Source organism: Microbacterium sp. KRD172 (assembly GCF_017168295.1).
Lineage (GTDB): Bacteria > Actinomycetota > Actinomycetes > Actinomycetales > Microbacteriaceae > Microbacterium > Microbacterium profundi.
Window position 1 is genome coordinate 2464420 of sequence record NZ_JABFAS010000002.1, and the last position, 57671, is coordinate 2522090.

The window sequence follows — 57671 nt, forward strand, 5'->3', positions numbered from 1 at the left end:
GCGAGCGCAGGTGACGGGAGGGTCCGAAGGCATGCGCATTGGCGCCGGCGAGGTAGACCGGCGCCGCGTGGCTCGACTCATCCGATTCGGACATATTTGTTAGTAGACCTTACGAACGTGGAATCTGCAACCTTCGACCCGCCACGGGAGCGGGAGGGTTACCGAACCGTTACTCAACTCGCGCCCCGTCGCATGTGTCCGGCGAATGCGGCCGCAGCCCTTCGACGAGACCGGCGACGACCTGCTCGCGCGCGGCGACGGTCATGGGCCTTCCGGGGACGCCCGGCCGCCGCTGATCGATTGCCGACCCGTCGAGAGGACGATATCGCACCCCGGCCGCCGTCAGTCGCCGCAGGTGCACGGCGAGACGTCGCAGGAACGATTCGCCGTCCCCCGGATCGCCGCCCACCCAGAGCCGCTCGGCGATCGCGCTGAGCCTCGGGAACATGGCGAAGTCCACGCGATCCCGAGTCGGCAGGTGTTCGGTCCAGACATTGGACTGTCCCCCGACGACCCCTTCGGGAAGACGCAGGGTGTACGCGTGCTCGATCGTCAGCGGCGGGCCCACCGGCACCGGCTCGTCGGCCGACTCGGACTGCCGATAGTCGAGATACGTCTCAAGATCAGGGCAGCCCACGACGGGGATGCCGCGTCGAATGGCCTCCTCCAGCGCGACAGGTCCGCGCCATGCGAGTATCCGTACGCCATCGGGAACGTCGCCCTCGAGCACCTCGTCCCACGCCAGCGCCGTGCGTCCGTGCGACCGTACGTGCTCGACGAAGTGCCTGGTGAACCATGGCTGCACGTCGCGAGGCGATGCGAGTCCGAGCTCCTGCATGCGCGCAGCAGCCGCAGGGCTCTCCGCCCACTCCGTGACCGGCACCTCATCGCCGCCGATCCCGATCCACGGCGAGTCGAAGATGTCGCACAGCGCATCGATCGCGGCGCGCCCGAACTCCAATGAGTCCTCGGTGGGCGCCAGAGTGCGCGGGTTCACCCCGAAGCGCTCCCATGGAGCGGTGACGGGTCCGGACGCATCGACATTGCCGAGGGTCGGATACGCGGCGAGCGCGGCCTGCACATGCCCCGGGAGTTCCACCTCCGGCACGATCGTGACGAAGCGCTCCGCGGCGTACGCGACCAGTTCGCGCAGCTCGGCGGTCGAGTAGTACCCCTCGTGCATGCCGGGCTCGACCGTGGCCAACGGTCCGTGGCCGCGCTGCGTCGCCTCTCGACGGGCACCGATCTCGGTGAGCCTGGGGAAGCCGGGCACCTCGAACCGCCAACCCTGATCATCCGTGAGGTGCAGGTGCAGGATGTTCAGCTGGTGCAGTGCCAGCAGGTCGATCAGGCGGCGGATGTCTTCGGCGGGCCGGAAGTGCCGTGCGACATCGAGCATCGCGCCGCGCCAGCCGTAGGCGGGCGAGCCCTTCCATTCGCCGGCGGGGATGCGTGCCGTGTCGATCTCCGGTGCACGAAGTTGGCGCAGTGCCGTGACGCCGCGGAAGACGCCTTCCACGGTCGCGCCGCTCACCTCGACACCGGTGGAGGCGACGGTGATGCGGAACGCCTCGTCGCCGATCCGACCGGCGGCGGTCGCGCTCTCCCCCACCGCGGGATCGAGCGTCAGCGAGATGGCCGGGTGACCGGGTACGTCGACGGTGTCCCCGACGCGGTCGCCGCCCGAGAGCAGATCGGCGACGGCAGCGAGCTCTGCCGGTGCCTGCACCGGAGTGTCCGGCGTCCAGACGAACGGCGCTGCCGGGGCGTCGATCCTGGCATCGATCAACGGCACGGTCGCACGATGCGGTGGCGGCGGCATCCTGAGAGCGCGCCCAGGGGTGTCGCCGGTGACGACACCGCCCGCGACGACCGGAATGCCGTCGACCAGCACCTCGACGACCCCGATCGGAGGGGTTCGTGGTTCATCGAACGTGGCGCCGGCGGCGACGGTGTCGGGATCGAAAAGCACGACGTCGGCCGTCGCGCCCTCACGGATCACGCCGCGCGGCGCGTCACCGAGGTCCAGGCCGAGGCGGGCCGCGGGAGTGCCGGAGAGGTGGCGTACGGCCTCCTCCAGCGTCAGCACTCCGAGCTCGCGCACGTAATGCCCGAGATAGCGGGTGAAGGCGCCGAACCCGCGCGGATGCGGTTTCGCCCCGATCAGGATGCCGTCACTGCCGCCGGTGTGACGCTCGTGCTGCATGATCGCCTGCACGTTGTCCTCATCGCCGATGTGCATCAGGATGCCGGTGGCCCCGGCATCCGCCACGATCGTGTCGAGCACGACGTCGACTGCGCGCTTGTCGTCCTCCGCGGCGATCTGCGCGATGGTCCTGCCGACGAGTCGGGCGAGGGCGGGGTTCCCGGTGCCGGTGATCTCGATGCTCGACCAGTCCGCGCGTTCGCCGTGGAACCCGTCGCAGCCGATCTCCTCGAGCTCGACGCGCACCTGCTCACGGCCGACGGCATCCAGCGCCCTGATCGCGGCGATGAGGTCGCCGCCCTCGGCGAGACGGCTCGGCAACAGCGCCGTCAGCGTGGTCGCGCCGGGAAGGTACGGGTAGGTGTCGAGCGTGACGTCGACGCCGTCCGCGATCGCCTCATCGATCAGCGCGAGCAGCTCGTCGGCGCGGCCGCGATTGGGCGCGAAGTTCATCGTGGCGTGCGTGAGGTGGATGGGGCATCCGGTGCGGCGTCCGATGTCGAGCGCCTCACGGTAGGCATCCAGCGCCGCAGCGCCGTAACTGCGGGTGTGCGGTGCCCAATAGCCGCCCCGCTCCGCGACGACGCGGCAGAGCGCCTCGAGCTCCGCGGTGGAGGCATACATGCCCGGTGTGTAAGTGAGCCCGCTCGACATGCCGAACGCCCCGGCGTCCAGCGCCTCCCCGAGCATCTCCCCCATCTGCCGCAGTTCGGCAGGGGTGGCCGCACGGTTCTCGTGCCCGACGGCGATCATTCGCGGGTTGCCCTGCGGCACGAGCACGGCGACGTTGGCCACCGTGGCCGCGTCGATCGCGCTGAGCAGATCGTCCATCGTGCGCCACGGAACACCCGCGGGCAGACCGTTCCAGCCGGCGATCTGTGCAGGGATCACGGATGCCGTGGCATCGTCGAGCGGCGCATAACCGAGGCCGTCCTGACCGATCACCTCTGTCGTGACGCCCTGCAGGATCTTGGCCCGATGATCCGCGCCCTCCAGCACGGCCAGGTCGCTGTGCGCGTGCATGTCGATGAAGCCCGGCGCGAGGACCAGGCCGCGCGCGTCGATCTCGACGGTGCCCGTCGGAGCGTCCAGAGCCCGCGCAGCCCCCGCGCGTACGACGGCGACGATCCGCGCGCCCTCTACCGCGACATCCGCGGTGAAGCGCGGAGCACCTGTACCGTCGACCACCGTCGCGTCGCGATAAATGCGAACGCGCCCGTCTGCGGCCCGCTCAGCACTCAGCAGCACATTCCCCGGCAACCGATCCGACATTTGTTGAGGCATCTAACAAGGCTACTAGGCTGGTCGGATGAGCACGAAGACGCGAATCACGACCACGTCCGCCCCCGCCCCCGCACACACCTTCTCGCAGGGCGTCCGCAAGGGACCGTTCGTCCAGGTGTCCGGTCAGGGCCCGGTCGACCCGGCGACCAACGAGTACCTCTTCCCCGGCGATGTCGCGGCGCAGACCACCCGCACCCTCGAAAACGTCAAGGCCATCGTCGAGGCATCCGGTGCGACGTTCGACGACGTCGTCATGCTGCGCGTGTACCTCACCAAGCGTGAGGATTTCGCCACCATGAACGATGCCTACGGCGAGTTCGTCAGCGCGCACACGTCCAGCGGCGTCCTGCCCTCGCGCACCACCGTGTTCACGGGGCTGCCCCGCGAGGAGATGCTCGTGGAGATCGACGGCATCGCCATCGTCGCGGAGTGATCGGCACGCGCTGAGTGCGCGTTGATGGGGTGCTCTCCCCATCGTCACACGCGTGCAAGTTGTGTTTGACTGGATGCACGACCGGAGAATCGCACCGCAGTTCGTGGTGCCGTTATTGAGGGGAAACCTATGAACCGCCGTATCGCCGCATGGACCATCGCCGCTGTCGCCGTGCTCGGCCTCACCGCCTGCTCTGGCTCGCCCGCCGCTGAGGACGACACCTCGAACGAGGCCGGCGACTCCGCCCCGGTCGAAGAGACCAACACCGACCAGTCCGTCGAGGACGCCTGTGGGATCGTCCTTCCGAAGCTTCAGGACGCCAACGCCGCGGCGAGCGAGATCGACACGACCGGCGCCACCGACCCGCAGACCACCGTCGACCAGTTCAGCACGGTCGTCGATGCCTTCGGTGAAGCCGCAGACAGCGTCGACAACGTCGAGGTGAAGGAAGCGACCTCTGCCGTGCACGAGGACTTCGCCGCACTCGGCGACGTGCTCTCCAAGGTGCTGATCGACCAGGACCTCACCGCCGCCGAGGGCATGACCACCATCACCGCCGATCTCACCGAGTCGGCGACGGCGCTGCAGGAACTCTGCAGCTGACCTCTGAACATCGAAAGCCCCGTGGCCCTTTTTGTCCTATCTCACGAAAGGTGGCAGAGGGTGAGACGCGAGATCCCCGGGATCACTAGTGTCTGAAGTGACGTCGAGCCGTCAGTATTCTCACGAAACATGTCAGTAATCGCGTTTCACTCTGACGCCTCCATCGACCTGCCGGAAACGTCGAGCGGACGGTATTGGTGCAACAGGTTCCGGCAGGGGTTTTCGGCAGCTGCTTGATCGGCGTGTCTGCCCACACCCGGACCAACATCCTCAGCCTGCCAAAAATCGATTGATTTCGGCAGGCCCGAGCAAGAGAGGATGGTGTCGTAGCCGATGCCCAATTCCTACCGCACAACCCGCCGTTTCGGGAAGAACACGATTCATGGTGTCTAGACGTGAACCTGGGCGATGACCTCGCCGAATTCCGTCTCTCCGATCGGTTCAAAGCCCACACTGCGGAAGAAGGCCTCGGGGCCGGTCTCGCCGGCTTCGTACATGACGTTGACGTGGTCGAATCCGCGTTGGCATGCTTCCTCCGTCAGTTTCTCCACGGCGAAGCGGCCGATGCCACGGCGCTGTTCGTCGGCGTCGACGTTGATACGCCACAGGACGGAGCGGAAGTGCTCGTAGGGTGCTTCGGGTTCGAAGTTCGCGCTGAGGAAGCCGACGACCTGGTCGTCGTCGAGCACGACCCGTTGCCATGACGTGAGCGGGTTCACCACTGTGGCCGCGATGCCGTAGCTCACGGGGGAGAGGAACTCCTCTTGTCCGGGCTTGAGTGACATGTTGTTGACGTCGACGATCGTTGAGGGAGAAAGCTCGACAAGTTGGAGCACTTCTCATCACTCCTCTCGAATTTGAGTTTCGCTTCCTTGGCTTCTTTGGCGACCCTCGAGGCCGCTGCCCGGAGCCCTCCGGCGGGGCTCCGGGCACCTCGTGAAGGTCACGACCGGTCCGGGGGTGATCGGACTCTCGATCTGACTCTCGCCGCCGGGCGTCGATCGACAAGGCGCCATCCTGCGTTCCCGCCCCAGACCCGGGAAACGTGATTGTGTGGTGGGCACGGGAGGGTTTCGAGGATGACGCGATCACCGAAGCCGCAGGCGGTCATGATCGCCGCGAATTGGGCCGTCACCCACTCTCGGTCCTGCAGCAGCAATTCGAGGGTGTCCTGCTGGGTAGCCGGTGGGGAATCGACGCCGGTCGCGGTGGTGGTGTTCAGGACCATATCGACACCTCCTGTCGGCGGTGGAGAGTGCGCTCCGGTCAGGCGCTGATGCTCTTGGCCTCCTTCCTGCCCGATATGGCGTCGCGGCTGCCGATGCTGATCTTGCGGGGCTTGGCCTGCTCGGCGATAGGGATCCGCAGCCGCAGCACGCCGGCGGTGTAATCGGCGTCGACCTTCTCCGTGTCCAGCGCGTCGCCTAGCACCAGCTGGCGGCTGAAAACACCCCAGGAGCGCTCGGCAGCGACGGCGTTCGCGGCATCCGGCATGTGACTGAGCCGTTCGGCGCGGATGGTCAGCACATTGCGCTCCACGTCGATGTCGAGCTTGTCCGAGTCAATGCCGGGCAGGTCGAGCTCGACTACGAACTCGTCCCCTTCCCGCCACGCGTCCAGCGGCATGCTCGATGGCCGGGCGGCGGTTCCGAAGATCTGCTGTGTGAGCCGGTCGAGGTCACGGAATGGGTCATTGTGTTGCAACAGCATTTCTGCATCTCCTCCATCTCACTGTAGTTGTGGGCCACTCGATAATCTGTGTCGAGTGGTATAGGTTTTATACATCTGATCCCATAGGTATTGCAAGCCCGGAAGGGAAGAGAATTTTGGAGAATGCAGAGTCCTCTCGCGCACGCGGGGTGTACGGCATCGCCGTCGCAGCCGAACTCGTCGGTGTCGGCGAACAAGCACTGCGTCTGTATGAGCGCAAAGGACTGGTGGAACCCGGCCGCACCGCTGGCGGCACGCGTCGCTACAGCGAAAACGACCTGTCCATCCTTCGACGAGTCGTCGAGTTGCTCGACGCCGGTGTGAACCTCACCGGTGCCCGCCACGTGCTCGCGCTGGAGACCACCAACCGTCTCCTGCGCGCCCAGCTGGACGAATCTGCACAGCAGGCCGTCGACGAGACCCCGAGAGTACCGGACGCGCTATGAGGATCCGCGCCCTCGGTATATAATCCGGGTGACGTCTGACGGGCGATGAGGCTCGTCAAGCTCCCAACCTTCACGGTTACGGCAACAGGCGTTTACGCACTGGTCCGGCTCGATCCTTCCTCCCGTCAGACGAACACTGGTTCTGACTGATTGGAGTGTTGAGATGTCCCCGATGCCCGATCCCCGGTTCGAATTGCACAGGATCACCGCAACAGAATGGTTGATCCTGGACCATCGGTACGGCCCGAACGATGCGCGGCGAACCATCGCCTGCGTGTACGCCCTGGACGAGAACGAAGTCAGCGTCACGTGGTTGCGCGAGCTCCCGCTGGCACTCTATTACCAGACGGCATTCGACGTCCTGGAAGACGTACAGAGGTTCTACGCAAGAGACCGTTCACAGCGCCCGAGCCCGATCCCGCATATGCCGCCCCCCATGATGGCTACCGCTTAGCCCCCCCCGGGCGCGGACGGTGCACCTGAGACACTGGAACTGGTGTGGTGCTGCTGAAGACCAGTGCGAGGGCGTCGCGTACGATGTCGGATTCGTCGCGCTGTTCACCCGTCGCGAGGTCGTGCACGCGATCCTTGGGCAATTGGGGCACACGCACGCACGACCTCAGAGGAGGGCGCTGACTCTCTCCGCGGTTTCTTTCGCGGAGCCAGGGTTCTGGCCGGTGACGAGGTTGCCGTCGACGATGGCGTAGGAGACGAACGGGATGTTGGCCTTCTCGTACAGCGCTCCCCCGGTTCTTCACCTCGTCTTCGGCGTTGTACGGCACGAGCTTGTCGGCAACACGACGGATGCCTTCCGCCAAACCTGGCATCTACCCGTCGGCGAGAACCGGCTCACCTACCGGGAGTTCGTTACCCTCGCCAGCGACGTCTTCAACCGGGACGGCAAGTACACCCTCATCCCCAAGCTCGCCCTGACCGCGGCCGGCCTCTCCTCATCGCAAGCACGCGAGCTGCGAGAACTCCTGCCCCGGTGCGAGCACGACAACCGCTTCGACTCGGCTAAGTTCACCACACGGTTCCCCACGTTCAAGATCACCACTTACCGCGAAGGTCTCAACATCATCGGCTAGGAACATCACATCGGACCGGACCGTCGCGGACAGGCAGCCTCTGAGGCACCGACGTCCTCAGTGAGAATCCGACAGGCTCGTGAGAGGTTCCGCCAACTTCGTGAGGATCCGACACGCTTCGTGAGATCGGACACTTTTCGGTCGCGGGGCGTTCGGCGTTCGCAGGGACTTGCAACCGTTGCCTTGCCGTTATCTGGCGCCCGGTATGATACGTGAGAAGGTCACACTGAAATCACGGGGGGTGAGTAGGTGGCTGGTCTCATCGAGGCACCTGACGCGAACACTGCGCAGACCGCTGTCATCCCGCCATCCGCTGGCGAAACGGCACCGCAGTGGGCTCCGCGCGAGCCCACTCCCAAGAAGCGCCACGTCGGGCTCTGGGTCGGCGTCGCCGTCGGCGTGCTCGCTCTGGGCGCTGCCGCGGCATCCACGATCCTCATCGCACCCGGCACCTCGATCGCCGGGGTTCCCGTCGGGGGTCTGACTCCCGGAGCAGCGGCAGACGTCGTCACCGCGCACCTTGCGAACACCGAGATCACGCTCGCCGGCGCCGGCGCCGATCAGGTCGTGACCGGTGCCGACCTGGGTGCGACGATCGATGCGCGTGCTCTTGCAGACGAGGCGTTCGCGTCGCACCCGATGTGGAATGTCACCTCCTGGATGCCGGAGCCGATCGCCGGAACCATCACCCTCGACCCTGATCTCGCGCATGACTCATTGCGAGAGCTCCTCCCCGCCAGCTACGAGGACGCCATCGACGCCGGCGTCGCGTTCGATGCGACGAGCGCTTCGTACCTGACGACGCCCGCCGTCGCGGGCACCGGAGTCGATCTTGACGGACTGACCAGCGCGATCACCGCAGCCCTCGCCGACGGCGAAGACTCGCTGACCTACTCGGGCGACCCGGCCGAGGCCCCCGCCCCGGTCGGCGACGACGAAGCCGCCGCCGTGGCGGAAAAGCTCAACACGATGCTCGCGACGATCGGCTTCTACGTCGGCGCGGAGCGCACCGTACCGATCGATCCTGCCGTCGCCGCGACCTGGCTCGAGGTCGTCAATCAGGATGGCGAGCTGAGCATCGTCGCCGATGAGACCGCGATCCAGGCGACCGTGGACGCACTGCCCGCCGCCGTCAACCGCGCAGCTGTGGATGCCGAGTCGATCACCAACGCCGGCGGCGACGTCCTCCGAGAGCTGACTGCCGGCGTCACCGGACGCACGCTCGGCGACACCAGCACGTTGGCATCCGACTTCGCCGAGAAGCTCGAGGCGGGCGATGCCGTCCAGCCGCTCGAGGTCAGCGAGGTGCCCTTCGCGAGCACTACGCTCGCGCGAGAGATCGACATCAACCTCGCCACCCAGACCGTCTCCGCGATCGAGAACAGCGTCGTGGTCGACTCCTGGCTTGTCTCCTCCGGCGCCGGAGAGAACGCCACGAACACCGGCTCGTTCCAGATCGGCTGGAAGACGTCCAGTCAGGACATGGGCAACCCCGACCTCACGGAGGCGCCCAACTACTTCCAGCCGGACGTGCCGTGGGTCATGTACTTCAACGGTGACGAGGCGCTGCACGGTGTCTACTGGCACAGCAACTGGGGCACGCCGATGAGTCACGGCTGCGTGGGCATGCCCATCGACGCTGCGCAGTGGCTGTACAACTGGACGCCCGAGGGCGTCAACGTCTACGTGCACTACTGAGACTTCGGGCTCAGCATCGCTGAGACGAAGAGCGGGCGGATGCCGTAGCATCCGCCCGCTCTTTCGTTCTGTGTCAGATCGCGTCGATGATCGCGTTCAGGGTCTGCGACGGGCGCATCACCTTCGTGACCTTCTCGACGTCGGGGCGGTAGTAGCCGCCGATGTCGACCGCCGTGCCCTGAGCGCCGTTGAGCTCGGAGACGATCTCCTGCTCCTTGGCTGCGAGGTCTGCGGCGATCGGGACGAACGCCGTGGCGAGGTCCGCATCCTTGGTCTGCGCGGCGAGCTCCTGCGCCCAGTACAGGCCCAGATAGAAGTGGCTGCCGCGGTTGTCGATCGTGCCGAGCTTGCGTCCGGGAGAGCGATCCTCTTCGAGGAAGGTTCCCGTCGCAGCATCCAGCGTCTCGGCGAGCACGCGCGCCTTCTCATTGCTGTTTCGATCGGCGAAGTGCTCGAGCGAAGCCGCCAGCGCGAAGAACTCGCCCAGCGAGTCCCACCGCAGGTAGTTCTCCTCGACGAGCTGCTGCACGTGCTTCGGGGCTGACCCGCCTGCACCGGTCTCGAACAGTCCGCCGCCGGCGAGCAGCGGGACGATCGAGAGCATCTTCGCCGAAGTACCCACCTCGAGGATCGGGAACAGATCGGTCAGGTAGTCGCGCAGCACGTTGCCGGACACCGAGATGGTGTCGAGACCGTGGCGCATGCGGGCGAGCGTGTAGCGAGTCGCCTCTTCGGGGGCGAGGATCGAGATCTGCGCTCCCTTGGTGTCGAGCGTCGCAAGGGCCTGGTGCACCTTCGCGATCAGCTGCGCGTCGTGCGCACGGTTCACGTCGAGCCAGAACACGGCCGGGTCGCCGGTCGCTTGGGCGCGCGACACGGCCAGACGCACCCAGTCGATCACGGGGATGTGCTTGGTCTGGGTCGCACGCCAGATGTCGCCGGCGCCGACGGTGTGCTCGATGAGCACGATGCCCTCGCTGTCGACGACCTCGACGAGGCCAGGGGCCGAGATCTCGAACGTCTTGTCGTGGCTGCCGTACTCCTCGGCGGCCTGGGCCATCAGGCCCACGTTCGGCACGGTGCCGATGGTGGCGGGGTTGAGCGGACCGTTCGCGATCACGTCGTCGATCACGGCCTGGTACACACCCGCGTAGGAGGAGTCCGGGATGACGGCGAGAGTGTCGTCCTCGCCCGCGTCCACACCCCAGAGCCTGCCGCCGTTGCGCACGAGGGCGGGCATCGACGCATCGACGATGACGTCGGATGGAACGTGCAGGTTGGTGATGCCCTTGTCGGAGTTCGTGTAGGACAGCCGCGGGCCCTTCTCGAGGGCGCCGGCGAACTCGTCGGCGATCTCCTTGCCGCCCTCGATGCTCGCCAGGCCGGTCAGGATCGAGCCCAGACCGTCGTTGGGGCTGAGGCCAGCCGCGGCGAGCTTGTCGCCGAAACGGGAGAATACGTCGGCGAAGAAGGTCTTGACGACGTGACCGAAGATGATCGGGTCGGAGACCTTCATCATCGTGGCCTTGAGGTGCACCGAGTACAGCACGTCGTCGCTCTTGGCCGCCTCGAACGTCTCCGCGAGGAAGGCGTCGAGGGCGGATGCCGAGAGGAACGTGGCGTCGATGATCTCGCGCGGCAGCACCTTGAGGTTGTCCTTGAGCACCGTGACCGTGCCGTCTTCGGCGGTGTGACGGATGGTGAGGACGTCGTCGTGCGCGGCGACCCAGGACTTCTCGTTGTGCTTGAAGTCATCGGCGGTCATCGTGGCGACGCGGGTCTTCGAGCCCTCGGCGAACGGCTTGTTCGTGTGCGGGTGCTTCTTGGCGTAGTTCTTCACGGCGAGCGGAGCACGACGGTCGCTGTTGCCCTCGCGCAGCACGGGGTTCACTGCCGAGCCCTTGATGCGGTCGTAGCGCGCGCGGACGTCCTTCTCCTCGAGCGAGGATGGCTCGTCCGGGAAGCTCGGGATGTCGTAGCCCTGGTCCTGCAGTTCGGCGATGGCGCCCTTGAGCTGTGGGATGGATGCCGAGATGTTCGGCAGCTTGATGATGTTGGCCTCTGGCAAGGTCGCGAGACCGCCGAGCTCGGCAAGTGCGTCGGAGACCTCTTGATCAGCGCTGAGCCGCTGCGGGAATGCCGCGAGGATGCGTCCTGCCAGCGAGATGTCGCGGGTCTCGATCTCGACCCCCGCCTTGCCCGCATAGGCCTGGACGATAGGGAGGAACGATGCGGTGGCCAGAGCCGGTGCCTCGTCCGTGTGGGTGTAGATGATGGCGTCGTCGGTCACCGGGAGTTTCTCCGTTCACGAGTCAAAACTGTCTCGATACCAAGATACCTGAGTGGTCAGTCGGCATTGGCAGACATCTTTCGGCGCAGGCACCGCCCGGAGAGGTTACCCTGGGCGTATGACGGAACTGCGCGTGGTCGAACTCTCCGCTGCGACGATCGTCGCCGTGAACAATCTGTCGCTCAAGCCGGGGCAGGAGCAGTACCTTGCCCCGGTCTCTTACGGGATCGCGGCGACCGTGATCAATCCTCAGACGTCGTGGCAGCGTGTGATCCTCGATCGCAACGAGGTCGTCGGGTTCGTGAGCGCCAGCTTCGATCCGGAGTCCGAGGAGGAGCACTTCCGCTCGGTGCTGTGGCGCATCAACGTCGACGCCGATGACCAGGGTCGCGGCGTCGGCCGCTTCGCCGTCGAGAGTCTTCTCGATGAGGCCCGACGGCGCGGGATGGATCATGTCAACGTGATCTACGAGGCCGGCGACAACGGTCCAGAGGCATTCTTCCAGCGCGTCGGCTTCACTCCGGTCGGCGAGACGGAGTACTCCGAAGTGATCGCGGAGATCCGTCTCGCACCTTGAGAGAGCGGCGGCGGGGCCTCGGATCCCCTCCCCCACCGAGGCCTCGTCGCCTTGGAACCGCCGCGGCGAGTTCGCACCGTCGCGACGACGTCGTCACGGCGTCATGTCGCAGCTACCACCCAGACCTCGAGGAGATCACCGGATGACCCCCACGGCAGGCTCAGCCGACTACCGCGACTCCGGCCTGGTCTTCCCGCCGTCGTTCACGTTCGGCTCGGCCACCGCCTCCTATCAGATCGAGGGCGCCGCGGCCGAGGACGGCCGCACGCCGTCGATCTGGGACACGTTCGCCAAGACGCCTGGCAAGGTCTGGAACGGTGACACCGGCGACGTCGCGTGCGATCACTACCACCGCGCCTCGGAGGACCTCGATCTCATGAAGCAGCTCGGGCTGGAGGCGTACCGCTTCTCGATCGCCTGGCCGCGGATCCAGCCGACCGCCGACGGCGCCGTGAACCAGGCGGGCATCGACTTCTACTCGCGTCTGGTCGACGGGCTGCTCGAGCGCGGCATCCGCCCTGTCGCGACGCTGTACCACTGGGATCTTCCACAGTATCTCGAAGACGCCGGCGGCTGGACCTCCCGCGCCACCACCGATGCCTTCGAGCGCTATGCCGAGGTCATGGGCACAGCGCTCGGCGACCGCGTGCACACCTGGACGACGCTGAACGAGCCGTGGTGCTCGGCGTACCTCGGCTACGGTCAGGGCGGGCACGCGCCAGGCCGCACGGAGCCCGCTTCGGCGCTGTCGGCCGTGCATCATCTGAACCTCGCGCACGGTCGCGCGGTTCAGGCGCTGCGTGCGACGTCGACCGGCGACCCCGACTACTCCGTCACGCTGAACTTCCACGTGCTCCGCGGGCGGGGCGACGGCGCGGCAGAGGCGATGCGCCGCATCGACGCTCTCGCGAACCGCGCGTTCACGCATCCGATGCTCCGCGGTGAGTACCCCGCCGATCTACTGGCCGACACGGCGGAGGTGACCGACTGGGCATTCGTGCAGGACGGCGACCTCGAGACGATCAACCAGCCGATCGACGTGCTCGGCGTGAACTACTACTCGACCGCGACCGTCCGCCTGTGGGACGGCGTGTCCGAGAAGCAGCACAACGACGGGCACAAGGGCACGTCGGCCGGCACCGCATGGCCGGGCAGCGACCAGGCCGTGGAGTTCGTGCAGCAGCCGGGGCCGTACACGGCGATGGGCTGGAACATCGCGCCGGAAGGCCTCGAGGAACTGCTCGTCTCGCTGTCGGAGCAGTTCCCCGAGCAGCCGCTGATGGTGACGGAGAACGGCGCAGCGTTCGAGGACGAGGTCGCCGAAGACGGCTCGGTGCCAGACCCCGAGCGCACCGACTACCTGCGTCGCCACTTCACTGCGGCGCATCGGGCGATCGAGCGCGGCGTGGACCTGCGCGGCTACTTCGTATGGTCGCTGCTGGACAACTTCGAATGGGGCTACGGCTACGCCAAGCGATTCGGCATCGTCCGCGTCGACTTCAACTCGCTGGAGCGCACCGTCAAGGACTCGGGGCACTGGTACCAGGAGCTGGTGCGCGCCCGCGCGATTCCGGCGTAGTGATCAGGAGTTGCGCCGCGGCACCGGCCAGATCTTCGTGGGCTTGGGTTTCGGATCGTTCGCCTCTGGTTCGTCCGGTTTCGCTGCCGCGTGCGGCCGGCTGCGCGCGTTCCAGGCTGCGAGTGCGGATGCCGCAGCCTCGGTGGCCTTGTCGAGTACATCGGCCGATCGGGTGAAGACCTGCTGCGCGGTGTCCTGCCACACGGGTGCCGCGTTCGGGTCCCGACCGGCGGCGCGCGCCTTCGCCGAATGCTCGGCGACATCGAATGTGCGCTCGAGCTGGGCCACGGCATCTCGATACGTGGCGAATTCCTCGGTCGTGATGCGCTCTCCCGCTGCCGGACGCGACTCCTGGGCGTGGCGTGAGGCTCTGAGGAACGCCGCCGTCGCCTGGTCCTTCGCATCGCTCATGGTGGGGTAGGCGATGAGTTTCGCCGGATCCGTCTCGTAGTCCATCCAGCGTGCGGTGATCGCATCGTGCGCGCGGTGCAGTCGCGCGACCGGATAGCGCTCGCGCTTGGATGCCAGGGGAATCTCCGCCCGCGCCACGTTCATTTGCACGCGGCGCGCGCGCACGTCGGCAGCCGCCGCCCTCGCATCCTGTTCGGCGTGCTTGAGCACGCGTCGGGCGCTCGCGACGTCGGCGGCAGAGGCGCGCGAGGCCGTGCGCTCGGCGACGAGGCGGGCATGCTCCGCACGAGCGAGCTTGACTGCACGTCGCCGTTCGGCGGCCCGGTACTGCGCCTCTTTCAGATCCTCCCTGGCGGCATCGAACGCCAGCCGCCGTCCGCTGGAGCTTCCGCGCCGATGCATCCCCGCAGCCGTCACGGCACCCGCTCCGACAGCGGCGGGCGCGATCCACCACCACTCGGCTGCCAGCATGAGGGGGTCCACTCCTTCATGGTAACCAGCTTGGCACCGCTACGACCCCGTCGCGACAACTTCTGCGGCCGGACTCAACTAGACCAGGGTCTCCTGCCACGCCGCGTGCAGCTGGGCGAACTTGCCCGTGCCGCTGATCAGCGTCTCAGGAGTGTCGTCCTCGATGATCTGCCCGTGCTCCATCACCAGCACGCGGTCGGCGATCGCGACCGTCGACAGGCGGTGCGCGATGATGATGGCCGTACGGTCGGCGAGCAGCGTCTGCAGCGCGTCCTGGATGAGTCGCTCCGACGGGATGTCGAGCGACGCCGTGGCCTCGTCCAGGATCAGCACCGCGGGGTCGGCGAGGAAGGCCCGAGCGAACGAGATCAGCTGGCGCTGTCCTGCCGACACCCGCCCGCCGCGCTTGTTCACATCGCTCGCGTAGCCGTCCGGCAGCGCGGAGATGAACTCGTCAGCCCCGACGGCGCGCGCAGCCGAGCGGATCTCGTCCATCGTGGCATCCGGCTTTCCGAGCGCGATGTTGTCCGCAACCGTCCCGCTGAACAGGTATGCCTCCTGCGTGACCATGACGATCGCGCGACGAAGATCCTTCGGATGCAGCGACCGCAGATCCACGCCGTCGAGCGTGACGCGTCCGAGCGAGGGGTCGTAGAAGCGCGAGATGAGCTTCGCGAGCGTCGACTTGCCCGCGCCGGTGGTGCCTACCAGAGCGATCGTCTGCCCCGCGGGGATGTCGAGTGAGAAGTTCGGAAGGATCGTCTTCTCCCCCGTGTACCCGAATGTGACCTCATCGAAGTTCACGTGTCCGCGCGATTCCCAGAGGTCCACCGGCTTCTCGGGGTCCGGAACCGTCGGCACCTCGTCCAGCACGCCGGAGACCTTCTCCAGTGCCGCCGTCGCGGACTGGTACGAGTTCAGGAACATCGCGATCTCCTGCATCGGAGCGAAGAAGTTCCGCACGTACAGCACGGCAGACAGCAGCACGCCGACGGTCAGCGCCCCGGTCGAGACGCGGATGCCGCCCCAGAGCACGACGATGCCGAGTGTGAAGGCCGCCACGGTCATCAGGCCAGGCTCGAACGTGCCGAACAGCAGCATCGAACGACGGTTCACGTCGCGGTAGTCACCGGCGACCTTCTGGAAGGTTCCGTCATTGCGCGGCTCCTTGCGGAACGCCTTGACGGCGCGGATGCCGGTCATGGTCTCCACGAACTGCACGATGACCCTGGCACTGATGACACGCGATTCGCGGAAGATGACCTGCGAACGCGAGTAGAACCAGCGCATGAGCAGGTACAGCGGGATGAGGGCGATCAGCAGGATCACGCCGGACTGCCAGTCCCACACCACGAGCGCGATGAAGGTGAAGGCGCCGAAAAGCACGCCGGAGACCAGGTTGTTGAGACCGCCGTCGAGCAGCTCGCGGATCGAGTCGAGGTCGCTCGTCTGACGCGAGATGATGCGCCCTGACGTGTACGTCTCATGGAACTCGAGGCTCAGCCGCTGCGTGTGCAGGAAGATCCGCTTGCGCAGATCGATCAGCACCGCCTGCGTGATGCGCGCGGCGATCACGACGTACCAGCCGATCAGCGCTGCTGCAGCACCACCGGCGACCAGGTAGATGAGACCGATGCCGAAGGTCGGCATCCAGTCGGCGTTGTCGATCACTGCGGGCAGTGCCCAGTCGAGGCCGACACCGATGAGGATCGGGCCTGCGACCTGCAGCGCGGTCGAGATCACGAGCACGATCGCCGCGAGCACGATCTGGGCGCGCAGCGGCGTGACGAGAGAGCCGAGCAGTCGCAGCGAGCGCTGGCGGATCGCCTTGCTCTCTTCGCGGGTGTAGTTGGAGCGGTCTTCGCCCTGGGTTCCGGTCAATGCCGCGCTCACGCCTGCACCTCCTCTTCCTCGATGCTCGACGCTTCGACAGGCTCAGCGATCGATCCGTCCACAGCTTGGTCCGCTCCGCTCCTTGAGCCTGTCGAAGGGTTGGCGATCACAGGGATCGCGCCGGTGCGCGCGGCCTCCTCGGCCTCGAGGCTGGAGATCACGTGCCGGTAGTGCGTGCTCGTGCGCAGCAGCTCGGAGTGCGTGCCGACCGCGGTGATGCGGCCTCGTTCGAGCAGCGCGACCCGGTCGGCGAGCGCGACCGTCGACGGACGGTGCGCGACGATCATGGCCGTGGTGTCGGCGAGCACGCGGCGCAGTGCCTCCTCCACGAGGGCCTCGGTGTCGACGTCCAGTGCGGAGAGCGGGTCGTCCAGCACGAGCACCCGGGGGTTGGCGGCGACGGCGCGTGCGAGTGCGAGCCGCTGCCGCTGTCCGCCGGAGAGGCTGAGCCCCTCCTCGCCGATCACCGTCTCCACGCCGTCGGGCAGCGCGTCGACGAAGTTCGCCTGGGCGACGTCGAGGGCCTCGCGCAGCACGCGCTCCCCCTCTTCGCTGTGGATGTCGAGTTCGGCGCGGCCGAGCAGGACGTTCTCGCGGACGGATGCCGAGAACAGCGTGGCGTCCTCGAACGCCATCGCGATGTGACGACGAAGTTCCACGAGGGTCAGGTCGCGCACATCGACACCGTCGAGCGTGACGCGGCCGCCCGTCACGTCGTACAGACGCGTGGGCAGCGTGGTGAGAGTGGTCTTGCCGCTGCCGGTGAGGCCGACGAGCGCCATCGTCTCGCCGGGGCGCAGCACCAGGTCGATGCCGTCGAGCAGATCCCGCTCGGAGGCGCCGGCATCCTGATACCGGAAGTGCGCACCCTCGAAGGCGAGCTCGCCACGGGGCTCGGCGATGTGCACCGGGTGCTCCGGGTCGGTGATGCTGTTCGTCTCGGAGAAGATGTCGAACACGCGATCGGATGCGGTGCGCGCATCCAGCATGAACGAGAACAGGAACCCGATCGACTCGATGGGCCAGCGCAGCACGGTCGCCATCGCGAAGAACGCGAACAGCTCCGGCAGCTCGATCGCGCCCTGCGAGATCAGCCAGATGCCCGACATCAGGCTGAGGCCGAACGCGATCTGCGGCATGAGGTCGAGCCAGAACCAGATGGATCCCACGGCGCGCGCCTTGCTGAGCTCGGTGGTGCGCAGCGACTCGGCCTGCGTGCTGAAACGCGTGAGCGCGTGCTTTCCACGGCCGAAGGCCTTGAGCACGCGGATGCCGTGCACGCTCTCCTCGACGCTGGTGGCGAGGTCGCCGGCCTGATCCTGGCTCTGACGTGCCAGACGGCCGTAGCGCTTCTCGAAGCGGTACCCGGTGATCCACAGCGGGATGGCGGTGACGATGAAGATGGTGCCCAGCAGCCAGTGCCATCGGAACAGCAGCACCGCTCCGATGATGATGGTGAGCAGGTTGACGACGAGCAGAATGAGCCCGAACGCCAGCCACCGGCGGATGAGGCCGATGTCCTGCATCATGCGGCTGAGCAGCTGGCCGGACTGCCAACGGTCGTGGAACGCCACCGGCAGGGTCTGCAGACGCGCGTAGAGCTGGGTGCGCATGCGGTACTCGACCTCGGTGGAAGGTTTCAGGATGAACCAGCGACGAAGCCACACCATGAGCGCTTCACCGAAGCCCAGCACGAGCACGACGACGGCTCCGAGGACGATCAGGCCGATCGAACCGGTGCGGATCGGGCCCTGCACGATCTGCTCGAGCACGAGCGGGATCATCAGGGCGATGACGGCCGCGCCGAGCGCGCTCGCGGCGCCGCCGACGAATCGCCAGACGACGGGTTTCACGAACGGTGCGAGGCGCCAGAGTGCGGCCGGAGCGGACAGCGAAGAGGACTGTTTCTGCGATGACGAGGAAGACATGACTCTCAGACGAGTTTCGATGCGGAAGAGGTGTGAGACGGGCTCGGCCGTGCGGCCTGGAGCCCGGAGGTCGTGATGCGGGGCGGAACGCTATCCGCGGTACACCGGGTTCGAGCCAAGAACGGTGATCTGCGCGACGGCGATCGAAATCATGGTGTCCTCCTCAGGCTCGGCATCGTCGCCCGGTCGGTGCGACAGCCCTCCAGCCTATTGCTGTGAACGAGCTGGGCGCAAGAGTCATTCCCTCTTCGGCGACTTCCGCGCGCCGCAGCGTCAGGCCGCTGCCTCAGGCCGCTGCCTCAGGCCGCTGCCTCAGGCCGCTGCCTCTCTCTCGAGCAGAGACTCCTTCACCGGCAGGCCCCAGGCGAAGCCGCCGAGCGATCCGTCGGTGCGCAGCACGCGGTGGCACGGCACGAACAGCGCCGGCGCGTTGCGTGCGCAGATGGATGCCGCGGCACGCACCGCCTGCGGATTGCCGAGCCCGGCGGCGAAGGACGTGTAGGTCAGCGGTTCGCCGGGCGCGATGCGGCGCAGCGCGTCCCATCCGGCCTGCTGCATCTCGGTGCCGAACTGGCGCACCGGCACGGTGTCTATGGCTGCGAGGTCGCCGTCGTAATACGCGTGGACGGCGGCCGCGGCATCCGTCTCGCCGTCTCTGATGTCAGCCGGGCGCACACGTTCGGAGAGCCTGGCGATGATGGCGTCGGGGTCGGCGGTCCACCCGGAGGCGAGTACGCGCTGGTCGCTGTCGACGAGGAGAGTGAAGGGGCCGTCGGCGGTGTCGATGGTCTGGATGAGAGCGGTCATGAGAGCTCCTTGATGGTTGTCTTCGACTTCTTCGGAATGCGCACGGGAGCCGCGCGCCACAGGTGTGCGGTGAGATAGCTGCGCCAGGGCGCGGTGCGCTCGGCCCAGGCGGTCAGGGGCTTCGGATCGGCGGGGATGCCGGCAGAGGCTGCCCCGGCCCGCACGGCGACGTCTCCGGGGAGGAAGACGTCGGGGTCGCCGATCACACGCATCCGCACATAGTCGGCGGTCCACGGCCCGATTCCCGGCATGGCGAGCAGTGCGGCTCGCTGCGCGGCGCGGTCGTCACCGACCGTGAGCGTGAGGGAGCCGTCGGCGAGCGCCGCGGCGGCGCCGGTGATCGCGCGGATGCGCGCGGCGGGGCCGCGGAGCACGTCGGGGCCGTGCTCGGCGATCGCCGACATGGTCGGGAAGAGGTGTCCCCCGTCGATCTCCTCCCCCAGCTGCTCGGCCAGTGAGGTCAGAGCGGTGCGTGCGGCGACGACCGTGATCTGCTGCCCGACCATCGCGCGGATGAGCATCTCGTGCGGGTCGGCGGATCCGGGGACGCGGATGCCGGGGATGCGTGCGACGAGTGGGGCGAGCTCGGGATGCGCGCTGAGCGCCTCGTCGACACCGAGTGGGTCGGCGTCGAGGTCGAATATCCTGCGCACGGTGGCGACGAGCGGAGCGAGGTCGCCGAGCCGCGTGACCCTGGCGCGCAGATGCAGTCGTTCGTCCTGCTCCTGCCGCACCTCGAACCACACCGCTCCACCGGGCATCCTCAGATGACGGGCGAACGACGTGGCGGTCGCGAGCTCGACCCCGGGCAGAGCGCGCGCGGCCATCCACGAGAAGATGCCTTCGGCGTCGAGCGGAGCACGGTACGCAAGGACGAGATCGATGGCACCGGGAACCTCTTCGCCGACCTCACCGGTCCCGGCTCCTGTCCGGGGAACACGGCGCCGCGCCCTGAGCTCGCCGGGCGTGAGCCCGAACACCTCGCGGATCGTGTCGTTGCACTGGCGGATGCTGGCGAAGCCTGCGGAGAACGTGACATCCGAGATCGGCATGTCGGTGCCGACCAACAGCATCCGCGCGTTGTGCGCACGATGCGCCCTGGCGAGGGCGAGCGGGCCGGCGCCGAGTTCGACGCTGAGCAGCCGCGTCAGGTGCCTGCTCGAGTATCCGAGCCTGGATGCGAGACCGGGCACGCCCTCGCGCTCGACGACCCCGGAGGCGATGAGCCGCATCGCCCTCGCCGCGATGTCGCCACGCAGATTCCAGGCGGACGAGCCGGGGGCGGCTTCGGGAAGGCAGCGCTTGCACGCCCGGTATCCGGCCTCGTGCGCGGCTGCGCTCGTGGGGTAGAAGGTGACGTTCTGCGGCTTCGGGGTGCGAGCGGGGCAGCTCGGTCGGCAGTAGATGCCGGTCGAGCGGACCGCTGTCACGAATTGCCCGTCGAAACGGATGTCACGCGCGCTGATCGCGCGGTACCGTTCGTCGAAGTCGGTGATCGGGGAGCTCATGCCTCTACTCTGACACGCGCCAACGACATCGACTGGCGGAAATCGGACACGACAGTGCGCCGCCCGCGGGAACGGACCTCAGTGGAAGAAGTGCCGCTCGCCCGTGAAGAACATCGTCACGCCCGCGGCCTCTGCCGCGGCGATGACCTCCTCGTCGCGCACGGATCCACCCGGCTGGATGATCGTCTTGACGCCCGCGTCGATCAGGATCTGCGGTCCGTCGGCGAACGGGAAGAAGGCATCGGATGCCGCGACCGATCCCTTGACGCGATCACCGGCGCGCTCCACCGCGAGGCGGCACGAGTCGACACGGTTGACCTGACCCATGCCGATGCCGACCGTGGCCTTGCCCTGCGCGAGCACGATCGCGTTCGACTTCACGGCGCGGCAGGCCTTCCACGCGAAGATGAGGTCCGACATCTCCTCGTCCGCGGGGCGCTCGCCGGTGATGAGCTGCCAGTTGTCCGCCACGGCATCGATCTCGTCGGGGAAGCGGTCGGCGTCCTGCAGGAGGAGGCCACCTGAGACGAGGCGCACGTCCATCTGCTCCTGCTGCCAGTCGTCAGGCAGCTGCAGCACGCGCAGGTTCTTCTTCGCCTTGAAGACCGCCAGCGCCTCCGGCTCGAACGACGGCGCGACGATGACCTCGGTGAAGATGTCCTTGAGGTTCTCGGCCATCTTCAGCGTGACGGTGCCGTTGGTCGCGATCACGCCGCCGTATGCCGACACCGGGTCGCACTCGTGCGCCCGCAGATGCGCGCTGGCGATGGGGTCGAGGGCGTTCGGTGCCGTGGTCGCGATGCCGCACGGGTTCGCGTGCTTCACGATGGCGACCGCAGGCAGCACCATGTCGAAGGCTGCGCGCAGCGCGGCATCCGCGTCGACGTAGTTGTTGTACGACATCTCCTTGCCCTGCAGCTGCACGGCCTGCGCGATGCCGTGGCCGCCGACGCGGGTGTAGATGGCGCCGCGTTGGTGGGCGTTCTCGCCGTAGCGCAGCGTCGACAGGCGCTCCGCCTTGATCGTCAGGTGCTCCGGCAGCTCGCCGCCGTCATTGAGCGTGCCCTCCGCGAACCAGGCGGCGACGGCGGTGTCGTAGGTGGAGGTGTGCGCGAACGCGCGAGCGGCGAGCTCGCGGCGCTGCGAGAGCGTGGTGCCTCCGGCCACGACGGCCTCGATGATCGCGGGGTAGGACTCCGGAGAGACGACGATCGCGACGTTGGCGTGGTTCTTCGCGGCCGCGCGCACCATGGCCGGACCGCCGATGTCGATCTGCTCGACGGCGTCGTCACCGGATGCCCCGGCTGCGACGGCCTCGACGAAGGGGTAGAGGTTCACCACGACGAGTTCGAACGGGTCGATGTCGAGGTCGGCGAGCTGGCGGGCGTGGTCGTCGAGGCGCAGATCGGCGAGCAGACCGCCGTGGATACGGGGGTGCAGCGTCTTCACCCGGCCGTCGAGCATTTCGGCGACGCCGGTGACGGCAGCCACGTCGGTGACCTCGTGACCTGCCTGACGGATCGTCGCTGCGGTTGATCCCGTCGAGACGATCTCGACGCCGGCTTCGGCGAGCGCCGCCGCCAGCTCGAGGAGGTCGGTCTTGTCGCTCACAGAGACGAGCGCGCGCCGGATCGGCACGGTGTCGCGTTCGCGATAGAGGGACGAGTCGTGGCGCGGACCGGCCATGGGAGCTCCTTCGTGCGAGTGTCGTTCGGATGCGGGTCTTCGGATGCGGGTCAGAGGAATTGTCAGGGGGTCAGGGCGAGCTCGCCCGTGGCGATGCGCCGCACGACGTCGATGAGCAGACGCCGCTCCACGGGCTTGATGCGCTCGTGCAGGGTCTGCTCGGTGTCGCCTTCGAGCACCGGGATGCGCTCCTGGGCGAGGATCGGGCCGCTGTCGATGCCGTCGTCGACGACGATGACACTGGCACCGGTCTGCACCGCGCCGGCGGCGAGCGCGTCTCGTACGCCGTGCGCGCCGGGGAACTCCGGCAGGTACGCGGGATGCGTGTTGACGATCCGTGGGCTGTAGCGCGCGACCAGCGAAGCCGGCAGCAACCGCATGAGGCCGCTGAGCACGACGAGGTCGGGGTTCCAGGCCTCGAGCTGACGGCCGAGCTCCTCGCCCCATGCGTCGCGATCGGCGAATGCGCGGAACGGGGCCGTGAAGGTCGGGATGCCGAACTCCTCGGCGTGCGCGAGCCCCTCGGCGTCGCGATCGGCGCCGACCACGACGATCCGCGCGGGGAAATCGGGGCGGCGTGCGGCGTCGAGCAGAGCGCGGAGATTCGAGCCGGTGCCCGAGATGAGAACGGCGACCGTGAGCACCCGGCCAGTCTAGCGGTGCGTGGGAGTGCTGCCGTCCCCGAAGAATCCGTGGTCGTCCAGCGGCGCCGTGTCGTTCGCATCCGGGTCACCGTCCGCGCCGGAGTCGGCGACGGAGCGAGCGGGAAGCCCACCGGCATCCGTCGTCGGCGAGGCGCCCATCTCTTCGACCCAGCGATCGGTGCGCTCTTCTGCGAGCTCGTCGCGATGCCGTGGAGCGAGCAGCAGGATCGATGCTCCGACCAGCACCTCGATGCCGATCGCGAGAGACATCCATCCGGGATGCGGGCCAGTCTCGGCCAGTCTTCCTGGTCCGATGGATCCGGATGCCAGTACCGCGGCGACCGCGGCGACGCCTGCGCTGCACAGCGCGATGCCGACGGTGATCGCCAGACGCGGTGCGAAGGGGCGGGCGACGTCCTCCCACACGAGCCTGGAGCGCACGATCCACCCTGCGAACGCACCGGCGCCGACCGGCAGGAGCACGACGATGAGCATCCAGATCGAGGTGGCCTCGGGCAGCAGGCCGAGCATCGGGATGCCGGGGACGACGCCGAGCTCTGTGCCTGCTGGCGAGACGGCGGTGCCGACGCCCATCGCGATCCCGGGTCCCGCCAGCCAGGCCACGGCCCACACGAGCAACGTCGGCAGGTAGGCGAGGTGGCCGAGCGTGAGCACGGTGACCCCGGTCGCATCGACGCGCGCCGCTTCGAAGAGGGCGACCACCTCTCCCCCGCGCAGCATCACGGCCACAGCGACGGCGAGGCCTGCGACCCCGGTGAGGGCGACGACCACGGCTGCTGTGCCGCGCGCGATCTCTGCGGGGAGCACACCCCAATCACCCCAGCGATCCACGACGTCGTGCAGCCGGTCGATGAGTCCGCCGTCGCCCTCGCGCCAGGCGTACCGCACGGCGCCGCACAGCGCGCCGACGACGTACACGGCTGAAGGCAGAACGATGCCGAGCGCGAACGACGACTGAGCGCCGGCGGTGTGAGCGGTCAGCGCCACGCCGGTCGCGATCAGCGCGAAGATCAGCGATCCGGCGACGACGCCGAGCAGCCACGCTCCCGAGCGTGCGGCCCTGGTGCCGGAACGTGCGGCGAAGAGCAGTGTGAAGATCAGGAATGCCAGCGGTGTGAGCGAGAGCGTGAAGCGCGCAGCATCCGGTGAGATGCCGACGACGACCACCATCTCGTCCGCAATCGTGATGTCGAGCGGCACGCCGTGGCCGAACTGCCAGAGTGTTCCTGCAACGGGCCAGAGCGCGCCCCAATCGGCTGACGCGCCGAACGCGAGCGTCCACAGCAGAGTGAGCGGCGCGAGCAGCACGGCGAGGCCGACGGCGGCCGCGATGGCGGCATCGACCGCGGCGAGGAGCGCGACGAGGAGGCGTTGCATGACTCAACGAGACTACGACGAGAACCTGACTGCCTCACGGTGGCGCGCGCGGCGCCGCGGACACGATATCGTCTCCACGGAGGTCCCCGATGACAACTGCCCCCTCGTCCACCCCGGAGCACACCGCTGAGCCGAAGAGCGCTGAGCCGAAGAACGCGCTCGACCGCTTCTTCGAGATCAGCAGACGCGGCTCCACCATCGGCACCGAGGTGCGCGGCGGCGTCGTGACGTTCGTCACGATGGCGTACATCGTGATCCTCAACCCGATCATCCTCTCGACCCCTGATGTCGACGGCACTGTCCTCGACGGCAGTGCGGTCGCGGCGGCCACGGCGCTGACCGCCGGTGTCATGACGCTGCTGTTCGGCATCATCACCCGGTTGCCGTTCGCCTTCGCAGCGGGACTGGGGATCAACGCGTTCCTGGCGTTCTCGGTGGTCGGATCGGTGACGTGGCCCGAGGCGATGGCACTCGTCATGATCAACGGCGCGATCATCGTGCTGCTCGCCGCCACCGGTCTTCGGAAGATGATCTTCGATGCGGTGCCTGTGCAGCTCAAGCTCGCCATCACCGTGGGCATCGGCTTGTTCATCGCCTTCATCGGCTTCGTGAACGCGGGATTCGTCACCGCGACGGGCAACGCCTCTCCCCCGGTCGATCTGGGTGTCGGAGGATCTGTCGCGAGCCTGCCGACCCTGCTGTTCGTGATCACGCTTCTCCTCGGCGGTGTGCTGATCGCCGTGCGCCTCAAGGGCGCGATCCTCATCGCTCTCGTCGGCGGCACCGTGCTCGCCGCGATCGTGAATCTGATCTGGCCGTTCGGACTCGATTTCGGCTTCGCCGGCGGCATCATGAGCCTGCCCGATCTGAGCCTGATCGGTGCCGTCGATTTCAGTTTCGACTTCACCAAGGTCAGTTTCGTCGCGCTCGTGATGTTCGTGTTCACGCTCGTGTTCTCGAACTTCTTCGACGCCATGGGCACGATGACCGGTCTCGCCAAGGAAGCCGATCTCGCGGATGCGAAGGGCGACTTCCCGCGCATCAAGTCGGCCCTGGTCGTCGAGGGCGTCGGCGCGATCGTCGGTGGTGCGACATCATCGTCGTCGGCGACGGTGTTCGTCGAATCCGGCTCCGGGATCGGAGAGGGCGCCCGCACTGGTCTCGCGACCTCCGTCACCGGCGTGCTGTTCCTGCTTGCCATGTTCTTCACCCCGCTCACCTCCCTGGTGCCAGGGGCTGTCGCTGCGGCCGCCCTGGTGCTGGTCGGCGCGATGATGCTCACGCAGATCAGGCACATCGACTTCGGTGACTTCCGCGTGCTGCTGCCGGTGTTCCTCACCGCGACCGTCATGCCCATGACGTACTCGATCGCCAACGGCATCGGCGCGGGCTTCGTCAGCTGGGTCGTCGTGAACGCGCTCTCCGGTAGGGCCAAGACGATCCACCCGCTGCTATGGATCGTCGCCGCAGGCTTCGTGCTGTTCTTCGCACGCGGACCTATCGAGGCGCTGTTCGGCGTCGGTATCTGACGCTTCGACGTCGAGGGGGCGGATGCTGCGGCATCCGCCCCCTCGACTCACTCCGGTCGGGAATCAGGCGTCGAAGGGTTCGAGCACGAAGATCGCGATCTTCCGATCGGTCTTCTTCTGGTAGTCGTCGTACGCGGGCCACACGGCGGCCGCACGTCGCCACCATTCGTCACGCTCGTCGCCCGACAGCTCGCGAGCGTGGTAGTCGCGCTTAGCGGCACCGTCTTGCAGTTCGACATGCGAGTGTCGGCGCATGTTCTCGCCCCAGCGGGGCTCGTCCGGTGCTCCGCCCTTCGACGCGACGACGGCGTAGCGACCCTCGTGTTCGACGCGCATCAGGGCGGTCTTGCGAAGTGCGCCTGTCTTGGCTCCGACCGTGGTCAAGACGATGATCGGCACGCCCTGCAGCGTGTTCGATTCTTTCCCGTTCGACGCCTCGAACTTCTCGGCCTGACTACGGGCCCAGTCGGATGCGGATGGCTTGTACTCTCCGGTCAATGGCATGATTTCAGCGTACGACACAGCACCACGCCCGCGGGCCCCGTCCGGCATCGTGCCGCGGGGAACTGCCGCAGTTGCAAGAAGGCCCTGAGCCGAAGCTCAGGGCCTTCCACGATCTCAACTCAGCTCAGAGTGATTCGACGATCGCACGCATCAGGTCAGCAGTCTCGGACGGCGTCTTGCCGACCTTGACTCCAGCGGCCTCGAGGGCCTCCTTCTTCGCCTGAGCCGTGCCCGCAGAGCCCGAGACGATGGCGCCGGCGTGGCCCATGGTCTTGCCCTCGGGCGCGGTGAAGCCCGCGACGTAGCCGACGACCGGCTTGGTGACGTGCGCCTTGATGTAGTCGGCCGCGCGCTCTTCGGCGTCGCCGCCGATCTCGCCGATCATGACGATGGCCTTGGTCTCGGGGTCGGCCTCGAACGCTGCGAGAGCGTCGATGTGCGTGGTGCCGATGACCGGGTCGCCGCCGATGCCGATGGCCGTCGAGAAGCCGAGGTCGCGCAGCTCGAACATCATCTGGTAGGTCAGAGTGCCCGACTTGGAGACGAGGCCGATCGGGCCCTTGCCGGTGATGTTCGCCGGGGTGATGCCGACGAGCGCTTCACCGGGGGTGATGATGCCGGGGCAGTTCGGCCCGATGATGCGGGTCTTGTTGTCCTTGCTCTGCGCGTACGCCCACGCCTCGGCCGAGTCGCCGACGGGAACGCCCTCGGTGATGACGACCAGCAGCGGGATCTCGGCGTCGATGGCCTCGATCATGGCGTCCTTCGTGAAGGCACCGGGGACGAAGGCGATCGACACGTCGGCGCCGGTCTCCTTCATGGCCTCTGCGACGGATGCGAAGACGGGCAGTTCGACGGGATTGCCGTCCTTGTCGGTGTGCGAGACGGCGGTGCCGGCCTTGCGGGCGTTGACGCCGCCGACGACCTGGGTGCCGGCCTTGAGCATGAGGGCGGTGTGCTTGGTGCCTTCGCCGCCGGTGATGCCCTGGACGATGACCTTGGAATCCTTGTTCAGGAAGATCGACATTTCTCTAATCCTTTTCCTTAAATCCGGTATCTGAGCTTGTCGAAGATCAGGCGTTCGCCAGCTCGGCGGCCTTGTCGGCGCCCTCGTCCATGGTGGCGGCGAGGGTCACGAGCGGGTGGGCGTATTCGGCGAGGATCGCACGACCCTCTTCGACGCGGTTGCCGTCCAGGCGCACGACGAGCGGCTTGGATGCCGTGTCACCGAGCGTCTCGAGTGCACCCTTGATGCCGTTGGCCACGGCGTCGCACGCGGTGATGCCGCCGAAGACGTTGACGAACACGCTCTTCACCTGCGGGTCGCCGAGAATGACGTCGAGGCCCGCTGCCATGACAGCTGCGGATGCTCCGCCGCCGATGTCGAGGAAGTTCGCGGGCTTCACGCCGTTGTGGTTCTCACCGGCGTAGGCGACGACGTCGAGCGTCGACATGACAAGGCCTGCGCCGTTGCCGATGATGCCGACCTCGCCGTCGAGCTTCACGTAGTTCAGACCCGACTCCTTGGCCTTGGCCTCTAGCGGGTCGGCGGCGTCCTTGTCCTCGAGCGCCTCGTGCTCGGGGTGGCGGATCTCGGAGGCGTTCTCGTCCAGCGTCACCTTGCCGTCGAGCGCGACGATGTCGCCGTCTTCGGTGCGGACCAGCGGGTTGACCTCGACGAGCGTCGCGTCCTCGCCCTTGTAGACCTCGTACAGCTTGACGAAGACGTCGGAGACCTTCTCGATGAGGTCTTCGGGGAAGTTCGCAGCGCGAGCGATCTCGACAGCCTTGTCCTTGTCGATGCCGGTCAGCGGGTTGACCTCGATGCGGGCGAGCGCCTCGGGCTTCTCGACAGCGAGCTGCTCGATCTCCATGCCGCCCTCGACGCTGCACAGCGAGAGGTACGAGCGGTTCGCGCGGTCGAGCAGAACCGAGAAGTAGTACTCCTCGGCGATGCGGGCGCCGGCAGCGACCATGACGCGCTTGACGATGTGCCCCTTGATGTCGAGGCCGAGGATCGCCTTCGCGGCTTCGTACGCCTCATCGGGGTTCTTGGCGACCTTCACGCCACCGGCCTTGCCGCGGCCACCGGTCTTGACCTGCGCCTTGACGACGACCACTCCACCGAGCTTCTCTGCTGCCGCTTTCACCTCCTCGGGGGTGTCCGCGACGATACCGGCGAGGACCGGCACTCCGTACTTCTCGAAAACGTCTCGTGCCTGGTACTCGTACAGATCCACTGTGCTTCCTTCACTGGGTCTCGGTCCGGAAAGTATCTCGATGTCGAGACATCGACCAGTCCTAAAGCCTACTACCTCCGTCTGAGCGCTCCGTCTCACCCGCTCGCCACTCGGATTCGTAGATATCTTCGTTTTTTCTATCCATAACCATTGCGCTAGTCGCATTTTTCAACTAGTCTGGATTCATGGAACCTTGGTTCGACGATGTGGATGACCGGCCGCGTGATGCCGCGTTCTTCGTGGAGTCTGCGCTGGATGATCTGCAGTGTGCGGATGTCGATCTGAATCGGTATGAGGCGCGGCGGTCGGCGAGGATTGCGGATGCTGTCGCTCTGGCGCGCCGCAATCCCCAGGTGTACGTGCATGGGACGGATAAGGATGCGCTGGGCCAGGCGGAGCGTGCGGCGGTGTTCGATATCGCGTTGCGGTTGCGGTGCTCGGAGGAGTACGTGCGTGGGGTGCTTTTCACGGCAGAGCAGGCGATGGCGCATCTTCCGTTGTTGTGGGCGCAGGCCAGGGATGGCTTCGTGTCGATGTATCTGGTCGGTCGCACCGTCGGCGCGCTGGCACGGGTGCGGGCCGATTTCGGTGCATCGGAGGAAGAGCTCGATCTCGAACGTGAGGCGATGCGGTTGATCGATGAGGCGGCGTCGGAGTGGGCGCTGTCGTGTCCGCCGGCGGCCTTCGCTCGCCGGTTGCGGACTCTGGTCGATCGGCTCGACCCGGTCGGCGCGGCCGAGCGTCACGGCCGGAAGGTGCGGGAACGCCGCGTCGTCGTCCAGGAGGATGAGGACGGCATGAGCTGGTTCATGGCGTACATCCCGACGATCGAGGCGATCGCCGCGAAACGCCGTCTGACGTCCGCGGCCAAGCATCTGCAGAAGCATCCGGACGAGTGCCGTACGCGTGATCAGATCCGCGCCGACCTGTGCTCCGAGTGGTTGCGCGGTGTCGGTACCGACAAGGCAGTCAAGACGAAGATCTTCGTCACCATCCCCATCGAACTCCTTGCGGCCGAGCTCGTCGGTCACGGTCCGATCGACCCGCTCACCGCGAAGCAGCTGTTCCTCGATGCGAAGGCGTTTCGCCGGGTGATCATCGACCCCATCCGCAGCGTCGTGGTGGACATGGACCGCCGCTCCCGCCGCGCCACTCAAGCCCAGCGCGAATGGCTCATCCTCCAACACGGCACCTGCGCCAGAGACGGCTGCAACCGCCTCGCCCAAGACGCCGACATCGACCACAAGACCCCATGGGCGAGCGGCGGCAAGACCGACATCGACGAGCTCCGGCCGCTGTGTCCCCGCGACCACGTGCATCGACATCTCACGCGAGCGATCTACCGCAGTCGGCCGGACAATTCGGTTCAGGTCATCACACCGACCGGGCATGAAAGCAAGCCGACACCTCACGCACCCGTCACCGAACCACCGTTCTGAACCCCGCCCGCAAGCCCGACGTGCGCGCCAGCATTAGGCTTCTCGCTATGCATCAGTCCGCAGAGCCGCGCACCGGCGTCGTCGCCGCAGCGCTCGACCTGTTCCGCGCCCAGGGCTTCGACCAGACCTCGGTGGAGCAGATCGCGAAAGCGGCCGGCGTCTCCCGGTCCACCTTCTTCCGCCAGTTCGGCGGCAAGGAGGATGTCGTCTTCACCGACCACGAAGTGCTGCTGGAGGAGGTGCGGGCCTTCCTCGCCGAGGGGCACCGCGATCCATGGGAGGCCGTCTGCCAGGCGTCCCAGCACGTCTTCGCCCACTTCGCCCACGATCCGGAGATCGCCCGCCTGCGCTATCAGGTCGTCCGGCAGGTGCCGGCGCTGCGCGAGCGCGAGATCGTGACCGTGTTCCGCTACGAACGCCTCTTCGACGAGTATCTGCGCAGTGCGCTTCCCGGCATCGATCCGCTTGATGCGGTCGGCTTCGCCGCCCTCGTCACAGCCGTGCACAACCACGTGCTGCGCCAGTTGCTGCGCGGCACGAAGCGCGTCGCCCCCGCTGTGCTGCAGTCCGCGCTCGACGATGTGCGCCGCCGCTACGGAGTTCTCCCCGATGCCGCTGACGAGACCCCGAGCGACATGGTGGTCGCCGTCTTCCCTCGATCGATGCCCATCGCCGAAGTGACGCGCCGGCTGCAGTCCGACCTGAGCTGAGGCACGCCGGCTGCAGTCCGACCTCAGCTGAGGCGGGCCGGCCCCAGGCGCAGCGACCAGGCGGGCGCATCGCACTGCGTCGACAACCGACCCTGCGCCTACGATTCAGTCGCAGCCGCACCCGCCGGATGCATTGCGCACCATGAAGCAGACGTCGCACGTGCCGTAGTCGCGCTCGTTCGTCTTCGTGGGACGCGGCGCGCTGACGGTGGAGGCCGTCTTGCGCGGTGCACGCGCAGCCGGCGCCTTCTCCGCGATGGGTCGGAACTCGCTCGGGTGCGTGACATAGAAGTACGGTGCGCGGCCTTCGCTCGGACGCAGACGCAGCACGGTCGCGCCGACTGTGACCTGCTCGTCTTCGGCGAAGCCGTTGGTGTACGTCTTGCCGATGTGCAGCGGTGTGCCTCCGCCACTGCGGATCGCCTCGATGTAGCGGCCACGATCGATGAAGGACGAGACGCCGACGGCATCCGTGATCGCGGTGATGAACTCGTGATTCTGCGTGTCGATGCGATGCGCGCGAAGCGCCTCGGAGAGGTTGCGGTATGGACGGGACGTGCCGGCGGGGGTGGGCCCCTGTGTTTCATTCATCGTTCTCAGGATCGCACGTCTGGCTGGGAGCACCAGACCAATCTGCGATGGGCGCTCTTCCGCGGTGAGGCGCCTACCGCGAAGATGGAGGCATGCGCTACGAGATCCCTGTTCCGATGCTCGCGAAAGCCGCAGCATCCGTTCCCGACCCGGCGAAGACGAGCGGCGGGATGCTGTTCGAGCCGAAGTGGGACGGCTTCCGCGGTCTCGTCGCCTGGGACGGCGAGACGCTCGAGATCGGCTCGCGCGGCGCGAAGCCGCTCACCCGTTACTTCCCCGAGCTCGTCGAGGCTCTGCCGAAGATCCTCCCCGGACCCTGCCTGCTCGATGGCGAGATCGTCGTCGCGACCGGCGAACCGGGCGCACAGCGCCTCGATTGGGAGGCGCTCAGTCAGCGCATCCACCCCGCCGCCTCGCGCGTGGAGCGTCTCGCCGCCGAGACCCCGGCGATGTTCATCGCGTTCGACCTGCTCGCCGAAGGCGACGAGGATCTGCAGCATAGACCGTTCCGCGAACGCCGGGCACGCCTGGAATCACTGCTCGCACGTGCGCGGCATCCGCTCCAACTCACCCGCACGACCGAAGACCAGGCCATGGCCAGGCAGTGGCTCGCCGAGTTCGAGGGCGCCGGTCTCGACGGCGTCGTCGCCAAGCCCCTCGACCAGCCCTACGCGCCGGGCAAGCGCACGCTGATCAAGATCAAGCACGCCCGCACCGCCGACGTCGTGGCCCTCGGCTATCGCATCCACAAGTCCGGATCCGGCGTGGGTTCGCTGCTCGTCGGCCTGTACGACGAAGGCGGTGCTCTGCGCCGGGTCGGAGGCGTCGCCGCCTGGAGCGACAAGCGCAGACAGGAACTCGTCGACGAACTCGCGCCTCTCGTGGAGCGCGACGAGGACGGTGCTGCGGTGACGGGCGAAGGCGAACGCAGCAGGTTCAGCGGTTCGAAAGACGTGTCATTCGTGCGCCTCCGGCCGGAGCGGGTCCTCGAGGTGCGCTACGACCAGTTGGAGGGTGCCCGTTTCCGGCACACTGTGCAGTTCGAACGGTGGCGTCCTGATCGCGATGCGCGCTCGTGCACGTACGACCAGCTTGACACCGTCGCCGGCTACGACCTCGCCGACGTACTGGCGTGATCATCGAGCGGTGATCGGGAGCACGCGGGACTCACTCCTCGATGCGGTTCCCCTCGGAATCCCAGTTCTCCGCGACCATCTTGCTGGGCTGCACACGCGGGGGCTCACCGGGCATCTTCGGGAAGTCGGGCGGGAACGACAGCTCGCCGAGGCCGTTCTCAAGGTCGCGCTCCCACCACTTGAGCAGCGTGTCGATCCTGCCGGGTGACTTCTGGATGTCGGCCCACGGATCGCCGACATCCGCGAGACGCGCAGGGATGCTTCGCACCGTGAAGACCGTCGGATCGAGGCCATCCAGCTCATCCCACTCCACCGGTGTCGACACGGTCGCCGCCGACAGCGCGCGTGGGCTGTAGGAGCCGGCCATCGTCCGGTCGCGGTTCGCCTGGTTGAAGTCCACGAAGATGCGCTCACCGCGCTCTTCCTTCCACCAGTTCGTGGTCACCTGCTTCGGCATCCGTCGCTCCAGCTCGCGCCCGGCGGCGATCACAGCGTGGCGCACGTCGAGGAACTCGCGCGAAGGCTCGATCGGGCAGAACACGTGCAGGCCGCGGTTGCCGCTGGTCTTGATGAACGGCTCGAGGTCGGCTTCGCGCAGCACCTCGCGCAGACCGTGCGCTGCGGTGACGGCATCCGCGAAGTCGGTCCCGGGTTGCGGGTCGAGGTCGATGCGCAGCTCGACCGGGTTGTCGGTGTCGCTCGCGAGCGACGCCCACGGATGGAAGACGATCGTGTTCATCTGCGCGGCCCAGACGATCGCGCTCGGCCGGTTGAGGACGATCTGCGGATGCTGGCGCCCGCTGTTGTACGTCACCATCACCGAATCGACATAGTCGGGAGTGCCCTTGGGCGGATTCTTCGAGAAGAAGCTCTCCCCGCCGATGCCCGCGCGGAAGCGCTCGAGCGAGACGGGTCGGTTGCCGTTCGCGTTGAGGAACGGAACGGCGGCGACCTGGAAGTACTCGGCGAGCTCCGCCTTGGTGATGCCCCCTGAGCCTGGCGAAGGCTCAGGCCAGATCACCTTGTTCGGACTGGAGAGGTCGATCTCCCGCTCCCCCTCAGGGTCGGAGACAGTCAACGTCACGCGCTCAGAAGCCATGCTCCGACCCTAGAGCGGGCGGGCACGGGCGCGATAGTGTCAGTCGCCCAGATCGACCGCGAGCACGATCACGGCGGCCAGCGCGTCGCGTTCGACGATGAGCGAGGGACCCGCCGAGTCGACCAGCACACCGGCGAGTGACGCGTGGCTGGTGAGAAGCTTGGCGAGCTGCTCAGGGGTGAAAGGCATGGGCTTGTCGCCGCGACCGAGCGCGACGACCTCGAGCGGGTGCGAGAACACCTGCAGGAAGCGGCGGCCGTCTGCGGTGTGCGCCTCGGCGATGCCCACCTTCGCACCTTCGGTGCCGTCGTTGACCGCGACCCAGACCTTGGTCTTCGCAAGAGCGTCGCCGACCTTCCGCGCCGCGTCCTGCTCACGTGGAGCGGCCAGGAGCGACTTGATCGTCATGCCGGGGTCGGCCTGTTCCAGGGCCTTCGTGAGGATCTCGATCGAGAACACCGCGCGGTGCGCGCCGGAGGCGTTGTCGATGATGAGTCCGCTGAAGCCGCCGGATACGACCTGCTGCAGCACGGCGGTGACCGGCTGCGCGACCGCCGATGTCGCCGTCGGATCGATCTCACGCTGAACGGAATCGCGCACCGCGATCGCCGAGCTGAACGCGAGCATGTACGCACGTTCGCCGTCGCGGACGACCGCGACCGAGAGCGGCTTGCCCTCGCTGATCTGGGTGCGCGCGTCGCCGCTCACCCGCAGGAAGAGGTGGCCCTGCAGCATCTGGCGCAGCACGCCGATCAGCTGCTCGTTCGACGCCCCCTCCTCGATCTCGGCGAGCGCCGTGCGCAGCAGCACGTTGTCCTTCATACCCGGAACGGATTCGGTCTGCGCCGGCGGCAGCGCGGGTGCGAGGGGAAGCGTGCGCTTCTCAGGCGCGGTCGACACAGATGGAGCGGATGCCGTCGGCCGCGGAGCCGCGATCGGGCTGGGAGTCTTCGGCGCCGACTCATCCGGATCGGGAAGCGTGACCTCGGGACCTGCTGCCGCCCCGACCCCGCGGAACGCCTGCACCGAGATGCCGATCTCGGGTACCGGCTCGGCGGGCGGCTGCTCCTCTTCGGGAACCTCGTCGGGAGCTTCCGCCTCGATCGGCGTCTGCGACTCGGACGCGTCGTCGGTCTTCTTGCGGCGGGAGAACAGTGCCATATCGATCAGCCTAACCCGGCCGAGTGGGGTGTCTGAGTCCCGTGGCGTCCGTTCACCGCAGTGGCGGAAGGATTTCCCGGCTTCAGTCGCGCGTGAACCCGGGAAACCCTTCTGGCATGTGCTGAGAAGCCGGCGCCGTAGCATGGGGCCATGGCCGCCCCGGAGAAGCTCTCTGACATCGTCACGTCGTTCCTCGACATCGTGCACGACCGCCTCATCAGCGACCGGCGCGGGACGGTCGCCGACTACATCCCGCAGTTGGCCGGGGCAGATCCGGAGCAGTTCGGCATCGCCCTGTGCGGGCTGAACGGCCGCGTGTACGAGAGCGGCGACACCGGCGTGGATTTCACGATCCAGTCCGCATCGAAGCCGTTCGTGTATTCGCTCGCCCTCGACGATCAGGGTCTCGACGCCGTGCACGACCGAGTGGGTGCCGAACCCAGCGGCGAGGCCTTCAACTCCGTCAAGCTCGAAGCCGGGACCGGCCGCCCGCCGAACCCGATGGTCAACGCCGGCGCGATAGTGACGACGTCGCTCGTCACGGGGCGCTCCCCCGAGGAGCGCTTCGGGCGCATCCTCGCTCGCCTGAGCGCGTTCGCCGGTCGCGATCTGAGAGTCGACGAAGCGGTGCTGGCCTCCGAGCAGGAGTCGGGCGATCGCAATCGTGCACTCGCCTACCTCATGCGCGGCGCCGGCTCTCTCACCGCCCCGGTGGCGGAGACTCTCGACACGTACTTCCGTCAGTGCTCCGTGCTCGTCACGGCGCGCGACATCGCCGTGATGGGAGCAACCCTCGCCAACGGCGGAGTGAATCCGGTGACGGGTGAGCGCGTCACCAGCGCGGAGACGTGCCAGCACGTCATGACGATCATGGCCACCTGCGGCATGTACGACTACGCCGGTGAATGGCTGCTGCGGGCCGGGCTCCCGGCGAAGTCAGGAGTCGCCGGCGGACTCGTCGCGAGCTCGCCCGGCGAGTTCGGGCTGGGCCTGTTCAGTCCGAGGCTCGACGCGAGCGGCGCGAGCGTGCGCGGCGTCGCGGCGGCCCAGCAGCTCGCGACACGATTCGGCCTGCACGTGCTGCATCGTCCGCTCACGCTCTCGGCCGCGGAGGTCACGGCCGCGAACGACGAACTCGCAGCAGGACTCGGTGCCGAACAGGATGCCGTCGCCACCCAGATCCTGCAGGAGAACGCCGATGACCTGGCCGTGTGGCGTCTGCGCGGCTACATCGACTTCGACGGCGCCGAACGACTGCTGCTCGATCTCGACTCGTGGCTCGACGCGCGCCCGACCGACCGCGAATCCCCGGCCGTCATCGTTCTGGATCTCACCGAGGTGACGCAGCTGCAGTCCGTCGCGGTGTGGATGCTCGCCGCTCTCGCCACCTGGTGCCGTGCGCGTGGCATGCGGGTCATCGCGAGCGACCCGCAGGGCCGCAGCCTCGGAGTCGCGGGCCTGTCGCAGTCGGCCGGGTTCGACGACGCCGTGCGCGATGCGGCGACCATGACCGGTGCCGTGCCGAACGACTGAGCGTCTTCTACAGCTTCTCGATCGGCGCGATCTTGATGAGGAGCTTCTTCAGCCCCGCAGACTCGAATCGCACATGAGCGATGCGCTTCGCGCCTTCGCCGGTGACGGCATCCACTCGTCCCTCGCCGAAATCGGAATGACGGATGCGGTCGCCGGCGGCCAGTTCGAGGTCGCCGTTGTCGCGCACCTTGCCGGTGACCTTGTTGGGGAACTTGTCCATCGACGTCGACAGCGGCTTGAGAGTGTCTCGCGGGGCCAGCGGCTTGACGCCGAAGCGATCGCCGCCTGAACCGAAGCCGCCGCTGCCTGACCCTCCGCCGCGCCGCGCATTGAGCGCTCGCGACTGCGTGCCGCCCCGGGAGTTCACGTCTCCCGGCGACTGGCGCCAGTCGACCAGGTCGCCGGGGATCTCCTGCAGGAACCTGCTCGGCATCGCCACCGTCACCTCGCCGAACTGCGCACGGGTCATCGCGAGCGACAGGTGCAGACGCTTGCGTGCACGCGTGATGCCGACGTAGAACAGCCGACGCTCCTCCTGCGGCCCACCGGGCTCCCCCGCCGAGATGCGGTGCGGGATGAGGTCTTCCTCGACTCCGGTCACGAACACCGCGTCGTACTCCAGTCCCTTGGCCGTGTGCATCGTCATCATCGACACCGAGCCCGACTCGTCGTCCAGGTCGTCCGCATCGGCGACCAGAGCCACCTCGGTGAGGAAGTCGACGATCGTGCCGTCGGGATTGTTGCGGGCGAAGTCGCGCGTGACGGCGACCAGTTCGTCGAGGTTCTCGACGCGGGCCTCATCCTGGGGGTCGCGGCTCGCGCGCAGCGCATCGAGGTACCCACTCTTGGCGAGCAGCAGGCTGAGCCCGTCCGCGACCGAGGTCGAAGGCGGCACCTCGCCCGATGCGGGCAGCAGGATCTCGGTCGCCTCTTTCAACGCCGCATCCAGCCGGCCGATTCCGGCCTGGATCTTCGGCCCGACGCCGAGCTGACCCGGAACCGACAGAGCCTCACGGAACGAGATGCCGTGGTCTTCGGCGAAACGTGCGATCGCGGTCTCGGTGACATCGCCGATGCCCCGCCGCGGCTTGTTGAGGATACGGCGAACGGACATCTCGTCTGCGGGGTTCGCGACCGCGATGAGGTACGCCATGGCGTCTTTGATCTCGGCGCGCTCGTAGAACTTCGTGCCGCCCATGATCTTGTACGGCACGGCCGAGCGGATGAAGATCTCCTCCAGTGCACGCGACTGGGAGTTCGTGCGGTAGAACACCGCCATCTCCGAGTACGGCATGCCCGAACGGTGCAGCGCCTCGACCTCGTCGGCGACGAACTGCGCCTCGTCGTGCTGCGAATAGCCGGTGAAGCCGACGATCTTGTCGCCCGCTCCCCTGTCGCTCCAGAGCTTCTTGTCCTTGCGGTCGAAGTTGTTGCCGATCACGGCGTTCGCGGCCGAGAGGATGTTCTGCGTCGATCGGTAGTTCTGCTCGAGCAGAACCACGCGAGCACCGGGGAAGTCGCGCTCGAACTCGCTGATGTTGCGGATGTCTGCCCCGCGGAACGCGTAGATCGACTGATCGGAGTCGCCGACTACGGTCAGCGAAGCGCCCTCCAGCTCGGATGCCGTCGCGTCGGAGTGCGATGGCTCGAAGATCATCATGCCGTTGGAGGCATATGGATCGGGCGCGTCACTCGAGACGGGGCGGGTGAGCTCGTGGATGAGCGAGTACTGGGCGTGATTGGTGTCCTGGTACTCGTCGACGAGGATGTGCCGGAACCGGCGACGATAGGTGTCGGCGACCTTCGGGAAAGCCCGGAACAGGAACACGGTCTGACCGATGAGGTCGTCGAAGTCGAACGCGTTGGCCTTGCGCAGCTGTCGCTGATAATCGGCGAAGATCTCGACGAACTTCCGCTCCGCAGGGTCGCTCATGTTCGCGTCGCGCGAGTACGACTCTGCGTCGGAGAGCTCGTTCTTCAGCTTCGAGATGCGCGATTGGGTGGCCGCCGGCGTCAGGCCGTACGCGTCGGCCTCATGCTCCTTCACCAGCCGCTTGATGAGCGCGCGCGAGTCGCCGGAGTCGTAGATCGTGAACGACTTGGTGAAGCCGAACTGGTCGGCCTCGCGACGCAGGATGCGCACGCACGCGGAGTGGAACGTCGAGATCCACATGCCGCGCGCGGCCTCGCCCACGAGATCGACGACGCGTTCGCGCATCTCTCCCGCAGCCTTGTTTGTGAACGTGATCGCGAGGATCTGGCTCGGCCATGCCTCTCGGCCCCGCAGCAGCGAGGCGATGCGGCGGGTGAGCACGCTGGTCTTGCCCGAGCCCGCACCGGCGACGATCAGCAGCGCGGGGCCGCGGTAGGTGACCGCTTCGAGCTGTTGCGGGTTGAGACCTGCGAGAAGGTCGTCTTGGCCCCCGGCACCCGAGGGGCGCGGGCCGGTCGATCCGGGGACGATGAGGGCTTCGGTCATGGCCTAACGAGTCTAAGCCGCGCCACTGACGTTGCGCCCCGCGCCCTGCGTGCCGCGCGGCCCTGTCGTACCCCCAGCGCGCTCCCGGCCTGAGGTGTCACAATCGGTGCATGCGCACGATCCTCAATGTCATCTGGCTGGTCCTGTCCGGATTCTGGCTGTTCCTGGGCTACATGCTCGCGGGCATCATCCTGTGCATCCTGATCGTCACGATCCCCTGGGGCATCGCGTCGTTCCGCATCGCCGGCTACGCGCTCTGGCCGTTCGGACGCCAGATCATCGACAAGCCGCGGGGCGGCATCGGCGCGTTCCTCGGCAACGTCGTGTGGGTCGTCCTCGCCGGATGGTGGCTCGCGATCGGCCACATCGTCTCCGGCATCGCCCTCTGCGTCACGATCATCGGCATCCCGATGGGCATCGCCGATTTCAAGATGGTGCCGATCTCGCTCATGCCGCTCGGCAAGGACATCGTCTCGACCCGCAGGGGCCCGTTCGACGGCTCGCGCTGACGGGTCTTCACGAGTGGCTGCATCATGCGCTCACCGGCAGCGAGCGCTGCGAGATCGCTGCGCAGCAGTGACTCGACAGCAAAGGCGCGTGGAGCGGTCGGCTCCACGCGCCTTCAGCGCTGAACGGCTACGCCGTCTGCCGCCGGCGACGCAGGGTCACTGCGATCGCACCGGCGAACAGGAGTCCCAGTGCGAGCACGAGGGCTGCGGCCGGGAGTTCGGAGCCCGTGGTCGCGAGCCCGCCGCCGGCAGCGGTGACCTGGATGTTCACCCAGCCCAGCAGCTCGCCGTCCGCGGAGTACACCGCGAGACGATGGGCGCCGGCCGCCGCATCCTTCGGGATCGTGACCGTGATCGCACCCGCGGCGCTCAGCGTGCCGTCGGTGAGGAACGTCGGGTCGGAATACATCCAGACCTCGACGTCGGCGCCGGGGTTCTGCGCGAGCGTGATCGTCACCTTCTCGCCGGGGGCGACGGATGACTTGTCCACCGTCGCTCCGCCACGGTTGCCGTCGACGATCGCGTCGCCGGGCAGTGGCTCGATCGACGGGCCGGGCTGGCTACCGCCATCACCGGAGCCAGGGCCTTCACCCGGCCCCTCACCGGGGCCGCCGCCGCCGCTGCCGGCGGGCAGCGTCCCTGTGCGCAGGGCCTCGGATGCGAAACCGTCGGCGAACCACCACACCGGGCGCTGGCCGTCCGTCGCGAGCGACGCCGGCGCCGTGGCGAAGCCCTCGTTGTTGATGTCGGGCAGACCTGCCGCGCGTGCGAAGTGCGCGATGGCGGGCTGGGCCGTGCCGTTGAGCGTGATCTGCGCAGAGGCACCCTGGCATCCGTCGTCGCAGACGGCCCACAGCACGCCGAGCACCGAGTCGTAGTCCAGCGCCATGACGCCCGCGAGACCAGGGTCGATCGACGAGACGAGCTGCGCCGAGCCGTCGGCGGTCAGCGCGAACGCGTACACGCCGCCGTTGTCCTCGACTGCGACGAAGAAGAGACCGGCGTTCTTGCCTGCGTACGTCGCCGGGTCGTAGGCCGCCTGAGCCGCGTCGTCGAACAGCTTCCCGGTGAGCGCGGCATCCGGCACCCACTCGACCGCCTCGATGCCGAGGTTCGCGCCGACGGCGGGGAGCAGTGCGGTGAGGTCCCACTCGGTCAACGCGACGAGGTCGGGGCCGGCGCCGTTCGGGTCGACCTGCAGGATGTTGTTCTGGTTGACGCCCTTCGCGCTGTTGTCGCGCTCGGATGCGACGTAGACGAGTCCTTCGGCGTCGGTCGTGATGCCTTCGGTGTCGGGGCCGGCTGCACCGGGTGCGTCGGCATCCTTCTGGAAGCGCACGCGCTTGCCGTCCGCCCAGCCGTCGACCATCGAGACGGAGCCGTCAGCCGAGGCCTTGAGCTTCCAGATGCGGCCCTCACCGTTGTCGACCGCCCAGAGGAAGGCGCCGTCAGCCGTCTCCTGGATGTCGAGTCCGGAGCTGTCCTCGAGGAACATCGGCGCAGAGTCCAGCACCCGCACGTCGGCCGAGCCGGGCCACGTGTCGAGCTCGAGCTCACCGCCGTCGTCACCGCCACCGCCCTCGCAGACGTTCACCGCGCCCTTGGTGGACAGCGCGACGTCGATGAACTCGTCGCCGCAGCGCGCCCAGACGCCCTTGGCGTGATCGGCGTAGACGTGCTCGGCGACCGGCTTGCCGTTCGCATCGCGCACCGTGACGGTGTCACCGCCGCCGAGCCCGAAATCGAAGTTCGTCGGCTGATCGAACACGAAGTATCCGCCCGCGGCCAGCACCGTGCCGGCCGGCAGCGGAGTGGTCTCGGCCGCGTGCTTGATCGGATCGCTGTCCATCACGGTCCAGCCGGAGATGTCGACGGCGGTCGCACCGGCGTTGAAGACCTCGACCCAGTCGGTCGCGTCGCCGTTCGACTCGATCTCGTTGATCACGACGTCGGGTGCGACACAGACGTTGGATGCTCCTGGCGTCGGCATCGCGAGGGCGAACGCCCCTTCGCCGTCGATGCAGCGGGCCAGCGTGGCGGCGGCGAAGTCGCCGTCGATCGCAGCGTGGCCTTCCCAGGTGAGAGTGTCGTCGACGAGCGCGCCTGAGGTGTCGAACAGACGGATGCGGTCGGCGGAGCCGATGCCGATCGGGTCGCGGAACGCCGTCTCGACGCCGTCGACGCCGCCGATCGTGCCCTCTTCGACGACGAGGAATCCGCCGGCATCGAGAGTCGTGCCCGGCGCGAACTGCCAGCGGTGGTCCTCGGAGTTGTCGCGGATCTCGTAGCCGGAGAGGTCGAAGGCCACGTCGCCCGGGTTGTAGAACTCCACCCAGTCGGCGGGCTGCGAGTCGACCTCGTTGATCCGGACGGATCCGGCGACCGGTGTCTCAGGCTCCCCAGGCTCCTCGGGCTCTTCCGGGATCGCCTCGAACGTGTTCTCCGCGCCCTTGGTCGATGCCGTGGTCAGGCCCCAGACCGGTTCGCCGTCCACATCCTGCGCGCCCCAGCTCGGCACGGCGTGCATGCCCTCCGGCCAGGCCGTCTGCAGCAGCGGCTCGGCGCCGTTGGCGTCGCCCGGTGCGAACACGCGCACGCTGTCGCCCTTGCCGAGGCCGAAGTCGAAGTCGCCCTCACCCGTGTCGGACAGGGTGTCGAGGACGAGGTAGCCGCCCGGCGTCACGATCGTTCCTGCGGGGAACTCGTACGGATTCTTCTCGCTGTTGTCCTGGACGATGTAGCCGCTCAGATCGACGTCGGCATCGGATTCGTTGTAGAACTCGATCCAATCGTCGGGGCTGCCCCCGTTGGAGACGACCTCGTTGATCCGGACGCCGAGGGGCGCCGCGGCATCGACGGCAGTGGCGCCGAAGGCGGTGGTGGGAACGGCGAGCAGCAGGGTGGCGCTCATCGCGCACACCGCCGTCGTCGCGAACCCGCGTCGCAGGCGAGACATGTGACTCCAGGGGTCAGAAGGGGGGGGAACCGGATGGATTCAGACCATCGAGTCGCGCTTAAATTCCTGAGTCGAGAACGTGTACGCGGAGTGAACGGGCCATGTCCGGCGGACGCTCGGATGCGAGCGCCCGAACACAGTCAGCGGCGGAAGAACGCGACGCCGAGATCAGGATGATCGACGAAGACACCGTCGATACCGGCATCCGCCAACACAGCCCACTCCGCTTCGTAGTCGCCGAACGCCGCCTTGCCGCCCTCGCCGCGGAACTCGGCGGCGAGGAACGAGTTCTCCGGACGCGCCGTCCAGGTGAACACCTTCAATCCCCTGGCGTGCGCATCCGCGACGATCGTGCTGCCCTTGGCCAGCAGCATCCGCTTGTTGACGCTGACGCCGTCGACCTTGCCGACCAGCGCGTCCAGCCCCTGCGGTGCGACCGTCTCCTTGTAGGTCGCGGCCGCCTTGCCCTGTGCGACGAGCTGATCGTAAGGACGACCGGATGCCTCGATCAGATAGATGTACGAGGCGGGGATGCCCATCGCCCGCAGCCGGGCGAGCACCGTCGACTCGAAAGCCTCGATGATCAGGGGAAGTTCGCCGTCGGCCCAGCCCGCCGATCGGAGGTCCCTGACGATCATGGACGCCAGATCCAGACCGATGCTCTCGAAGTAGGTGGCGTGCTTGATCTCCAGCACGACGCCGATCTCCCGGCCGTGTTCGGCAGAGCCCGCGCGCACGAGGCCGAGCAGGTCCGTCAGGCGCAGCACGCCCTGCTTTCCGTCGAACGTCGCACTGGTCGTGCGCACGGCCGGAATCCGCTCCGTCGTGCGCAGGGTCGCGATCTCGTCCCAGGTGAAGTCCTCGGTGAACCAGCCCGTCAGCGCCTGCCCGTCGACACGCTTGGTCGTCTTGCGGTCGGCGAACTCGGGGCGGTGCGCCACATCGGTGGTGCCCGATATCTCGTTCTCGTGACGGACGACCAGCACGCCGTCCTTCGTCGCGACGATGTCCGGCTCCACAGCGTCCACCCCCATCGCGAGGGCGAGTTCATACGAAGACCTGCTGTGCTCGGGGCGGTAGCCAGGGGCTCCGCGATGACCGATGACGAGTGGAGACCTCCTGGGCATGCTCACAGCGTAGAACACACCCTTACATGCCGATGCACCGGTATCGTGGAGGAAAGCGACCTTGAAACCCGTTCGGAGTGAGGCCCACCATGAGCAATTTCGCATTCAACAACCCGGCGTTCCAGAAGCAGGATCCGCGGAACGTCGCGACCTATCCCGGCGCCGCCGGCGCCCAGGGCGCGCAGACCGCATCGCTCGCGCAAGCGGGCATGGATGCTGCCGCGAACGCGCAGCTCGAAGGCATGTACGCCGCGCCGCCGGCCGGTTCCATCGAGACCGACCGCATGAGCGTCGAGGACACCGTCTGGAAGACCGCAGGCCTGTTCGCGATCCTTCTCGTCACGGCAGTCGTCGGCTGGGTGTGGACACTGGGCGGCGTCAGCGTCGACCCGACCGCTGGCGTATCGATGCTTCCGATGATCGTCGGCGCCCTCGGCGGCTTCGTGCTCGCCATGATCATCACCTTCACCTCCCGCAAGAAGGTGCGCCCGGCGCTGATCTTCGCCTACGCGGCATTCGAGGGTGTGTTCGTCGGTGGTATCTCGGCGTTCTTCGAGCTTCTCTACCCCGGCATCGTCGTACAGGCGACGCTCGCGACGGTCGCCGTCGTCGGCGTGACTCTGGCGCTCTTCGCGAGCGGCAAGATCCGCGCATCCGCGAAGATGACCAAGATCTTCATGATCGCGATGGTCGGCTACCTCGTCTTCTCGTTGCTGAACCTCGTGCTCATGTGGACCGGCATCAACGACAACGCGTTCGGACTGCGCAGCGTCGAGATCATGGGCATTCCGCTCGGCCTGATCATCGGTGTGCTGGTCGTCTTCATGGCGGCATACTCGCTGGTGCTCGACTTCGACCAGATCCAGCAGGGTGTGCGCAACGGCGCTCCCCGCAAGTACGGCTGGGTCGGCGGCTTCGGCATCATGGTCACGGTCGTCTGGCTCTACATCGAGATCCTGCGCATCATCGCGATCGCCCGCGGCAGCAACTGACCGCGAGAAGGTCCGCTGAAAGGCCCCAGCTCTTCGGAGCCGGGGCCTTTTCCCATATTCTCGACACGCGCGCAAGGGGGTGGCTTTTGTGCAAAGTGGGGAGCATAGTTGGCTCACCGCTACAGAAAGGGGATTTACATCATGGGTTTCCTCGCATTTCTTATCCTCGGATTGATCGCCGGAGCGATCGCAAAACTGATCCTGCCCGGTAAGCAGGGTGGCGGCTGGATCGTCACTCTGATTCTCGGTGTCGTCGGAGCAATCCTCGGCGGCTGGATCGGCGGAATGCTCTTCGGCGTCGGTCTCAACGAGTTCTGGAGCCTGTCCACCTGGCTTCTCGCGATCGGTGGCGCGATCATCGTGCTGCTGATCTATGGTCTGATCGTCGGCCGTGGCAGCAAGGTCCGCGACTAGATCTGACTACTCGGAGGCTTTCGCCTCCAGGAGGGCCCGTTCCCTTTCGTTCCCCGCGAGTCGCGCGGGCGTGGCGAATTAGGAACGGGCCCTCTCGCGGGAGTACGGGGTGGCACGAGGCGAACACCCCTCGCAGTTCTCCCCGGCTCGCGGGGTCGCGCGGATCCCTCGCGAAGACGTCGAACGGGGAAGACCCGGGTCGGCACCTCGGGACAAGACTTCTGGAATCAGACTTCTGGAATCAGCGGCGGGGTGGTGCGGCGAGGACCTCGCGCACAGTGGCGGCGAACGCCTCGATCGCGCGTTCGGCGCTCCAAGCGGATGCCGCGACCGGCGCCTCCGCGACCAGGCGGGCGTGCAGCTCATGGTCGGTGAGAACACTGCGCAGTGCGTCGGCGAGCGCGGCCTCGTCGCCGTCAGGCACGAGGATCCCCCCGCCGCGCGCCAGCAGGTCGCCTGGCCCGTAGCGCACGTCGTACGAGACCACCGGCACACCGTGCAGCAGAGCCTCGAGGATCGACAGACCCTGGCCCTCGAACGCCGTGGACGTGACCACGACAGATGCACGATCGAGCACTCGGCCCGGGGCATCCGTGTGACCGGCGAGCATGACCCGCGAGCGTGCACCGCACTCGTCGATCAGCGACTGAAGTGCGTCGTGCTCCACTCCCCCGCCCCAGATCTCCATGCGGGATCCCGTGATGTCCGCGGCGAGGAACGCACGGATGGAATGGTCGATGCGTTTGCCAGGAGCGAGACGTCCGAGCACGACGACGAGGCCGGGTTCGCGCTCGAGCGTGGTCGCGGCGCGCGTCTCGGAATCGGGGGCCGCGTTCGGGATCACGACGTGGCGAGCGGCGTCGCCGAACCGGGCGACGACGTCATCACGCTGCGTCCTGGTCGGCCATGCCACGGCGTCGAAGCGGTCGGCGAGCGCGAACCAGCGCGTCCACAGGGCGTTCATCGCGGCATCCGGCGTGTAGGGCGCCTCGAGATGCATCGTGTGGATCGTGTGGATGATGCGCACGCGCGGGTCGTCCCAGTCGGCGATCAGCTCGCCGAGCTGTCGCGACTCGCAGACGACCACGATCGGCCGCCCGTCGAACGCCGCAGCGACATGACGAAGCCACGCGTTGTACAGGCCGCGGAAGCCGGCGACTCCGCCGATCACCTGCGCCGTCTCGTCGTAGACGAGCACCGGCTCCTCCGTGAGGTGCCAGTCCGCGTTGCCAGGGATCACCGGGAGAGCTGCGAACGGCCGATTCTCCGCATCGCGCAGCACGCGATACTCGCGCTCAGCGAGGCGCGTCGACAGGTCTGCGGATGCCGCTTCGCGCAGCCACACGGCCGCGCCGCCGTGAGGGGACGCCGCCTCGTCGAACAGGTTGCGCATGCGCGCAGGGTCTGCGACTGCCCCGCGCCGCGCGAACGTCGCCCGATGCGTGGCGTGAGTCGCAGCATCCGCTGGATCGAAGGTGAGCAGCAGCGGCCCCGCACCCTCGGCGGCGCCTGCAGCCGCAAGCTGCATCGCACGCGACAGCGTCGCGATCGTGTAGCCCCCGTCGAGGTCGGGGACCAGCCGGCTGGAGAGCACGATGTACTCCGCATCCGGCAGTGCGGAATCTAGCGCGATTCCGCCCACGTCACTCCCACTCGATGGTTCCCGGGGGCTTGGACGTGACATCCAGCACCACGCGGTTCACGTCGCGGACGCTGTTGGTGATCCGGTTGGAGATCTTCGAGAGCACGTCGTAGGGCAGGCGGGTCCAGTCGGCTGTCATGGCGTCTTCGCTGGAGACCGGGCGCAGCACGATCGGGTGACCGTAGGTGCGGCCGTCGCCCTGCACGCCCACCGAGCGCACGTCGGCCAGCAGCACGACCGGGCACTGCCAGATCTCGCTGTCGAGGCCGGCCCTGGTCAGCTCCTCACGGGCGATGGCGTCGGCCTCGCGCAGAATCTCGAGACGGTCAGCGGTGACCTCACCCACGATGCGGATGCCGAGGCCTGGCCCCGGAAACGGCTGACGTCCGACGATCGCCTCGGGAAGCCCGAGGTCGCGACCGATCTGACGCACCTCATCCTTGAACAGAGTGCGCAGCGGTTCGATGAGCTCGAAGTCAAGGTCTTCCGGCAGGCCGCCGACGTTGTGGTGCGACTTGATGTTCGCGGTGCCGGTGCCACCGCCCGATTCGACGACGTCGGGGTAGAGCGTGCCCTGCACGAGGAACTTGATCGGCTCGCCCTCGGCCTTGGCCTCTGCGACCAGGTCGAGCTGCACCTTCTCGAACGCGCGGATGAACTCGCGGCCGATGATCTTGCGCTTCTGCTCTGGGTCGCTGACGCCCTTCAGATGGCCGAGGAACGTGTCGGCGGCGTCCACCGTGATCAGGCGCACGCCGGTGGATGCGACGTAATCCTGCTCGACCTGCTCGCGCTCGCCCTTGCGGAGAAGTCCGTGATCCACGAACACCGCGGTGAGCTGGTCTCCGATCGCCTTGTGCACAAGAGCGGTCGAGACGGCGGAGTCGACGCCGCCGGAGAGCGCGGAGATGACGCGGGCGGAGCCGACCTGCTCTCGGATGCGGGCGACCTGCTCATCGATCACGTTGCCGCTGTTCCAGTCCGACGCGAGGCCTGCGGCCTTGTGCAGGAAGTTCTCGATGACCTCCTGGCCGTGATCGGTGTGCTTGACCTCAGGGTGCCACTGCACGCCGTAGAAGCCCTTCTCGGCGCTGCCGAAGGCTGCGACAGGCGTGTCTGCGGTGGATGCGAGGACCTCGAAGCCCTCTGGTGCGCGGGCGACCTGGTCGCCGTGGCTCATCCACACGTTCTGGGTGTCCGGCTGGCCGCCGAGCAGCACGCCGCCATCACCCGTGAGCGAAGCATCCGTCGCGCCGTATTCGCGGAGGCCGGTGTTCGCGACCTCGCCGCCGAGGGCTCGGGCCATGACCTGGAAGCCGTAGCAGATGCCGAGCGTGGGGACGCCGAGGTCGAAGATGTCGCCGTCGAGCGCAGGTGCGCCCACTTCGTAGACGGATGAAGGGCCGCCGGAGAGGATGAGCGCGACCGGGTTCTTCGCGGCGATGTCTGCAGCGGTCACCGTGTGCGGCACGATCTCGCTGTAGACGCCGGCTTCGCGTACGCGGCGGGCGATGAGCTGTGCGTACTGTGCGCCGAAGTCGACGACGAGGACGGGACGCTGTGCGGTGTCGGCGCTCATCGCGCTGCCTCCTGGCTTTCTGATGCTTCGGCGGCGACTGCCGCCTCACGCGATGCGAGATACGCCTTGACCTCGCGAGAGACCTTGGCCTCCATGATGAAGGAGAGCGCGGGGATGACGCCGCCGAGAGCGAGCATGACGAAGCGGCTGAACGGCCACCGCATCAGGCTCCACAGGCGGAACGCGGAGAAGAGGTAAACGACGTAGAACCAGCCGTGCGTGACGAGGATGAGCAGAGACAGGTTCGCTCCGTCCCCCACTGAGATGAGTTCGCAGCCCATGCCGCCGGGCACGAACAGCGAGAACCACTGGCATCCGTCGCCGACGATGACCGGAGCGAACCAGAGGAAGCCGCCAGAGCCGCCGGCGATCAGCTCCACGTGGATCGGGCTGTACTTCAGGATCATCTCGGCCAGCAGCAGAAGCAGCATGACACCGGTGATGATCGACGCGATCTGATAGAACTTCAGCGCCCCACGGATCTTCGGAAAGGAGGCAGCTTTCGGTTCTGGCATGCAGTCAAGTCTACCCGGGGTCGCGCAGGGGTTCCGGCGCCCCCGATCGAGCCGGCGGGCAAGGCGCTCGACGCGGCGGGCAAGGCGCTGCACACGGCGGAGGCCGCCGGGATCACTCCCGGCGGCCTCCTTGTATCAGCGGTTCAGCGGTCAGAACCAGCCGGTGATGAGGCCCCACAGCCAGTCGAGGACGTCTCGTACGACACCCCCGCCGTTGCCGTTGCCGTTGCCGCGGTTGACGGTGACCGTGCCGGTGGCCTGGTCGCCGTCCTCCTGAGCGGCGATCACCGTGTACTTACCGGCATCCGTCTTCTTGGGGACTGTGACCGAGCTGGTGAAGGTGCCGTCCTCGTTCACGACCGCGGTGCCGAGGTCGATGACCTTGCCCTTCTTCGACTCGAGCGAGATCGCGACCGTCTCGCCGGGCTCGAAGTCCGCACCGGTCACGGTGAGGTTCTTGCCTGCGCTGACCGTCTTCGCCCCGACCTCGACGGTGCCGACGAATTCGCCGCCGCCGTCCTCGCCGGTGATCGTGAACGGCACCTGCACGCTCGTACCGTCCGCGGTGGCGACGGTGAGCTGCTGCTCGCCGGTCACGCCCTCCGGAACAGTGAACGTCAGGCTCGCACGCCCCGCCTCGTCCGTGGTGTTGATGATCGTCGGGTCGACGGCGCCCGTGGCGAGAACCGTGTCTCCGAGCGAGACGCTGGCCTCGGCCGGTGCGGGGTCTCCCCCGCTGAACGCGAGCGACGACAGGTCGATCGTGACCTGATCGCCGGCACTGTAGCCATCGGCATCCGCAGCACTGAGCGTCGCACCGACCGCGCGCTGGGCGAGGTCGGGCGAAGCCGTGCCGTTGGCGTCGAACCAGTCGACCATCGACTGCAGGTCGATCTTGCCGGTGTCGGCCTTGCCAGTGCCCTCAGCGAAGGTGAAGAAGTTGTCTCCACCGGCCGCGAGGAACGAGTTCGCCGCGACGACGTATGACGCCGCAGGATCGATCGGCTCGCCGTTCAGGGTGATCGAGGTGATCCGCTCCCCTGCCGCGGCCGTCGGGTCGTACGTGTACTGCAGACCCTCCGAGAGACCGAGCTTCAGGAACGGACGGCTCGCACCCGCCGGCTGCCACTGCTCCTCCAGCACGCCCTTCAGCTGCGCACCGGTGAGGTTCAGCGTGACCAGCGTGTTGGCGAACGGCTGCACCGTCGCCGCCTCGCGGAACGTGACGTTGCCGTCGGCATCCTGTCCGCCGGTGCCCGCGTACGTCAGGTTCGCCCTGATGCCGCCCGGGTTCATGATCGCGATGTCCGCGCCGGTCGCCCACTTGTGCACGTCAGCGACGAAGTTGCCGATGGTCGACTCGCCACCGCGGTTCTCCGCACCGTCGCTCTGAAGCGCACGGTTGAAGTCGCCGGTGATCGCACCGACCGACTCCGCACCGAGGATGTCGGCCTCGGCCTTGGCCGCATCGACGATCGCCTGCACATCGCCGTCGGCGTCGTACAGCGGTGTGATGACGTCCTTGCCGGTGACCGGGTCCTTCTCGGTCTTCGTCAGCGGCTTGATCTCGTTCGAGATCGAGAGCAGCTCCTTCGTCTCCGGGTCGACCTGCAGGTTCATCAGACCGAAGTTCTCGCCGTACTTCCCCGCCGAGATGACCGGACGGCCGTCGATGACCTGGTTGTACGCGAGGTGGGTGTGCGCCGAGACGATCGCGCTGACGCTGTCATCGACACCGGCGACGATCTCGCCCAGTGCTGATTCCGGCGTGATGCTCGAGGCGTCCGTGGACGTGGCGCCCTCGTGCACGAGGAGGACCAGCACATCGGCCTCGCCGTTGGCGCTGTCGCCGTCGGTGAGGTCGTCGGCGACGGCGTTGACCGAGTCGACGATGCCGCGCACCTCGAGATCGGAGATGCCCTCGGGCGAGACGAGCGAGTCGAGTTCTTCGGTCACTGCACCGATGAAGCCGACCCGCACACCGTCGAGCTCCTTGACCCATGCCGGTGCGAGTGCTGTCTCACCTGTCTCGGTGAGGAACACGTTCGAGGAGGTGTACTCCCAGTCCGCACGATCCTGCACGCGATCGCGCAGGTCTTCCCAACCCTGGTCGAACTCGTGGTTGCCGGCCGCGCTCACATCGAGACCGGCGGCGTTGAGCGCATCGATCGTCGGGTTGTCGTCGTTGATGAACGACGTGAACGTGGACGCTCCGATGAGGTCACCGGCGGCGGCGAACACCGTGTTCGGGTTCGCATCGCGCACCGACTTCACCGCGCCTGCGAGCACCGCGGCACCTGCCGCGACGCCATCGGCCTCGATACGGCCGTGGAAGTCGTTGATCGTGGCGATGTCGATGCTCACCGGCGGGATCTCGCTGGAGACGCCGACGATCACCGGGTCGTGATCGCTGGCGCGGAACGGCGTGCCCGACTCGGCTGCGCCGAACGAGTAGCCGCGGTCGCTCCACTCCGCCGCGTTGATCCCCCACACTCCCGCGCCGGTGACCGACTCGGTGAGTGAAGGCGATGCGATCGCGTGGTCGAGCGAGCCGAGCTCGCCGTCGAACGTGTAGGTGTACTGGCCTGCGGCCTTCGCCGGCACGAGGTCGGTCCAGCCGGCCTGTGCGAACACGTCGATCGGGTCTTCCTGACCGTAGGCGTTGAAGTCGCCGAGCAGCAGGATGTCTTCGCTTCCGCTGGTCTCTGCCAGCGTCTCGGTGAACCCGAGCAGCGACTGCGCCTGGGCGGTGCGGTCGGCGTTGAACCGGCCCTGACCATCGGCCGGCTCATCGCCGTCGCCCGACTTCGACTTGAAGTGGTTGGCCACGACCGAGACGATCTTGCCGTCGAGGTCGAAGGTCTGCGCGATCGGCTCGCGGGCGTTGCCCCACACGGTCTCGTCGACCACTGTGGCGCTGTCGCCGACGGGAGTGACGGCATCCGTCTTGTAGATGATCGCGTTCGTGATCACATCGGTGTCGGTGCTCAGCAGCGCCTCGGGCGTCGGGACGAAGTCCCACACATCCGAGCCGGCATCCGCGTTGAGACCGTCGACCAGGTCGGCGAGCGCCGTGTCGACCGGCTTGCCGAAGCGGACCGAGTTCTCCATCTCCATGAGCGCGACGACATCCGCATCCAGGTCGTTGATCGCCGTGACGATCTTCGACTTCTGAGTGGCGAACAGCTCTGCCGTCTTCGCGCCGCGCGCTTCGGAGTTCTCGCTCTGCAGCGTAGTGAAGTAGTTGAAGACGTTGAACGCGCCGAACTGCACATCGCCGCCGACCTCGGGGGGTGTGTCGCTGCGCGGGTTCTCGGTCGTGAACGTCGCCTTGTAGGCTGCGTCGCTCGCGTCATCGATCGCGATGATCGGCTGCAGGCGCCAGTCGTCGAAGCCGTACTGCAGCACGTAGCCGGTGTCGGCGAAGTCGACGACGTCGCCGTTTCGCACAGGATTGTCGGCCGTGAAGTACGGCTGCTCGCCCGTGTGAGCACCGCTGGTGACCTGCGAGTTCCAGCCGTCGTCGAGCAGGATGCGCTCGGCGCGGTTCGCGGCCGCGATGGCATCGGCGTCTGGACCGGGGCGCGTCGTCTCGGTGCTCTTGACGTTGAGCTCGCCGGGGTTCAGCCACAGCGTGCCGAAGTTGTACAGCTGGTGACTGGATGCCAGGCGATAGGTGCCGGCGGGTGCCACGAGCATGTTCTCGTATGCCTCGCGGTCGGTGCCGGTCACCGTCTCCGGAAGCGGAGCCGCTGCGGGAACGCCCACGCCTGCCGTGACGACGGAGACGTCCTGGACGGCTGCGGGCGAGATCTGGGTCTGACCGAAGTACTCCGAGACCGTGCCGGTGACCGAGACGAGGTCGCCGATCGCCAGAGTCGGGGCGAGCGCGTTCAGGAAGACGAAGACTCCGTCTGATGCGCCGGGAGTGGCGTCGGTGTCTCCGCCGCTGCCGGCGGTCTGGATCGAGATGCCCTTGTAGCCGCCCACGCGGTAGTCGCCGGTGACTATGCCCTCGACGGTGACGGCCTGGCCGTTGAGCGGAGACACATCGGTTGTGCCCTGCACATCGGCGATAGACGCCGTGGTGGGGTCGACCGGGTCCGTGGGATCGGTCGGGTCGGTGGGGTCGGTCGGGTCCGTGACGCCGGAGCTCTGCGGCGTGATCGTCGCCGAGAGCGTGAAGTCGGCGCTGTTGTCGTCGGTGTCGACGCCATCCGTGCGGTTCAGCGACTTGACGTCGGTGTTGCCCGCCGGCGGGGTCGCCGCGGCGGTCTCGAACGTGTTCGACGTGCCGTAGCCGAGAAGATCGACGACGCCGTCGGCGCCCGTGACCGATCCGGGGGTCAGTGTCACCGCAGCCGTGCCCTCGACAAGCGCCAGCGTGCCGTTGGTGCCGCTCGGAGTCAGCGTGGTGACGGCATCCGGGGTGGGCAGCGCAGCGCCGTTGGTGCCGTTGCTGTTGCCCTGGACGAGGAAGTACCCGCCGGCCGGGATCACGCCGGTCAGCGGCGCGACGCCGTTGAAGTTCGCGGTGCCTGTCGCCGAGCGGTACTGCAGCGACATGCCGTCGAGGGTGACGTCGGCGGCGGTCGGGTTGTACAGCTCGACGAACTTGTTCGTGAACGCCGCTCCCGCGCTTCCGCCGGACAGGTACGCCTCGTTGATGACGACGCCCGTTCCTGCGGTGTCGGCGAAGGCGGGCGTGGCGACCAGTGCGCCTGCGCCGAGGGCGAAGACACAGGTCGCGGCAAGGGTGCCGATGCGGCCCCTGCCTGTGCGATGCGACACGGGAACCTTGAGGTTCCGGTCGTCAGGGGCTGACATCATCGGTGCTGACTCCTCGGTCTGATCGAACGGCAGCTCGGGAAGGACTGCCGCGGTGTGCACTCACAGCGCACACACATGTTGAGGAGCCTACGGAGCGGCGCCGACATCCTCAATGGTGTTCACCCATTGCTAACCAGAGCGCCATGTAGCCCAGGACGATGGTCAAGCCGGAGCAGAGTCCTCGAATGCCTCGACCTCGAGTTCCCAGCGGTCCTTCGCCAGGCGATACCAGATGTAGAACGCGAAGCCGGAGAACACAGCCCACTCGATCGCGTAGAAGATGTTCAGCCAGTTGACGGTGCTGAGTTCATCCGGCGCGGGCGATGCGATGTCGATGAGCCCCTCCGGCGCATCGACGGACGCGAGGTACGGGCGATAGACCGACAGCTCTTCGACATCGTGCCACTGACCGAGCAGCATGGCGGGTGACATCTTGTTCATCGCCAACGGGTCGTCGGCGGGTGGAAGGCCGGGTCCCTCATCCGAGATCACGCGACCGGTGATCGTCGCCTCGGCGCCTGCGGCGTTCTTCTCCAGAGCGGATGCCGCGGCATCCGCCGTCTCGCGATCCGCAGCCCATCCGACCGCGACCGCGATCGAGGTGGCATCGTCGACGCGGAGCTGCCCTGTCACCCAGTAGCCCTCGGCGCCGTCGTTGAAGCGCGAGGACACGACCAGGAAGTCACCTGCGACCCACGTGCCCTCGGTCTCGACGCGCTGCCCGACATAGGGCTCCGGCAGATACTCGCCGGGTTCGACGACATCGGTGAGCGGCCGCACATCTTCCGTGATCCCGGCGGGCGGTGGCTCGGTGTCGATTGCGCGCTCGAACTGCCACTGCCCGAGGAAGGCGAACACACCGGCGACGACGAGCGACAGCACGAGCACGCCGATCCAGCGCGGGCGCAGCATGACCTCGCGCAGCGTCGGCGGAAACTCCCGCGAAGTCGTCACGATCTGCGTGCCGTTCAAGAGTGGTAGGGCGCGAGCACGACCTCGACGCGTTGGAACTCCTTGAGGTCGGAGTACCCGGTGGTCGCCATCGATTTGCGGAGAGCTCCGATGAGGTTGGCCGTTCCGTCTGCGACCGGGGCCGGCCCGTAGAGGATCTCCTCCAGCGTGGCGATGCCGTCGACCGCGACACGCCGGCCGCGGGGAAGCTGCGGGTGGTGCGCCTCGGGACCCCAGTGGAACCCGTGACCCGGAGCATCCGTCGCCCGTGCCAGAGCGACGCCGAGCATGACAGCATCCGCTCCCATGGCGAGCGCCTTGACGATGTCTCCCGACGTGCCGACGCCGCCGTCGGCGATCACGTGCACGTAGCGTCCGCCAGACTCGTCGAGGTAGTCGCGACGCGCTGCGGCGACGTCCGAGACGGCGGTCGCCATCGGGGCGTGGATGCCGAGAACCGCCCGCGTCGTGGACGCCGCTCCCCCACCGAATCCGACGAGCACGCCGGCCGCGCCAGTGCGCATCAGGTGCAGGGACGCGGTGTAGGTGGCGGCGCCGCCGACGATCACGGGGACGTCGAGGTCGTAGATGAACTTCTTCAGGTTCAGCGGCTCGGCGACGCTGGAGACGTGCTCGGCCGACACCGTCGTGCCGCGGATGACGAACAGGTCGACACCGGCTGCGACCACGGTCTCGTAGAGCTCCTGCGTGCGCTGGGGCGTGAGGGAGCCCGCGACCGTGACGCCCGCTTCGCGGATCTCGGCGAGGCGGGCCTTGATGAGTTCGGGCTTGATCGGCTCGGAGTAGAGCTGCTGCATGCGCACGGTGGCCTTGTCGGCCGGGAGACCGGCGATCTCGGCGAGCAGCGGCTCCGGATCTTCGTAGCGCGTCCAGACACCCTCGAGGTCGAGCACGCCGAGGCCGCCGAGCTGGCCCAGCATGATCGCGGTCTTGGGGCTGACGACCGAGTCCATCGGCGCACCGATGATCGGAGTGTCGAACTGGTAGGCGTCGATCGACCACCCGGTCGAGACGTCCTCCGGGTTGCGGGTTCGCCGTGACGGCACCACGGCGATGTCGTCGAACGTGTACGCGCGACGTGCGCGCTTGCCTCGGCCGAGTTCGATGTCCATGCTCACCCGTCCAGCCTACCCGGCCCGCAGGCCCGTGCCGGAGTCTGCTGCTGCAGTGCGCCCAGCATCCGCCCGCGAGGTGTCGCTTGGTGTCGCGTCACGCGCCGCCATGCGGCATCAAGAACCACCTCCCGGAATGTGCCGTGCCATCCGTCCGACGCAGGTGGCGCAGCCGATCGGGCTATCAGTTCCGTGGGGCGGATGCTCAGACCAGAGTGCTGGAGGTCGGCACCGGGTTCGAGAAGAGGTCGAGAACCGGGCAGTGCTCGTCGACGACCTTGCGGAGATTCGCGTACTCGTCTGCACTGTTCGGGCCCGAGATGTCGATCTTCAGGCGCACGTCGTGGAATCCGGCACGGCCTGACTCGTCGATCCCGAAGAGCTTCTGGACGTTGAGGTCGCCCTCCGCCGTGATCTCGATCTCGTCGATCGTCAGGCCCAGCGCCTGCGCGTACAGGCGGAACACGACGACCTGGCATGAGACCAGCGCGCCGAGCGCGTACTCGACCGGGCTCGCTGCCGCATCGTCACCGGCGAGCGCGCCTGGCTCGTCGACGAGGAAGCGGTGCTTGCCTGCACGCACCTCGGTGCCCACCGATCCGACGCCGCGGCCGACGACCTTGTAGGTGATCTCGGCGTTCGCCGGGTCGGCGGCGATGCGCTCGTTCCACGCCGTACCCGCATCGGTGAGGCGCTGTGCGCGCTCATCGGGGGTGACATCGGCGATGGGTGCGGTCTGGTCCTGGAGAAGAGTCATGACGCGACGATAACGGCGACTCTCGTGCGGGGCGACGGATGCCGTCATCCGGCGTCACATCACGTCACGCGGCGTTTTCTTGACCGCCGCGCATCGCGGCATCCGTTCGGGAGCAGCATGCGCCTATGTCGTGGCGCGTGCGGCGCGCTTCTCCTGCTGGTAGACGCGGATCGCCTCGTAGCGCTCGGCGGAGCGTGCCTTGCGCTTGGTGGCCTCCTGCTCGCGGTTCTTCGGCGGCGCGGAAGTCACGAGGGCGTCGAGAAGCGCACGGGTCGCCAGTTCGATCTCTGCGACGGCGTGGTCGAAGACCTCCTGATTCGCCCTGGAGGGCGCGTTCGTGCCGGAGATCTTGCGCACGAACTGCACGGCGGCGTCGTGGCACTCCTCGTCGGTCGCGGCAGGTTCCAGGTTGTTCAACGGGACGATGTTGCGGCACATGCCAGCACGCTACGCCGGTTCACGAGGTGGCGCGAGTGGCCGCGTCCTGGCGGCGCAAGCGGCACGAAGCGACACCTCCCGCAGCAGGTCGCGCGCCCTCGCCGCAGGAGGTGGTCGAAGAGGCCGCATCACGGCGGCGCACGCGGCACAAAGCGACACCTCCCGCAGCGGCACCTCCCGCAGCAGGTGGCGCCGGCGAAGGCCTACTTCTTGTAGTTGGGCGCCTCGACCACGATCTGCACGTCGTGGGGGTGCGACTCCTTGAGTCCTGCGGAAGTGATGCGCACGAACTTGCCGCGGGTCTTGAGCTCTTCGATCGTGCGGGCACCGACGTAGAACATCGACTGCCGCAGCCCTCCGACGAGCTGGTACGCCACCGCGGCGACCGGTCCGCGATACGGCACTTGGCCCTCGATGCCCTCGGGGATGAGCTTGTCATCGCTTGGCACGTCGGCCTGGAAGTAACGGTCCTTCGAGTAGGAGGTCTGCTTGCCGCGGGTCTGCATCGCACCGAGCGAACCCATGCCGCGGTACTGCTTGAACTGCTTGCCGGACTGGAAGACGATCTCGCCCGGCGACTCGTCGGTTCCGGCGAGCAGGGAGCCGAGCATGACGGCATCCGCTCCGGCGACGAGCGCCTTGGCGATGTCGCCCGAGTACTGCAGCCCGCCGTCGGCGATCACCGGCACGCCGGCGGGGCGCGCGGCGAGAGAGGCCTCGTACACCGCCGTCACCTGCGGCACGCCG

General features: G+C 67.4%; 47 protein-coding genes (2 of these 47 only partly in view). 16 read left to right on the forward strand and 31 right to left on the reverse strand.

Annotated features, from left to right (window positions below; all coding sequences use genetic code 11):
• Together J1M43_RS12260 and J1M43_RS12265 are read right to left on the reverse strand one after the other, a co-directional pair.
• On the reverse strand, nt 1-94 hold the 5' portion of the coding sequence (locus J1M43_RS12260) for an ROK family transcriptional regulator (RefSeq protein ID WP_033104932.1). 1094 nt of this gene lie to the left of the window's left edge; only the first 94 of its 1188 coding nucleotides appear in the window; the start codon lies at nt 92-94; its stop codon lies off the left edge, out of view.
• A gap of 75 nt (nt 95-169) precedes the next feature.
• A complete protein-coding gene (locus J1M43_RS12265) occupies nt 170-3490 on the reverse strand; it encodes a family 20 glycosylhydrolase (protein ID WP_234000483.1) in 3321 nt (1106 codons plus the stop codon).
• 25 nt (nt 3491-3515) lie between these two features.
• Between J1M43_RS12265 and J1M43_RS12270 the strand changes: the two genes are divergently transcribed.
• Complete coding sequence (locus J1M43_RS12270) at nt 3516-3923, forward strand: RidA family protein (protein ID WP_188436113.1); 408 nt, start codon at nt 3516-3518, stop codon at nt 3921-3923.
• Between the two features lie 129 nt (nt 3924-4052).
• Nucleotides 4053-4526, forward strand: coding sequence for a hypothetical protein (locus J1M43_RS12275; protein WP_206476852.1), 474 nt, complete (start codon nt 4053-4055; stop codon nt 4524-4526).
• Nucleotides 4527-4915: 389 nt separating this feature from the next.
• On the opposite strand, the gene J1M43_RS12280 is transcribed toward J1M43_RS12275, so the two are convergent.
• Both J1M43_RS12280 and J1M43_RS12285 read right to left on the reverse strand, forming a co-directional pair.
• Nucleotides 4916-5311: a GNAT family N-acetyltransferase gene (locus J1M43_RS12280; RefSeq protein ID WP_052166906.1), complete on the reverse strand. Its 396-nt coding sequence runs from the start codon at nt 5309-5311 to the stop codon at nt 4916-4918.
• Nucleotides 5312-5792: 481 nt separating this feature from the next.
• Entirely contained in the window at nt 5793-6236 is a 444-nt protein-coding gene (locus J1M43_RS12285; protein ID WP_084595499.1) for an Hsp20/alpha crystallin family protein, read from the reverse strand.
• A gap of 116 nt (nt 6237-6352) precedes the next feature.
• Between J1M43_RS12285 and J1M43_RS12290 the strand changes: the two genes are divergently transcribed.
• From J1M43_RS12290 to J1M43_RS17100, 4 genes are all read left to right on the forward strand, one after another.
• Nucleotides 6353-6682 (forward strand): MerR family transcriptional regulator, encoded by a 330-nt coding sequence (locus tag J1M43_RS12290; protein ID WP_033104936.1) that lies wholly within the window; start codon nt 6353-6355, stop codon nt 6680-6682.
• A gap of 172 nt (nt 6683-6854) precedes the next feature.
• Nucleotides 6855-7136, forward strand: coding sequence for a hypothetical protein (locus tag J1M43_RS12295; protein ID WP_234000482.1), 282 nt, complete (start codon nt 6855-6857; stop codon nt 7134-7136).
• Between the two features lie 265 nt (nt 7137-7401).
• The gene (locus tag J1M43_RS12300) at nt 7402-7770 is read left to right on the forward strand and encodes a hypothetical protein (RefSeq protein ID WP_033104939.1); all 369 of its coding nucleotides are present in this window, start codon (nt 7402-7404) and stop codon (nt 7768-7770) included.
• A 249-nt stretch (nt 7771-8019) separates the two neighbouring features.
• Entirely contained in the window at nt 8020-9468 is a 1449-nt protein-coding gene (locus J1M43_RS17100; RefSeq protein WP_206476853.1) for a L,D-transpeptidase, read from the forward strand.
• A gap of 73 nt (nt 9469-9541) precedes the next feature.
• On the opposite strand, the gene J1M43_RS12310 is transcribed toward J1M43_RS17100, so the two are convergent.
• A complete protein-coding gene (locus tag J1M43_RS12310) occupies nt 9542-11758 on the reverse strand; it encodes an NADP-dependent isocitrate dehydrogenase (protein WP_206476854.1) in 2217 nt (738 codons plus the stop codon).
• Nucleotides 11759-11876: 118 nt separating this feature from the next.
• Here J1M43_RS12310 and J1M43_RS12315 point away from each other — a divergent pair, with 118 nt between their 5' ends.
• Together J1M43_RS12315 and J1M43_RS12320 are read left to right on the forward strand one after the other, a co-directional pair.
• Entirely contained in the window at nt 11877-12335 is a 459-nt protein-coding gene (locus J1M43_RS12315; RefSeq protein ID WP_206476855.1) for a GNAT family N-acetyltransferase, read from the forward strand.
• 142 nt (nt 12336-12477) lie between these two features.
• Nucleotides 12478-13914, forward strand: a complete 1437-nt coding sequence (locus J1M43_RS12320) for a GH1 family beta-glucosidase (protein WP_206476856.1) — start codon at nt 12478-12480, stop codon at nt 13912-13914.
• A gap of 3 nt (nt 13915-13917) precedes the next feature.
• On the opposite strand, the gene J1M43_RS12325 is transcribed toward J1M43_RS12320, so the two are convergent.
• The 8 genes from J1M43_RS12325 to J1M43_RS12360 all read right to left on the reverse strand — a co-directional run bounded on the left by J1M43_RS12325 (nt 13918) and on the right by J1M43_RS12360 (nt 24660).
• Nucleotides 13918-14808, reverse strand: coding sequence for a hypothetical protein (locus tag J1M43_RS12325; RefSeq protein ID WP_206476857.1), 891 nt, complete (start codon nt 14806-14808; stop codon nt 13918-13920).
• A 66-nt stretch (nt 14809-14874) separates the two neighbouring features.
• Nucleotides 14875-16689, reverse strand: a complete 1815-nt coding sequence (locus J1M43_RS12330; protein ID WP_033104946.1) for an ABC transporter ATP-binding protein — start codon at nt 16687-16689, stop codon at nt 14875-14877.
• Nucleotides 16686-18617 carry an ABC transporter ATP-binding protein gene (locus J1M43_RS12335; protein ID WP_033104947.1) on the reverse strand — a complete coding sequence of 644 codons (1932 nt, stop codon included), beginning with the start codon at nt 18615-18617 and terminating at the stop codon, nt 16686-16688. The genes J1M43_RS12330 and J1M43_RS12335 overlap by 4 nt, the downstream gene beginning before the upstream one ends.
• A 312-nt stretch (nt 18618-18929) precedes the next feature.
• Nucleotides 18930-19424 (reverse strand): methylated-DNA--[protein]-cysteine S-methyltransferase, encoded by a 495-nt coding sequence (locus J1M43_RS12340; RefSeq protein ID WP_206476858.1) that lies wholly within the window; start codon nt 19422-19424, stop codon nt 18930-18932.
• Entirely contained in the window at nt 19421-20932 is a 1512-nt protein-coding gene (locus J1M43_RS12345; protein WP_206476859.1) for a DNA-3-methyladenine glycosylase 2 family protein, read from the reverse strand. Before J1M43_RS12345 ends, J1M43_RS12340 begins: the two co-directional genes overlap by 4 nt.
• A 78-nt stretch (nt 20933-21010) precedes the next feature.
• On the reverse strand, nt 21011-22618 hold the full coding sequence (gene purH, locus J1M43_RS12350; RefSeq protein ID WP_033104950.1) for a bifunctional phosphoribosylaminoimidazolecarboxamide formyltransferase/IMP cyclohydrolase: 1608 nt from the start codon (nt 22616-22618) through the stop codon (nt 21011-21013).
• A 62-nt stretch (nt 22619-22680) separates the two neighbouring features.
• Nucleotides 22681-23262, reverse strand: a complete 582-nt coding sequence (purN, locus tag J1M43_RS12355; RefSeq protein ID WP_033104951.1) for a phosphoribosylglycinamide formyltransferase — start codon at nt 23260-23262, stop codon at nt 22681-22683.
• A gap of 9 nt (nt 23263-23271) precedes the next feature.
• Nucleotides 23272-24660, reverse strand: coding sequence for a DUF6350 family protein (locus tag J1M43_RS12360; protein ID WP_206476860.1), 1389 nt, complete (start codon nt 24658-24660; stop codon nt 23272-23274).
• 89 nt (nt 24661-24749) lie between these two features.
• Here J1M43_RS12360 and J1M43_RS12365 point away from each other — a divergent pair, with 89 nt between their 5' ends.
• Nucleotides 24750-26189, forward strand: a complete 1440-nt coding sequence (locus tag J1M43_RS12365; RefSeq protein WP_206476861.1) for an NCS2 family permease — start codon at nt 24750-24752, stop codon at nt 26187-26189.
• 63 nt (nt 26190-26252) lie between these two features.
• Here J1M43_RS12365 and J1M43_RS12370 read toward each other — a convergent pair whose 3' ends face one another.
• The 3 genes from J1M43_RS12370 to sucC form a co-directional block, all read right to left on the reverse strand.
• Complete coding sequence (locus J1M43_RS12370) at nt 26253-26693, reverse strand: nitroreductase family deazaflavin-dependent oxidoreductase (RefSeq protein ID WP_206476862.1); 441 nt, start codon at nt 26691-26693, stop codon at nt 26253-26255.
• 124 nt (nt 26694-26817) lie between these two features.
• Nucleotides 26818-27720, reverse strand: a complete 903-nt coding sequence (gene sucD, locus J1M43_RS12375; protein WP_206476863.1) for a succinate--CoA ligase subunit alpha — start codon at nt 27718-27720, stop codon at nt 26818-26820.
• Between the two features lie 46 nt (nt 27721-27766).
• The gene (gene sucC, locus J1M43_RS12380) at nt 27767-28933 is read right to left on the reverse strand and encodes an ADP-forming succinate--CoA ligase subunit beta (RefSeq protein WP_188436136.1); all 1167 of its coding nucleotides are present in this window, start codon (nt 28931-28933) and stop codon (nt 27767-27769) included.
• A 185-nt stretch (nt 28934-29118) separates the two neighbouring features.
• Here sucC and J1M43_RS12385 point away from each other — a divergent pair, with 185 nt between their 5' ends.
• Both J1M43_RS12385 and J1M43_RS12390 read left to right on the forward strand, forming a co-directional pair.
• A complete protein-coding gene (locus J1M43_RS12385) occupies nt 29119-30372 on the forward strand; it encodes an HNH endonuclease signature motif containing protein (RefSeq protein WP_206476864.1) in 1254 nt (417 codons plus the stop codon).
• Between the two features lie 47 nt (nt 30373-30419).
• Nucleotides 30420-31082, forward strand: coding sequence for a TetR/AcrR family transcriptional regulator (locus J1M43_RS12390; protein ID WP_206476865.1), 663 nt, complete (start codon nt 30420-30422; stop codon nt 31080-31082).
• Nucleotides 31083-31187: 105 nt separating this feature from the next.
• Here J1M43_RS12390 and J1M43_RS12395 read toward each other — a convergent pair whose 3' ends face one another.
• Nucleotides 31188-31673 (reverse strand): hypothetical protein, encoded by a 486-nt coding sequence (locus tag J1M43_RS12395; protein WP_033104957.1) that lies wholly within the window; start codon nt 31671-31673, stop codon nt 31188-31190.
• 92 nt (nt 31674-31765) lie between these two features.
• Between J1M43_RS12395 and J1M43_RS12400 the strand changes: the two genes are divergently transcribed.
• On the forward strand, nt 31766-32809 hold the full coding sequence (locus tag J1M43_RS12400) for an ATP-dependent DNA ligase (RefSeq protein ID WP_206476866.1): 1044 nt from the start codon (nt 31766-31768) through the stop codon (nt 32807-32809).
• 31 nt (nt 32810-32840) lie between these two features.
• Here the strand turns inward: J1M43_RS12400 and ligD are convergent, their stop codons facing one another.
• Complete coding sequence (gene ligD / locus J1M43_RS12405; protein ID WP_206476867.1) at nt 32841-33908, reverse strand: non-homologous end-joining DNA ligase; 1068 nt, start codon at nt 33906-33908, stop codon at nt 32841-32843.
• Between the two features lie 39 nt (nt 33909-33947).
• Complete coding sequence (locus J1M43_RS12410; protein WP_206476868.1) at nt 33948-35069, reverse strand: SseB family protein; 1122 nt, start codon at nt 35067-35069, stop codon at nt 33948-33950.
• Nucleotides 35070-35219: 150 nt separating this feature from the next.
• Here J1M43_RS12410 and glsA point away from each other — a divergent pair, with 150 nt between their 5' ends.
• On the forward strand, nt 35220-36602 hold the full coding sequence (gene glsA / locus J1M43_RS12415; RefSeq protein WP_206476869.1) for a glutaminase A: 1383 nt from the start codon (nt 35220-35222) through the stop codon (nt 36600-36602).
• A gap of 7 nt (nt 36603-36609) precedes the next feature.
• Here the strand turns inward: glsA and J1M43_RS12420 are convergent, their stop codons facing one another.
• Nucleotides 36610-39081 (reverse strand): ATP-dependent helicase, encoded by a 2472-nt coding sequence (locus J1M43_RS12420; RefSeq protein WP_206476870.1) that lies wholly within the window; start codon nt 39079-39081, stop codon nt 36610-36612.
• A gap of 110 nt (nt 39082-39191) precedes the next feature.
• Here J1M43_RS12420 and J1M43_RS12425 point away from each other — a divergent pair, with 110 nt between their 5' ends.
• Nucleotides 39192-39590: a YccF domain-containing protein gene (locus J1M43_RS12425; RefSeq protein WP_206476871.1), complete on the forward strand. Its 399-nt coding sequence runs from the start codon at nt 39192-39194 to the stop codon at nt 39588-39590.
• A gap of 127 nt (nt 39591-39717) precedes the next feature.
• Here J1M43_RS12425 and J1M43_RS12430 read toward each other — a convergent pair whose 3' ends face one another.
• Nucleotides 39718-42546, reverse strand: coding sequence for a lamin tail domain-containing protein (locus tag J1M43_RS12430; RefSeq protein WP_206476872.1), 2829 nt, complete (start codon nt 42544-42546; stop codon nt 39718-39720).
• 140 nt (nt 42547-42686) lie between these two features.
• The gene (locus J1M43_RS12435; protein ID WP_206476873.1) at nt 42687-43673 is read right to left on the reverse strand and encodes a glycerophosphodiester phosphodiesterase family protein; all 987 of its coding nucleotides are present in this window, start codon (nt 43671-43673) and stop codon (nt 42687-42689) included.
• A gap of 89 nt (nt 43674-43762) precedes the next feature.
• On the opposite strand from J1M43_RS12435, the gene J1M43_RS12440 reads away from it, so the two are divergent.
• Entirely contained in the window at nt 43763-44665 is a 903-nt protein-coding gene (locus J1M43_RS12440) for a Bax inhibitor-1/YccA family protein (protein WP_033104963.1), read from the forward strand.
• Nucleotides 44666-44806: 141 nt separating this feature from the next.
• Nucleotides 44807-45079, forward strand: a complete 273-nt coding sequence (locus tag J1M43_RS12445; protein ID WP_033104964.1) for a GlsB/YeaQ/YmgE family stress response membrane protein — start codon at nt 44807-44809, stop codon at nt 45077-45079.
• A 241-nt stretch (nt 45080-45320) separates the two neighbouring features.
• Here the strand turns inward: J1M43_RS12445 and J1M43_RS12450 are convergent, their stop codons facing one another.
• The 9 genes from J1M43_RS12450 to guaB form a co-directional block, all read right to left on the reverse strand.
• Nucleotides 45321-46721, reverse strand: coding sequence for a glycosyltransferase (locus J1M43_RS12450; RefSeq protein ID WP_307823435.1), 1401 nt, complete (start codon nt 46719-46721; stop codon nt 45321-45323).
• 1 nt (nt 46722) lies between these two features.
• Nucleotides 46723-48300, reverse strand: a complete 1578-nt coding sequence (gene guaA, locus J1M43_RS12455) for a glutamine-hydrolyzing GMP synthase (RefSeq protein WP_206476875.1) — start codon at nt 48298-48300, stop codon at nt 46723-46725.
• On the reverse strand, nt 48297-48815 hold the full coding sequence (locus tag J1M43_RS12460; RefSeq protein ID WP_033104966.1) for a DUF3817 domain-containing protein: 519 nt from the start codon (nt 48813-48815) through the stop codon (nt 48297-48299). Before J1M43_RS12460 ends, guaA begins: the two co-directional genes overlap by 4 nt.
• Nucleotides 48816-48965: 150 nt before the next feature.
• Nucleotides 48966-53645: an ExeM/NucH family extracellular endonuclease gene (locus J1M43_RS12465; RefSeq protein WP_206476876.1), complete on the reverse strand. Its 4680-nt coding sequence runs from the start codon at nt 53643-53645 to the stop codon at nt 48966-48968.
• A 162-nt stretch (nt 53646-53807) separates the two neighbouring features.
• Nucleotides 53808-54557: an SURF1 family protein gene (locus J1M43_RS12470; RefSeq protein WP_206477387.1), complete on the reverse strand. Its 750-nt coding sequence runs from the start codon at nt 54555-54557 to the stop codon at nt 53808-53810.
• Nucleotides 54558-54613: 56 nt separating this feature from the next.
• Nucleotides 54614-55729 carry a GuaB3 family IMP dehydrogenase-related protein gene (locus J1M43_RS12475; RefSeq protein WP_033104968.1) on the reverse strand — a complete coding sequence of 372 codons (1116 nt, stop codon included), beginning with the start codon at nt 55727-55729 and terminating at the stop codon, nt 54614-54616.
• A gap of 205 nt (nt 55730-55934) precedes the next feature.
• Complete coding sequence (locus tag J1M43_RS12480; protein ID WP_206476877.1) at nt 55935-56486, reverse strand: OsmC family protein; 552 nt, start codon at nt 56484-56486, stop codon at nt 55935-55937.
• Nucleotides 56487-56609: 123 nt separating this feature from the next.
• Complete coding sequence (locus J1M43_RS12485; RefSeq protein ID WP_033104969.1) at nt 56610-56924, reverse strand: DUF2277 domain-containing protein; 315 nt, start codon at nt 56922-56924, stop codon at nt 56610-56612.
• A gap of 203 nt (nt 56925-57127) precedes the next feature.
• Nucleotides 57128-57671, reverse strand: partial view of an IMP dehydrogenase gene (guaB, locus tag J1M43_RS12490; RefSeq protein ID WP_206476878.1) — the 3' portion only. The gene runs 959 nt beyond the window's last position; the window shows 544 of its 1503 coding nt (coding positions 960-1503); the start codon falls outside the window, past its right edge; the stop codon is at nt 57128-57130.

Coding starts and splice junctions, on each gene's coding strand:
- J1M43_RS12265 (WP_234000483.1), bottom strand. CDS start 3,490: ATGCCTCAACAAATGTCGGATCGGTTGCCGGGGAATGTGCTGCTGAGT.
- J1M43_RS12270 (WP_188436113.1), top strand. CDS start 3,516: ATGAGCACGAAGACGCGAATCACGACCACGTCCGCCCCCGCCCCCGCA.
- J1M43_RS12275 (WP_206476852.1), top strand. CDS start 4,053: ATGAACCGCCGTATCGCCGCATGGACCATCGCCGCTGTCGCCGTGCTC.
- J1M43_RS12280 (WP_052166906.1), bottom strand. CDS start 5,311: ATGTCACTCAAGCCCGGACAAGAGGAGTTCCTCTCCCCCGTGAGCTAC.
- J1M43_RS12285 (WP_084595499.1), bottom strand. CDS start 6,236: ATGCTGTTGCAACACAATGACCCATTCCGTGACCTCGACCGGCTCACA.
- J1M43_RS12295 (WP_234000482.1), top strand. CDS start 6,855: ATGCCCGATCCCCGGTTCGAATTGCACAGGATCACCGCAACAGAATGG.
- J1M43_RS12300 (WP_033104939.1), top strand. CDS start 7,402: ATGTTGGCCTTCTCGTACAGCGCTCCCCCGGTTCTTCACCTCGTCTTC.
- J1M43_RS12315 (WP_206476855.1), top strand. CDS start 11,877: ATGACGGAACTGCGCGTGGTCGAACTCTCCGCTGCGACGATCGTCGCC.
- J1M43_RS12320 (WP_206476856.1), top strand. CDS start 12,478: ATGACCCCCACGGCAGGCTCAGCCGACTACCGCGACTCCGGCCTGGTC.
- J1M43_RS12335 (WP_033104947.1), bottom strand. CDS start 18,617: ATGTCTTCCTCGTCATCGCAGAAACAGTCCTCTTCGCTGTCCGCTCCG.
- J1M43_RS12340 (WP_206476858.1), bottom strand. CDS start 19,424: ATGACCGCTCTCATCCAGACCATCGACACCGCCGACGGCCCCTTCACT.
- J1M43_RS12345 (WP_206476859.1), bottom strand. CDS start 20,932: ATGAGCTCCCCGATCACCGACTTCGACGAACGGTACCGCGCGATCAGC.
- purH (WP_033104950.1), bottom strand. CDS start 22,618: ATGGCCGGTCCGCGCCACGACTCGTCCCTCTATCGCGAACGCGACACC.
- J1M43_RS12360 (WP_206476860.1), bottom strand. CDS start 24,660: ATGCAACGCCTCCTCGTCGCGCTCCTCGCCGCGGTCGATGCCGCCATC.
- J1M43_RS12365 (WP_206476861.1), top strand. CDS start 24,750: ATGACAACTGCCCCCTCGTCCACCCCGGAGCACACCGCTGAGCCGAAG.
- J1M43_RS12370 (WP_206476862.1), bottom strand. CDS start 26,693: ATGCCATTGACCGGAGAGTACAAGCCATCCGCATCCGACTGGGCCCGT.
- sucD (WP_206476863.1), bottom strand. CDS start 27,720: ATGTCGATCTTCCTGAACAAGGATTCCAAGGTCATCGTCCAGGGCATC.
- J1M43_RS12385 (WP_206476864.1), top strand. CDS start 29,119: ATGGAACCTTGGTTCGACGATGTGGATGACCGGCCGCGTGATGCCGCG.
- J1M43_RS12390 (WP_206476865.1), top strand. CDS start 30,420: ATGCATCAGTCCGCAGAGCCGCGCACCGGCGTCGTCGCCGCAGCGCTC.
- J1M43_RS12395 (WP_033104957.1), bottom strand. CDS start 31,673: ATGAATGAAACACAGGGGCCCACCCCCGCCGGCACGTCCCGTCCATAC.
- J1M43_RS12400 (WP_206476866.1), top strand. CDS start 31,766: ATGCGCTACGAGATCCCTGTTCCGATGCTCGCGAAAGCCGCAGCATCC.
- ligD (WP_206476867.1), bottom strand. CDS start 33,908: ATGGCTTCTGAGCGCGTGACGTTGACTGTCTCCGACCCTGAGGGGGAG.
- J1M43_RS12410 (WP_206476868.1), bottom strand. CDS start 35,069: ATGGCACTGTTCTCCCGCCGCAAGAAGACCGACGACGCGTCCGAGTCG.
- glsA (WP_206476869.1), top strand. CDS start 35,220: ATGGCCGCCCCGGAGAAGCTCTCTGACATCGTCACGTCGTTCCTCGAC.
- J1M43_RS12420 (WP_206476870.1), bottom strand. CDS start 39,081: ATGACCGAAGCCCTCATCGTCCCCGGATCGACCGGCCCGCGCCCCTCG.
- J1M43_RS12425 (WP_206476871.1), top strand. CDS start 39,192: ATGCGCACGATCCTCAATGTCATCTGGCTGGTCCTGTCCGGATTCTGG.
- J1M43_RS12430 (WP_206476872.1), bottom strand. CDS start 42,546: ATGTCTCGCCTGCGACGCGGGTTCGCGACGACGGCGGTGTGCGCGATG.
- J1M43_RS12435 (WP_206476873.1), bottom strand. CDS start 43,673: ATGCCCAGGAGGTCTCCACTCGTCATCGGTCATCGCGGAGCCCCTGGC.
- J1M43_RS12440 (WP_033104963.1), top strand. CDS start 43,763: ATGAGCAATTTCGCATTCAACAACCCGGCGTTCCAGAAGCAGGATCCG.
- J1M43_RS12445 (WP_033104964.1), top strand. CDS start 44,807: ATGGGTTTCCTCGCATTTCTTATCCTCGGATTGATCGCCGGAGCGATC.
- guaA (WP_206476875.1), bottom strand. CDS start 48,300: ATGAGCGCCGACACCGCACAGCGTCCCGTCCTCGTCGTCGACTTCGGC.
- J1M43_RS12460 (WP_033104966.1), bottom strand. CDS start 48,815: ATGCCAGAACCGAAAGCTGCCTCCTTTCCGAAGATCCGTGGGGCGCTG.
- J1M43_RS12465 (WP_206476876.1), bottom strand. CDS start 53,645: ATGATGTCAGCCCCTGACGACCGGAACCTCAAGGTTCCCGTGTCGCAT.
- J1M43_RS12470 (WP_206477387.1), bottom strand. CDS start 54,557: ATGCTGCGCCCGCGCTGGATCGGCGTGCTCGTGCTGTCGCTCGTCGTC.
- J1M43_RS12475 (WP_033104968.1), bottom strand. CDS start 55,729: ATGGACATCGAACTCGGCCGAGGCAAGCGCGCACGTCGCGCGTACACG.
- J1M43_RS12480 (WP_206476877.1), bottom strand. CDS start 56,486: ATGACTCTTCTCCAGGACCAGACCGCACCCATCGCCGATGTCACCCCC.
- J1M43_RS12485 (WP_033104969.1), bottom strand. CDS start 56,924: ATGTGCCGCAACATCGTCCCGTTGAACAACCTGGAACCTGCCGCGACC.